Origin of the sequence: Chryseobacterium turcicum, assembly GCF_021010565.1 — a bacterium.
GTDB classification, from domain to species: domain Bacteria; phylum Bacteroidota; class Bacteroidia; order Flavobacteriales; family Weeksellaceae; genus Chryseobacterium; species Chryseobacterium turcicum.
Window position 1 is genome coordinate 980414 of the sequence record NZ_JAJNAY010000002.1, and the last position, 57671, is coordinate 1038084.

The 57671-nt window shown below is 34.1% G+C and carries 50 protein-coding genes (2 of these 50 running past the window's edge); 29 read left to right on the plus strand and 21 right to left on the minus strand.

The genetic code is table 11. From position 1 onward, the window contains the following. Window positions 1-492: the 3' portion of an NAD-dependent epimerase/dehydratase family protein gene (locus LO744_RS19260; RefSeq protein WP_230672328.1), read on the plus strand. Its footprint begins 195 nt before the window's first position; the window shows 492 of its 687 coding nt (coding positions 196-687); its start codon lies beyond the left edge, outside the window; it ends in the stop codon at window positions 490-492. Between the two features lie 3 nt (window positions 493-495). Here the strand turns inward: LO744_RS19260 and asnB are convergent, their stop codons facing one another. Together asnB and LO744_RS19270 are read right to left on the minus strand one after the other, a co-directional pair. Beyond that, on the minus strand, window positions 496-2316 hold the full coding sequence (gene asnB / locus LO744_RS19265) for an asparagine synthase (glutamine-hydrolyzing) (RefSeq protein WP_230672330.1): 1821 nt from the start codon (window positions 2314-2316) through the stop codon (window positions 496-498). Window positions 2317-2414: 98 nt separating this feature from the next. Further along, window positions 2415-3422, minus strand: a complete 1008-nt coding sequence (locus tag LO744_RS19270) for a glycosyltransferase (protein WP_230672332.1) — start codon at window positions 3420-3422, stop codon at window positions 2415-2417. A gap of 69 nt (window positions 3423-3491) precedes the next feature. On the opposite strand from LO744_RS19270, the gene LO744_RS19275 reads away from it, so the two are divergent. Genes LO744_RS19275 through LO744_RS19290 form a run of 4 tightly spaced genes read left to right on the plus strand, consistent with a single transcriptional unit; the run spans window position 3492 to window position 7043 of the window. Beyond that, a complete protein-coding gene (locus LO744_RS19275; RefSeq protein WP_230672334.1) occupies window positions 3492-4055 on the plus strand; it encodes an acyltransferase in 564 nt (187 codons plus the stop codon). A 22-nt stretch (window positions 4056-4077) separates the two neighbouring features. Further along, window positions 4078-5196, plus strand: a complete 1119-nt coding sequence (locus LO744_RS19280; RefSeq protein ID WP_230672336.1) for a glycosyltransferase — start codon at window positions 4078-4080, stop codon at window positions 5194-5196. Window positions 5197-5220: 24 nt separating this feature from the next. Continuing rightward, window positions 5221-6027, plus strand: a complete 807-nt coding sequence (locus tag LO744_RS19285) for a glycosyltransferase family 2 protein (protein WP_230672338.1) — start codon at window positions 5221-5223, stop codon at window positions 6025-6027. Then, window positions 6027-7043, plus strand: coding sequence for a glycosyltransferase family 2 protein (locus LO744_RS19290; protein WP_230672340.1), 1017 nt, complete (start codon window positions 6027-6029; stop codon window positions 7041-7043). Before LO744_RS19285 ends, LO744_RS19290 begins: the two co-directional genes overlap by 1 nt. A gap of 29 nt (window positions 7044-7072) precedes the next feature. Here the strand turns inward: LO744_RS19290 and LO744_RS19295 are convergent, their stop codons facing one another. Further along, window positions 7073-7849 carry a class I SAM-dependent methyltransferase gene (locus LO744_RS19295; RefSeq protein WP_230672342.1) on the minus strand — a complete coding sequence of 259 codons (777 nt, stop codon included), beginning with the start codon at window positions 7847-7849 and terminating at the stop codon, window positions 7073-7075. A gap of 93 nt (window positions 7850-7942) precedes the next feature. Here LO744_RS19295 and LO744_RS19300 point away from each other — a divergent pair, with 93 nt between their 5' ends. The 9 genes from LO744_RS19300 to LO744_RS19340 all read left to right on the plus strand — a co-directional run bounded on the left by LO744_RS19300 (window position 7943) and on the right by LO744_RS19340 (window position 16577). Continuing rightward, window positions 7943-9097, plus strand: coding sequence for a glycosyltransferase (locus LO744_RS19300; protein WP_230672344.1), 1155 nt, complete (start codon window positions 7943-7945; stop codon window positions 9095-9097). Then, window positions 9094-9990: a glycosyltransferase family A protein gene (locus LO744_RS19305; protein WP_230672346.1), complete on the plus strand. Its 897-nt coding sequence runs from the start codon at window positions 9094-9096 to the stop codon at window positions 9988-9990. Before LO744_RS19300 ends, LO744_RS19305 begins: the two co-directional genes overlap by 4 nt. A 1-nt stretch (window position 9991) precedes the next feature. After that, a complete protein-coding gene (locus tag LO744_RS19310; protein ID WP_230672348.1) occupies window positions 9992-11140 on the plus strand; it encodes a glycosyltransferase in 1149 nt (382 codons plus the stop codon). A 102-nt stretch (window positions 11141-11242) separates the two neighbouring features. Beyond that, window positions 11243-12394, plus strand: a complete 1152-nt coding sequence (locus LO744_RS19315) for a glycosyltransferase (protein WP_230672350.1) — start codon at window positions 11243-11245, stop codon at window positions 12392-12394. 55 nt (window positions 12395-12449) lie between these two features. Further along, entirely contained in the window at window positions 12450-13004 is a 555-nt protein-coding gene (locus LO744_RS19320; RefSeq protein ID WP_230672352.1) for a serine acetyltransferase, read from the plus strand. 157 nt (window positions 13005-13161) lie between these two features. Next, the gene (locus LO744_RS19325) at window positions 13162-13827 is read left to right on the plus strand and encodes a carbonic anhydrase (protein ID WP_230672354.1); all 666 of its coding nucleotides are present in this window, start codon (window positions 13162-13164) and stop codon (window positions 13825-13827) included. Window positions 13828-13848: 21 nt separating this feature from the next. Then, the gene (locus tag LO744_RS19330) at window positions 13849-14148 is read left to right on the plus strand and encodes a hypothetical protein (RefSeq protein WP_230672356.1); all 300 of its coding nucleotides are present in this window, start codon (window positions 13849-13851) and stop codon (window positions 14146-14148) included. Between the two features lie 146 nt (window positions 14149-14294). Next, window positions 14295-15890 (plus strand): SulP family inorganic anion transporter, encoded by a 1596-nt coding sequence (locus LO744_RS19335; RefSeq protein WP_230672358.1) that lies wholly within the window; start codon window positions 14295-14297, stop codon window positions 15888-15890. A 51-nt stretch (window positions 15891-15941) separates the two neighbouring features. Further along, a complete protein-coding gene (locus LO744_RS19340) occupies window positions 15942-16577 on the plus strand; it encodes a carbonic anhydrase (RefSeq protein WP_230672360.1) in 636 nt (211 codons plus the stop codon). A 60-nt stretch (window positions 16578-16637) separates the two neighbouring features. Here the strand turns inward: LO744_RS19340 and pth are convergent, their stop codons facing one another. The 4 genes from pth to mfd form a co-directional block, all read right to left on the minus strand. Further along, window positions 16638-17201, minus strand: coding sequence for an aminoacyl-tRNA hydrolase (gene pth, locus LO744_RS19345; RefSeq protein WP_230672362.1), 564 nt, complete (start codon window positions 17199-17201; stop codon window positions 16638-16640). Window positions 17202-17289: 88 nt separating this feature from the next. Then, window positions 17290-18216: a hypothetical protein gene (locus LO744_RS19350; protein ID WP_230672364.1), complete on the minus strand. Its 927-nt coding sequence runs from the start codon at window positions 18214-18216 to the stop codon at window positions 17290-17292. A gap of 101 nt (window positions 18217-18317) precedes the next feature. Then, window positions 18318-19226: a hypothetical protein gene (locus tag LO744_RS19355; RefSeq protein WP_230672366.1), complete on the minus strand. Its 909-nt coding sequence runs from the start codon at window positions 19224-19226 to the stop codon at window positions 18318-18320. A 125-nt stretch (window positions 19227-19351) separates the two neighbouring features. Continuing rightward, window positions 19352-22714 carry a transcription-repair coupling factor gene (gene mfd, locus LO744_RS19360; protein ID WP_230672368.1) on the minus strand — a complete coding sequence of 1121 codons (3363 nt, stop codon included), beginning with the start codon at window positions 22712-22714 and terminating at the stop codon, window positions 19352-19354. Between the two features lie 241 nt (window positions 22715-22955). Here mfd and LO744_RS19365 point away from each other — a divergent pair, with 241 nt between their 5' ends. The 13 genes from LO744_RS19365 (at window position 22956) to LO744_RS19425 (ending at window position 41180) form a co-directional block, all read left to right on the plus strand. Then, window positions 22956-23345, plus strand: coding sequence for a hypothetical protein (locus tag LO744_RS19365; protein WP_230672370.1), 390 nt, complete (start codon window positions 22956-22958; stop codon window positions 23343-23345). A 193-nt stretch (window positions 23346-23538) separates the two neighbouring features. Next, window positions 23539-25389, plus strand: coding sequence for a T9SS type A sorting domain-containing protein (locus LO744_RS19370; protein WP_230672372.1), 1851 nt, complete (start codon window positions 23539-23541; stop codon window positions 25387-25389). An 81-nt stretch (window positions 25390-25470) separates the two neighbouring features. Further along, window positions 25471-25728, plus strand: a complete 258-nt coding sequence (locus LO744_RS19375; RefSeq protein WP_230672374.1) for a hypothetical protein — start codon at window positions 25471-25473, stop codon at window positions 25726-25728. A gap of 155 nt (window positions 25729-25883) precedes the next feature. Further along, complete coding sequence (locus LO744_RS19380; protein WP_230672376.1) at window positions 25884-27383, plus strand: GH3 auxin-responsive promoter family protein; 1500 nt, start codon at window positions 25884-25886, stop codon at window positions 27381-27383. Window positions 27384-27404: 21 nt separating this feature from the next. Continuing rightward, window positions 27405-27782 carry a hypothetical protein gene (locus LO744_RS19385; RefSeq protein ID WP_230672378.1) on the plus strand — a complete coding sequence of 126 codons (378 nt, stop codon included), beginning with the start codon at window positions 27405-27407 and terminating at the stop codon, window positions 27780-27782. 135 nt (window positions 27783-27917) lie between these two features. Further along, a complete protein-coding gene (locus LO744_RS19390; RefSeq protein WP_230672380.1) occupies window positions 27918-28280 on the plus strand; it encodes a hypothetical protein in 363 nt (120 codons plus the stop codon). A 94-nt stretch (window positions 28281-28374) separates the two neighbouring features. Next, on the plus strand, window positions 28375-29610 hold the full coding sequence (locus LO744_RS19395; protein WP_230672381.1) for an MFS transporter: 1236 nt from the start codon (window positions 28375-28377) through the stop codon (window positions 29608-29610). Between the two features lie 91 nt (window positions 29611-29701). Continuing rightward, window positions 29702-31783 carry a T9SS type B sorting domain-containing protein gene (locus LO744_RS19400; protein WP_230672383.1) on the plus strand — a complete coding sequence of 694 codons (2082 nt, stop codon included), beginning with the start codon at window positions 29702-29704 and terminating at the stop codon, window positions 31781-31783. A gap of 113 nt (window positions 31784-31896) precedes the next feature. Then, complete coding sequence (locus tag LO744_RS19405; RefSeq protein WP_230672384.1) at window positions 31897-33972, plus strand: T9SS type B sorting domain-containing protein; 2076 nt, start codon at window positions 31897-31899, stop codon at window positions 33970-33972. A gap of 153 nt (window positions 33973-34125) precedes the next feature. Beyond that, a complete protein-coding gene (gene dnaB, locus LO744_RS19410) occupies window positions 34126-35703 on the plus strand; it encodes a replicative DNA helicase (protein WP_230672386.1) in 1578 nt (525 codons plus the stop codon). A gap of 129 nt (window positions 35704-35832) precedes the next feature. Further along, window positions 35833-36309 (plus strand): ribonuclease HI, encoded by a 477-nt coding sequence (rnhA, locus tag LO744_RS19415; protein WP_230672388.1) that lies wholly within the window; start codon window positions 35833-35835, stop codon window positions 36307-36309. Between the two features lie 156 nt (window positions 36310-36465). Further along, window positions 36466-38721 carry a T9SS type B sorting domain-containing protein gene (locus LO744_RS19420; RefSeq protein WP_230672390.1) on the plus strand — a complete coding sequence of 752 codons (2256 nt, stop codon included), beginning with the start codon at window positions 36466-36468 and terminating at the stop codon, window positions 38719-38721. 191 nt (window positions 38722-38912) lie between these two features. After that, entirely contained in the window at window positions 38913-41180 is a 2268-nt protein-coding gene (locus tag LO744_RS19425) for a T9SS type B sorting domain-containing protein (protein ID WP_230672392.1), read from the plus strand. 277 nt (window positions 41181-41457) lie between these two features. Here LO744_RS19425 and LO744_RS19430 read toward each other — a convergent pair whose 3' ends face one another. From LO744_RS19430 to LO744_RS19450, 5 genes are all read right to left on the minus strand, one after another. Next, window positions 41458-41928: a DUF6702 family protein gene (locus LO744_RS19430; RefSeq protein ID WP_066676535.1), complete on the minus strand. Its 471-nt coding sequence runs from the start codon at window positions 41926-41928 to the stop codon at window positions 41458-41460. Window positions 41929-41985: 57 nt separating this feature from the next. Then, entirely contained in the window at window positions 41986-42738 is a 753-nt protein-coding gene (locus LO744_RS19435) for an LOG family protein (RefSeq protein WP_230672394.1), read from the minus strand. A 5-nt stretch (window positions 42739-42743) separates the two neighbouring features. Then, window positions 42744-43457 carry a nucleotidyltransferase family protein gene (locus LO744_RS19440; protein ID WP_230672396.1) on the minus strand — a complete coding sequence of 238 codons (714 nt, stop codon included), beginning with the start codon at window positions 43455-43457 and terminating at the stop codon, window positions 42744-42746. A gap of 90 nt (window positions 43458-43547) precedes the next feature. Beyond that, a complete protein-coding gene (locus LO744_RS19445) occupies window positions 43548-43958 on the minus strand; it encodes a RapZ C-terminal domain-containing protein (RefSeq protein ID WP_230672398.1) in 411 nt (136 codons plus the stop codon). A gap of 173 nt (window positions 43959-44131) precedes the next feature. Then, window positions 44132-45151, minus strand: a complete 1020-nt coding sequence (locus LO744_RS19450) for an aminoglycoside phosphotransferase family protein (protein WP_230672400.1) — start codon at window positions 45149-45151, stop codon at window positions 44132-44134. A 49-nt stretch (window positions 45152-45200) separates the two neighbouring features. Here LO744_RS19450 and xrtF point away from each other — a divergent pair, with 49 nt between their 5' ends. After that, window positions 45201-45731, plus strand: a complete 531-nt coding sequence (xrtF, locus tag LO744_RS19455) for an exosortase family protein XrtF (RefSeq protein ID WP_230672402.1) — start codon at window positions 45201-45203, stop codon at window positions 45729-45731. After that, window positions 45718-46161 carry an exosortase F system-associated membrane protein gene (locus tag LO744_RS19460; RefSeq protein WP_230672403.1) on the plus strand — a complete coding sequence of 148 codons (444 nt, stop codon included), beginning with the start codon at window positions 45718-45720 and terminating at the stop codon, window positions 46159-46161. The genes xrtF and LO744_RS19460 overlap by 14 nt, the downstream gene beginning before the upstream one ends. 507 nt (window positions 46162-46668) lie before the next feature. Here LO744_RS19460 and LO744_RS19465 read toward each other — a convergent pair. From LO744_RS19465 to LO744_RS19505, 9 genes are all read right to left on the minus strand, one after another. Beyond that, window positions 46669-47664, minus strand: a complete 996-nt coding sequence (locus tag LO744_RS19465; RefSeq protein ID WP_230672405.1) for a cation diffusion facilitator family transporter — start codon at window positions 47662-47664, stop codon at window positions 46669-46671. A 244-nt stretch (window positions 47665-47908) separates the two neighbouring features. After that, window positions 47909-48901, minus strand: a complete 993-nt coding sequence (locus tag LO744_RS19470) for an aspartate-semialdehyde dehydrogenase (RefSeq protein WP_230672407.1) — start codon at window positions 48899-48901, stop codon at window positions 47909-47911. 32 nt (window positions 48902-48933) lie between these two features. Further along, window positions 48934-49365: a hypothetical protein gene (locus LO744_RS19475; RefSeq protein ID WP_230672409.1), complete on the minus strand. Its 432-nt coding sequence runs from the start codon at window positions 49363-49365 to the stop codon at window positions 48934-48936. An 89-nt stretch (window positions 49366-49454) separates the two neighbouring features. Then, window positions 49455-52154, minus strand: coding sequence for a TonB-dependent receptor (locus LO744_RS19480; protein ID WP_230672411.1), 2700 nt, complete (start codon window positions 52152-52154; stop codon window positions 49455-49457). Between the two features lie 212 nt (window positions 52155-52366). Continuing rightward, window positions 52367-53227, minus strand: a complete 861-nt coding sequence (gene nadC, locus LO744_RS19485; protein WP_230672413.1) for a carboxylating nicotinate-nucleotide diphosphorylase — start codon at window positions 53225-53227, stop codon at window positions 52367-52369. An 86-nt stretch (window positions 53228-53313) separates the two neighbouring features. Further along, window positions 53314-54357 (minus strand): PDDEXK nuclease domain-containing protein, encoded by a 1044-nt coding sequence (locus LO744_RS19490; RefSeq protein WP_230672415.1) that lies wholly within the window; start codon window positions 54355-54357, stop codon window positions 53314-53316. A 13-nt stretch (window positions 54358-54370) separates the two neighbouring features. Further along, on the minus strand, window positions 54371-55948 hold the full coding sequence (gene nadB, locus LO744_RS19495; RefSeq protein WP_230672417.1) for an L-aspartate oxidase: 1578 nt from the start codon (window positions 55946-55948) through the stop codon (window positions 54371-54373). A 30-nt stretch (window positions 55949-55978) separates the two neighbouring features. Continuing rightward, window positions 55979-56608, minus strand: coding sequence for an NAD(P)H-dependent oxidoreductase (locus tag LO744_RS19500; protein ID WP_230672419.1), 630 nt, complete (start codon window positions 56606-56608; stop codon window positions 55979-55981). A 135-nt stretch (window positions 56609-56743) separates the two neighbouring features. Then, window positions 56744-57671: the final stretch of a DUF5689 domain-containing protein gene (locus tag LO744_RS19505; RefSeq protein WP_230672421.1), read on the minus strand. The gene runs 1211 nt beyond the window's last position; only the last 928 of its 2139 coding nucleotides appear in the window; its start codon lies beyond the right edge, outside the window; the stop codon is at window positions 56744-56746.

Consider the following 57671-nt stretch of genomic DNA (forward strand, 5'->3'; position numbering starts at 1 on the left):
TATGATTCTTCTAAAACAGGAAGCGACTATGTTCTTCATAAACTCAAAATGGAGCAGCTAATTAAAAAATCGTGTAATCAGTTTTTAATATTAAGGGTAAGCAATGCCGTAGGAAAAGGAGGAAACCCTAATCTTCTCATGAATTATATTGTGAGAGCTGTTAAAAACGATGAAACAATTAACGTTCATACCAAAGCAACACGTAACCTCATTGATGTAGATGACATCAGAAATGTAACTTTTGATTTGCTAAAAAATCAATCTTTGAATAAAATTATCAATGTTGCTTATCTCAAAAATTATTCAATTTTGGAGATTTTGGAGATTGTAGAAAAATTTTACGACAAAAAAATCAATAGCAACCTCTTAAAAAGTGGTTCAGGATACGACATTAATATTCCAGATATTGAACGTTATTTTACTGAAAATAATCTTATCAACAAGGAAAATTATTTGTTGGAAATATTAAAAAAATATTACGCTGTGATGTAAAAACTAATGTTCCTCCATCCAGATTCCCAGTACAAGCAAAGACCAGTGTTTATAATTATAGTTTAAGTTTTTTTGAACCTGTAAGAAATCTAGTTTACTGAAAATTTTTGATGCCGGATTTTTTAATATTTTTGATGAAAGCTCTTCCATTGCAGGGATTTTTAACCATTTTTCAATAGGAGCTCCAAAGCCTTGTTTTCTTTTGTTAAGAATATTATCCGTCAACAATGTACCAAAAGCTTTTCGAAGAATAATTTTAGTCTGTAGAGCATCCACTTTATATTTTGCAGGAAGTGCAGAGCAGAATTCAACTAAATCTTTATCTAAAAAAGGAGTTCTTAGTTCTATAGAATGCATCATCGCAATACGGTCATCTTTTACCATATAATCTCCCGGAATAATATTGGTGAGATCCATTTTCATCGCAGTATTCAGGTTGGTTTTATCCATTGGAAAATGGTAAGAATGCTGGTAATCTGAATCTGATTTTAAAAGTAATTTTGTTTCTTCTTTGGTGAAGTTATTATGTACTTTTTCCGTCTGGTAAGAAACAATATCTGGAAATTTTGCTCTGAAAATTTTATCTAAAAAATAGTTTCTACCACTTGAAAAACCAGTTTTCTCACTCACTGTAGAGCCCACTTTATACAAAGGGAGCAACGTTTTACTAGCCTTCCCTTTATCTAAAATTTCTTTTTCTTTCTGATACCATTTATACCCTCCAAAAAGCTCATCACCGGCATTTCCTGTAATAACAACGGTCATCTTTTTTGCAGCTTCTTTACAGATGGTGTACGTTGCCAAAATAGCGGTGTCTGCCAATGGTTCATCTAGCTTTTTTAAAACCTCGGTCAATAATTTAGGTATTTCGTCATCTTTCAAAGAAACTTCAAGATGATTGGTATTGTATTTTTTCGAAATACTTCTTGCTTCAGGCATTTCGTTCCATTCACCTTGATATTCAAAACCTAAAGTGGTAAGATTGGAATGATGCTGAGAAGAAAGCGCAACCAACGTTCCGGAATCTAAACCACCACTTAAAAACGCTCCTACTTTCACGTCGGCAATCAATTGCTTTTCAACAGACTCTTCAACTAAACTTTTAAATTTAATAATTGCGTCTTCTTCTGAGATTTGTAATTCTTCTTTTGGAAAATTCCAATATTGAGAAATTTTTATTTCACCATCCTTATAAAGAAGTTGATGAGCAGGCTGCAAAACTTTAATATTTTTATAAATACTCTGCTGACTATCAACATACATATGACGAAGAAAATGAAATATCGCGTCATCATTTAATTCAGAATCTACCAAACCGGTCGCCAAAATAGCTTTAATTTCTGAAGCAAAAATAAACTCTCCGTTTTTCCCGGTTGCATAATAAAATGGTTTTTCACCAAATCGGTCTCTTGCACAAAACAATTCTTGCTTTTCTTCGTTCCAGATTGCCATAGAAAACATACCGTTGAGGTGTTTCGGAGTTTCTGAACCGTATTTTTGATAAAGAGATACAATAACCTCTGTGTCTGTATTGCTTTTAAAAGGATATTCTTTCATTTCCTTTTTTACATCGCGATACCCGTAGATTTCTCCGTTGAAAACAATGCATTCATTTTTTGTGTCTGAGTACATCGGTTGATGCCCATCTTTTGACAAATCAACAATGGCTAGTCTTCTGAAACCTAAAAAGCAGTTTTGAAAATATTCATGACCTTCATCATCCGGGCCACGATGAATAATAGAATCTGTCATATTTTTGAGACTCGTTTTATAGAAGTCATCATTTAAAATATTTGTCTTTACAATTCCCGAAATTCCACACATATAGCAATATTATTTTGTAAAAAAAGGTTGCGAAAATTCATATCACATTCTTCTTATTCTTTAATTTTTCTGTAATATTTTTTCTAAAAAAACTGAAATCATCTCTCAAAGCGCCAGATAAATAATTTCGTAGCCCAATCTGAAGGTATATTTTGGGCAAAATTTTTCTTTTTAATTCCTAGAGAGAAATTCGGATTAATATAATCTATCAAGTTTAATCTTGTGAGTTTTTGCATTCTTGAAATATTGGTACGCAAATATTCTTTATCCTTCAAGGCTTTCCACTGAATAATAAGAACCGTCTCTTTGAAGAGAACAATTTTCTTTTTAATCAGCTTCTTCAATTCCGGATTTTTTTGCTCATTATACGATTTTGTAAAATGCTCAAGAATCGTTAAATAATTCTCAAAATTCCTTTTATTTCTATTAAAAATCACAGATTCTCCGTGCAGATAATAGAGATAGGTAATATCATCAATAATCGCTAAAGTTTCAGCTTTTAAAAGCAAATGAAAAAACCAAAGCTCATCTTGCGCAAATAATCCCGGCACAAAAAAGATTTTATTATCAACGATAAATTCTCTTTTAATCAATTTATTCCAAGAAGAAGAAGGGAATTTTTCGTTACTGTACACCGAAAATATTTCCAGATTATTATCGTAATACTTTTTGGGGGCATTGGTAGGAAAACCAAAGTCTTTCGTTGTATTTTCAAAAGTATTAATCCATCGATTTTGAGCAATTATAATCTGTGCATCAGTCTTTAATGCATTTTCAACCAATAATTCGATACAATTTTCTGTAATTTCATCATCACTATCCAAAAAATAAATATATTTTCCATTCGAAGCTTTTATCCCTGTATTTCTCACAACCGAAAGCCCTGAGTTTTCTTTGTGCTCATCAACTTTAATGGTAAGACCAGGATTTTCTTTAACGAATTTTTCGATAATAGCCATACTCCCATCTGGAGTACAGTCATTAACCAAAATAATTTCAAAATTTGTATAAGTTTGACTCTTTACAGATTCTAAACATCGAAGAATATATTTCTCACATTTAAAAACAGGAATATTAATACTAATTAAAGGTTGATTGGTGCTCATCAAATTGTTTTACTGTTATTTATTACAAAATTAAAAGAATATTTAATACTTTTGGATAAAACATTTTAGATGAAAAAGGTTTTAGGTTTATATTTTATAAAATTAAAAAATTTTGCAAACAGCTGCATCAATCAAAAAAATCGCGATTTTTTTTTCACCAGCAAAAGTTCTATTCATAATTCCTTTAAACTGGGTTCTGATAATTTTTTAGATATTTCTTCGGAAGCAGAATTTAAGTTTGGAAAAAATGTTATGATCAACCAAGCTAACTTTATTACTGTAAAATCTAATGCAAAACTTATTATAGGAGACGAAACTTACATAACCAGAGCTACAATCTCGTGTCTTGGAGAAATTGAAATCGGAAAAAACTGTATTCTTGGAGAAGGCATGAAAATTTTTGATCATAACCATCAATATACAAAAGAGCCATTCTCAGTATCAAAAACAGATTTCAATATTGGAAAAGTGAAGCTTGGAAATAATGTATGGACTGGAGCAAATGTTACTATTTTAAAAGATGTCACAATAGGCGATAATGTTATTTTGGGAGCAGGATGTATCATTCACAAAGATGTTCCTGCAAATTCAATTATCATTAATAAACAAGATCAACATCGAATATCTTTATAAACTATTCTCATAAAAACGCTGAATGAAAACTCCTAAAATTTTAATAGCTACCCCCGGATTAAATAAACCAATGGGGCCTTTTGTAAAAAATTATATTGAAAATTTACCTTTCGAAAAAATTGTCCTTTTTGGAGGTTTTGTTCCCTATTTTTATATGGGCACAAGTTTAAGAAAGCAAAAAATAACAAGATATTTCCTTACTGCAATATCTTTAATGAATCATAAAAGATTACAAAAAATAATAAAAAAAAGATTTAAAAAAATTCTTTTAAAAGAAAAAATAGATTGTGTAGTCGGAGATTTTTTAGTGACCGGAGCAGCAGTGAGAGAAGTTTGTGAGGAGCTAAAAATTCCGATAGTTGCTAATGTTTTAGGATATGAGATTCATAAGAAAGATGTTTTAGAAAGCAATACTGCTATTTATTCAAAATTAGGAAAATACAACGCTTTTGTAATTCCCGTTGCAAAAAATATGGTTCCTAAACTAAAAAATTTAGGATTCAGTGACGAACAAATTGTATATTCTCCTATCGGGGCCAAAGAAGACTTTTTTAAGATCTCACCCTCTTACGAATCGTATCAATTTTTAGCTATCGGGCGTTTTGCAGAGACAAAATCACCTCAAATCAGTATTAAAGCCTTCGCTAAAGTTCTTGAGAAATTTCCACATGCTAAATTTGTATTTGCTGGAGACGGAGAACTGTTTGAAGAATGCCAACAATTGATTGAAGAATTACAATTAAGTGATAAAATAGATTTTGTTGGCTGGATTGGTCAGGAAACACAAATGAAACTTCTCAGCGAAAGCGCTGTATTCATTCAACATTCTGTAACGGCTGAAAATGGTGATGCAGAAGGCACTCCTGTAGCAATTATTGAAGCATCAGCAGCTGGTTTACCTGTAGTTTCTACAAAAAACGGAGGAATAATTGATACAATAATTGATGGAGAAACTGGCTTTTTAGTTGACGAGCATGACTTAGATTCTATGGCCGAAAAAATGATTTTTCTCTTAGAAAATCAAAACGTCATAAAAGAATTCGGACAAAGAGGAAAAGAATTTATTCGTGCAAATTTTTCTTTGGATAAACACCTGAATGATGTCTCTCAAACAATAATAAAAAGTCTAAACAGCAGATAAACATATAGATTTAAACATAATTCTATGGTAAAATTCTCAATTCTTATTGCGCATTATAACAACTATAATTATTTTATAGAATGCTATAAAAGCATTCTTAATCAAACCTATCAAAATTTTGAAATTATCCTTGTAGATGATTGCTCTACGGATAATTCTTATCAAAAAATCGTAGAACTTACAAAAGATAACGCGAATGTAAAAGTTTTCAGAAATGAGGAAAACAGAGGGGTAGGATATACAAAAAGAAAATGTGTAGAGATGGCATCCGGAGAAATCTGCGGATTTGTAGATCCCGACGATGCTTTAGTAGAAAACGCATTACAAATAAGCATAGAAAATCATACGCAAGATAATATTGTCACCTATTCTCAATTTTATCTTTGTGATCATCAATTAAAGCCAATTAAGATATTCCAGCATTCGCGTGCTGTAAAAAATGGAAAGAAAGATTTTTTTAATGTTTTTCTAGAAGCCAATCATTTTTTCACTTTTAAAAAAGAGGCTTATGATAAAACGGTAGGAATCAATATAGAGCTTAGTTCGGCTGTGGATCAGGATTTATATCTTAAACTTTATGAAGTGGGAAGATTCAATTTTATAAATATCCCACTTTATTATTACCGTTTACACGATAAAGGCGTCTCACAAGAATCTTCAAAAAAAGGAAAACTAAATCAAAACTGGCAAAGAGTAATTTTAGACACCGCAAAAAGAAGAAATATTAAGTCTTTATTTGGTAAAAGCATCAACGAAATCGATAATTTACCCGAGTTTATTTTAAAAAATCAGAATACTTTATTTAAAAGAATTCTAAGAAAATTTAATTAATGGATATACTGATAAAGTCTTTTAATCGTCCTTTTTATTTAGATCGCTGCATTACTTCAATCTATCAAAATGTTTCAGGTGATTTGAAAATAAAAATTTTAGATGATGGTACTCCAAAAGTATATTTAGATAAAATCCGTAAAAAACATCCTGAAGTAGAAATATTACTTTCTAATCAATATGAAAAGAAAGTCATTGCGATTAAAGAAAATATAGAATCCGGAAAACTTATTAATGGCTTTGAAATACCCACAAAATTCTGGTATGAAGCTGTAAAAAACAGTTCAGACTATCTCATTATTACCGAAGACGATGTTTGGTTTACCGAAAAAATTGATGTCAATACATTACAAAATCAAGCCAAAAAATTTGACATCCATCTACTAAAGCTTGGCTGGCTGGGAAATGAGACTGAAAGAAAAGATTTAATACTCAATTCTATTACTGATGATGTAGAGTCTGCACAACCGAAAGATTTGTTGTTGATGAACAAAAAATTAATGTCTGCTTTTTTTCGTAATCAATTTCTGTTTTTCACAATTCTTTATAGACTTAAAATTGTAGACAACTTTACACCTCTTAAATATTGGTCACTCAATTCGATATTAATGGGACTTTATAAAAAAGAATACTGGCTCAACATTTGGGAAAATATCGATGAAAAAGTAGACGAAAAGCAACAACTTATTAATGCTTCTGTTTTTTATCGTAGAAATAAAAACAATCCTAATTTTATTTCCAGACTTAAAAGTGAAGCGATGAAAACAACTTTTCAATCCTCAGCCACCAGTTCTTATCATGAATATGGTTTTAACTTTGATGTAAACCAGTTTAATTATCTGATCAATGAAGCTTGGCTAAAAGATGAGTTTAACGAAATGGAAAACTTCCCAAAAGATTTTTCTTTAGATTATTTTAAAGGGTTTGTATCAGAAAAAATCAACATTTCAGAATTTGAAAAGTGGGTCAATAAATTCCGAAAACAATATGAAGCATTGGGCTGCAATACCCATTAAAAAGCCACAAAATAATCTGTGGCTTTTATTTATTGTTTTATAATAACTCCGGCATATTTGCCATCAAACTCAATAATATGCGGTGTGTGATTATTCTGCTCGCAATAATCTTTAAAAGCAGCATTATCACCTACATCATCACTCATAAAAACACCTCCGTTTCTCAATCTGTCCCATAAAATTTTATATGCCCACATTCTTCCGTCATACGTTTTGTCGCTGTCGTAATGCACAACATCAAAAGTTTTTGCTTTTTCAAAAATTTTAGGAAGAGATTCTTTATCTGCAAATCGAAAAAGATCCCAGTTGCTTTTATATTTTTCAGGAATAACACATCCTACAAAATCTTCACTTTGATTTTGAAGAATATAAGGCATATCTGAACTATAAAGTGTTCCATTTCTGGAAACTAAAGATGCTAAAGCAGCAAAAGAAGACCATCCATAGGCAACTCCGGTCTCGATAGAACTTTGAGCCTTTGCAAATTCGTTGATGTAATAAATAACACTTAAAGAACCCGCACCTCCCATTTTCACAGGTGTTTTTTCCTGTATTTCTAATGCATTCTGATATTCTTGAGGGAAGATATTTTCAAAAGGAACAAAGCTTATTTTCAATACATTTTCTATGAAATCTTTTTCAGAAACAGCAATGCTTTGGCACCATTTTTCTGCTTCTTCCTTGCCTCGTAACCCTGATGAACGGTTGAATATATTTTTCCATATCTTACGTCTTAGTTCGGGATAAAGATCTGGGCGTTTAAGATAAGCGACAAATGTGCTTGTAATTTCTGAAACTTTACTCATACAGTTATGTTTTAAGGGGTAAAAATACAAAAGAATTGCACAAACAGTCTTATATTTGTTTCTTTAAGGATTAATTTTTTTTAAAATACACAAATGCCTCACAAAATAAAAGTTCTGTTCCGTCATCGCTCCATGGAAATGGGAGGAGTAGAAAGAGTACTTCTCGATTTGTTGGAGAATCTACCGAGAGACTTGTTTGACATTACTTTTTTTCTGACCATTGACCAAGGAGAACTTAGAAAAAGTATTCCTAAAGATATTGAGCTCATTACTCTGCAAAAAGGAAGAGAAGATATGAGTGCCAACAAGCTTCTCAGAACCTTGCAGCTTATAAAAAGAAATTTAATTCTTTCTTTTTATCGAAATAATCCTAAAATATTATACCGCAGAATCATTAAAAAAGATTTTGATCTCGAAATTGCTCCTACCTATGCCGAATTTGAAAACATTCTGTCTAGCCCTTTATCCTCAAGAAAAATAGCCTGGTTTCATACTGATGTAGGCTATGATCCTGACCAAAAAAGAGTTTTAAGCAGAATCAATGCACTCAAAAAATTTGACTGGGTAATTTTTGGGTCTAAGCAAACCCGAGATGTTATCACAGATTTATATCAGATTGAATATCCTAAAAGTTCTATCATTTATAATTCTATAAAAATAGATGACGTAAAAATAAAAGCATTAGAATTCCCTGTACATTACGATACGCATCCCGTATTTTCATCTATGGGAAGATTGCATAGCCGTAAAAACTATCACACGTTGATGAATGTACACAAAAAACTTTTAGACGAAGGTTTTTCACATTCTATTGCGGTGATTGGCGGTGGCGCAGAGATGGAAAATTTAAAAAAACAAGCAAAAGAATTAAATGTTGAAAATACATTTCTTCTTCTTGACAGCCAGATAAACCCTTATCCTTATATCAAAAATTCTGATTATTTCGTACTCCCTTCAGAGTCTGAATCTTATCCTTTAACCATCGGAGAAGTAATGGGATTAAACATTCCGATTGTAAGCACCAATGTAGGCGGAATTCCCGAAATGATTGAGCATGATTTTGACGGATATCTTGTAGAGCCAGACGAAAAATCAATCTATGAAGGCATGAAACTATTTCTCACCAATACCAATTTGACAGAGAAATACAAGAAAAACATGGTACACTCTGTGGAGAAATTTGATAATGAAAAAATTTACAATCAGGTAACTTCTGTTTTTCAGAAACAATATAAACTTAAAGGATGAAAAAGCCATTAGTCACCATTCTTACGCCCACTTATAATCGAGCGCACACTTTACCGAGGGTTTTTGAATCTTTGCAGAATCAGACGTTTAAAGATTTCGAATGGCTCATTATTGATGATGGCTCTACCGACAAAACTAAAGAACTCGTTGAAGAATTCCAGAGAATATCTGATATTAAAATCAGGTATTATCATCAGGAAAATCAACATAAATTTTTAACTTTTTTTCGGGGTATTGATCTTGCAGAAGGCAAATATTTTTCACCTTTAGATTCTGATGATGCCTTACCCAAAAATTCTATGGAAATTCTCGTCAATACTTGGGAGCAGATTCATGATCATCAAAATATTGTATTTGTATCAACGCTTTGTGAAGATCAGTTTGGAAATATTGTGGGAGACCATTTTCCTGAACCACCCTTTATCTGTACTATTTTCGACATGCGGTACAAATACAAAATAAAAGGCGATAAATGGGGAATGGGAAAAACAGATATTTATAAAAAAATGAAGCTTAATTTTGAAAATCTCTCAGGAAAAGGCTTTATTCCGGAAGGAGTTTTCCAATTTCAGTTTGATCAATTGGGTTTTCATTACTGTATTAATAAAGTAACGAGAATTTATTTCCGGGACAAAGATGACGAGCAGTCACTCGCCAATCAGTTTTATGATAAAAAAAATGCATTTGGGCTTGCCGAAAACTACAAAGCATTTCTAAATACCTATAGTTCAAAAATTTGGAGCAATCCTATTCCGGTTCTTAGGAATTTGGGCGGCTATTTGAAATTTTCGAAAATTGATGGTAGATCTTTAAAAAAAATCACTTCAGAATTAAAATCTACTGAAATGAAATTACTGGCAAATCTACTTTACCCATTCTCAAAACTCATTTAGAATGCCAAAAAAAATACTTTTTATTTATTATCAAAATCTTAAACCGGGTGGCGTTTCAAGAGTTATGATTAATCTTGCCAATGAGTTGTGTCATAAAGATTATCAAGTAAGCATTTTGTTTTTAATGGCAGGTGAGAATACTTTTTATGAAATAAATCCTAAAATTAAAATTCATACAATTAATTCTTTCGAGCATTTTGGGGTTCAGAAAATCAATCCTTTACTCGACAAATATTTAAAGAAATTCCCATATAGATTTAATCTAAAAAAGTATATATTCGATTTCGGACAGTGGAATACCATGTATAAATGGCTCAAAACCAACCATCAAAATTATGATATCATTATTTCGTGTTGGTACAAGCTATCTTCTCAAATTGCAACAAATAAAGAAATTGCAAAAAAAACATTCGCTTGGGAACACTCCAACTACGAAGTTGGAGGGAAATTATGGGGTGATTTTTTGCGTCCAAAATATAAAAACTTAGCAGGAATTGTTTGCATTAATAAAGCATCTTTTAATTATTATAAAACACTCAATCCCAATGTTTATGTAATTCCGAATATTATAGGTGAACCATTTGAAAGCATCAAAAGTATTGATTTTGAAAGTAAAATAAATCAATTGATTTATGTGGGAAGGCTAGATCAAGAAAAAAATGTGAGTGCAATCATTACTATAATTTCACAAATAGATGTAAAAGACTTTCATCTTAAAATTATTGGTGAAGGTTCTGAAATGTGGAATTTAAAAAAACAAGTTCAAGAAAAAAGGCTAGAATCAAAAGTTACTTTTACAGGTCGTTTGTCGATTAACGAAATCAAAAATGAACTGTTAAAAAGTAAAGTTTTCTTATTTACAAGTATCAATGAAGCATTTGGAATGGTATTACTAGAGGCTATGTTCTGTGGTAATGCACTTATTTCTTACAATTGTAATTATGGGCCATCAGATATTATTAATGAAAACAACGGTTTTTTAATTCCATTGAATGATGAAAAAAAGTTTGGAGAAAGTCTACAAAATCTTATCAATAATCCAGATTCATTAAACAAGCTCATTAAATCATCTTTTCAGGAATCTTTTAAATGGCGAAAAGACAAAGCACTTACTCAATGGGATAGAATAATTAATCCTACTTCTTTATAAGTTCGATTTAAATAACTTCAAATACCCTAGTAAATTATAGCTAAAAATACCCTCTTTTTATAAATTAATAAGATAAAATTAAAAGAATATAAATAAAAATAAATGTCTCAAAAAAAGAAAATCCTCATTCGTATTGGCTCACTTCGTCATGGTGGCGCAGAAAAAGTATTGGTTACTTTTTTGAAAAATCTTCCGCAGGATAAATATGAGATTGACTTGCTTTTAAATTTATATTCAGGGAAATATCTGAGTGAAGTTCCCAATTGGATTAATATCATTTACTTAAATAAAGGAGAAATGATAACCACCAACAGAATTCAGGATATTCCGAAAAAGGCAGCGAGAGTTATTTATCAAACTACGTTAAAAAAATTTCCATCTCTTTTGTATAATGGAAAACTAAAAGGAAAAAAATACGATATTGAGTTTGCGGCAATTCACGGGATGCGAGATGAAATTATTAATTCGCCTCTCGCCTCTTCAAAAAAAATAGTCTGGATTCATAATGACCTTTCCCAAGTAAAAGAATATACAGAAGATGAGATTAAAAAATTCTTCAGTTTTGATAAAATCATGGTGATTTCAGAGAAAATAGAAAAGCTTTTTCTTGAATTGGCCGAAAACGAAACGGAAAAACAAAAAATCATTAAAATCTACAACCCTTTAGATACCGAAGAAATTCTATCTAAAACAGAGCAACCACTCATTCATTATAAATTTGACCACACCCACCCTACTTTTATCTCTGTAGGAACGGTTTTTCCGCAGAAAGGTTTTGACAGACTTCTAAGAGTGCATAAAAAACTTTTAGACGAAGGTTTTATACACAAAATACTGATTGTGGGTGACGGATATGATTTTGAAAATATCAAAAAGCTAAAAACAGAGCTCAATCTCGACAATACCGCAACCATGCTGGGTTTTACTGATAATCCGTATCCGTACTTCAACAAGGCAGATTATTACATTTTAAGTTCAAGGTATGAAGGTTTCCCGACTGTTTTGTTTGAAGCGATTACTTTAAAAAAGAAAATCATTGCCACAGATGTTTCAGGAGTTAGAGAAATGCTGAATGATGGTGAATTAGGCTTAATTGTCGAAAACTCTGAAGAAGGAATTTATTCCGGAATGAGGAAAGCTTTGCTCGATTCTCAAGATTTTGAAAAATACACCGAGAAGCTAAAAGGTTACGAGATGCCTTTCAATCTTGAAAACTCAGTACAAAAAATCATTTCAATTCTTGACGGCTTGTAGATTAATTTTTGTTCTTATTACCTTTAAGACCATTTAGATTTTTTAAATTTGTTCTATGGCAGACTATTCTACTATACAAAAAGATTTCTACCGGGAAAGCGGAAAATGGCTTTCAACCTTTAAAATATTAGCGAAATGCGTTAATCCGAATCTACATTTTGTTTATGTTTTAAGAAAAACGCAGAAATATAGTAAGACGCCTGTTTTAGGACTTTATTGGAGAATTGTTTTACGTCATTTCCAAATTAAATATGGTTTTCAGATTTATCCTGAAACTCAAATTGGAGAAGGTTTTTATCTAGGACATTGGGGAAGCTTGGTCATAAACCCAAAAACGAAAATAGGAAAAAACTGTAATATTGCCCAAGGAGTAACCATCGGACAGCAAAACAGAGGAAAAAATGAAGGGCATCCTGTAATCGGCAATGAAGTTTGGATAGGCCCAAACGCGGTGATTGTAGGAAAAATAACTATCGGTACAAATGTTTTGATTGCACCCAATGCGTATGTAAATTTTGATATTCCAGACAATTCTGTGGTTACAGGTAATCCTGCAAAGGTTTATCCTAACGAAAATGCGACAGACGGATATATTAATAATAAGGTATAAACCTGAATTTTATCATATTTTAAAGTATATTAAACTTTGTTAAAAATGATAGATAATAATCCAAAATTAATATTTTTGCATAATTATTGATTCAGTCTATTGAATTTGAAAATAATTTAAACGAAATAAATAATTATACTCTTTAAAATTTTAATTGATGAAGAATTCGTACGAAGTTATTTTTGAGAACAACAGAAAATGGGTAGAATCTAAAGTAGCAGACAACCCCCACTTCTTTGAGGAACTTGCAAAAACTCAGCATCCGGAATACCTTTACATAGGTTGTTCAGACAGCAGAGCCACAGCAGAAGAACTCATGGGAGCAAAACCGGGCGAAGTTTTTGTTCACAGAAATATAGCAAATGTTGTTAATACATTAGACATGAGCTCCACCGCTGTTATACAATATGCAGTAGAGCATTTGAAGGTAAAACACATTATAGTTTGCGGACACTACAACTGTGGTGGTGTAAAAGCGGCGATGACGCCTCAAGATTTAGGACTTTTGAATCCTTGGCTGAGAACGATTCGTGATGTTTACAGACTGCATCAAGCAGAGCTAGATTCTATCGATGATGAAAATAAACGTTATGACAGGCTTGTAGAACTTAATGTTCAGGAGCAATGCATCAACGTAATAAAAATGGCCTGTGTACAGGAAAGATATATCCTAGAAGAATATCCTATTGTTCACGGCTGGGTTTTTGACCTTAGAACAGGTAAAATTATTGATCTTGAAATTGATTTTGAGGAAACCTTAAAAGACATACAAAAGATTTATAATCTTACAGGCTCAGATTGGGTGATGAACAAAAAGAAATAATCTTTCTTTAAAATTGAGTGAATGAAATTCTGGAGTATTATTACATTACTGTTTATGCTAAACTTCACAGCCTTGCCAAGCATCGCTGCGGTTTTTGGCTGGGAAATACAGAGAACTAATGTAATTTTAAACGAAGAAGAAACACACTCTCATTACACCTCATTTACAGTTTACGAAAAAACGTTACCAAAGACGTTAAACGTACATGATTTTCTTAAGTTTTTCGAGCTTGATCTCGAGCGTAAATCTTTTGTACTGATTGATGATTCTTTTCATCTTTCGCCATTACTTACCATATTTTCTCCACCTCCGGAAGCTTAATTGAAATAGACTTACAAATATTCATATCAAATTTGATGTTGAATAGATGTCCTTTTTAATTAATTCAAAATTTTCATTACTGATGATCTTAATTATACTTTTTATAATTAAATATCAATCGGTTACATTTATCATTTTTCAATATCATGAAAAAATCAAAGTCATTATTTGGAGGAATAAAGGAGAATTTCCCTTCAGGCCTCGTTGTGTTTTTAGTAGCCCTTCCATTATGTTTAGGAATTGCGTTGGCATCTGGCGCACCACCATTATCTGGTGTAATTGCAGGTATCGTAGGTGGTTTAGTCATTGGTGCACTTAGTAATTCTAACATTTCGGTTTCAGGACCTGCTGCTGGTCTTACGGCAATTGTTTTAACGGCAATTACAGATCTAGGAGCTTTCGAACTCTTTCTATGTGCTGGTATTATTGCTGGACTTATACAATTGGTTTTAGGCTTCTTAAAAGCAGGAAGTATCTCCAATTATTTTCCGAATAATGTAATTGAAGGAATGCTTGCTGCCATCGGAATTATTATTATCATCAAACAGATTCCGCATGCATTAGGTTTTGATAGCGACTATGAAGGAAATGAAACATTATTTTCTAACGGAATTAATTTTAATTATTTCAGCGAATTAATAGGCGCAATACATCCTGGAGCAATCATTGTTACTTTGGTTTCTGTAGGCGTACTTTTAGCTTGGGATAAGGTTCCAGCATTAAAAAGATTAAAAATGCTACCAGGAGCGCTAGTTGCTGTAGCAATAGGAATTTTACTAAATGAGGCATTTAAAATCTCAGGAAGTTCTTTGGCTATCGGTACCGAGCATTTGGTTTCTTTACCTGTTCCTCAAAGTCTTGATGATTTTAAAAACTTGATTATACTTCCCGATTTTAATGGTTTTCTTAATCCTAAAGTATGGGTTGTAGGAGCAACTATTGCTATTGTAGCATCGATTGAAACATTACTTTGTATTGAAGCTTCAGATAGATTAGATGTTCAGAGAAGAATTACCGATACCAATTTAGAATTAAAAGCTCAGGGAATCGGAAACTTAATCAGTTCATTTATTGGTGGATTGCCAATGACATCAGTAGTGGTAAGAAGTTCTGCAAATGCAAATGCAGGAGCTACTTCGAAGGTTTCAGCGATGATTCACGGGGTTCTATTACTAGTTTGTGTATTGACCATTCCTTTTATTTTAAATCTAATTCCTTTATCAACGCTTGCTGCTGTTTTACTTTTGGTAGGATATAAATTGGCAAAACCAGCTACATTCAAACATTTCTGGCATTTAGGAAAATTTCAGTTTATTCCGTTTGTAGCGACTGTAGTTGCGATTGTAGCAACAGATTTGCTAAAAGGAGTAGGTATTGGTTTGGCAATCTCGGTTTTCTATATCTTACAAGGAAATATGAAGCGTGCTTATTACCTGAGCCGCGAAAAACTAAGAGATGCAGACGGTATCAAAATAAAATTGGCAGAAGAGGTATCTTTCCTCAATAAAGCTGCTATTAAAAAGACATTAAAAAACATTAAACCAAACTCTACGGTAACGATTGATGCGAGAGAAACATCATATATCGCAACGGATGTACTAGAAATGGTACAGGATTTTGCCAATATCCGAGCGAAAGAAGAAGACATTAATGTGGAACTATTAGGCTTCAAAACTTCGTACAGAGACTACGAAACCGATGAAGACTCTCACATCGTCATTACCCACAAAAGAGCAATGTAAGCTCAAAAAAAAATATTTAACTTTAATAATTCAAAAAATAAAAAAAATCATATGAAAGCACATACATCAGAAACTCAGTCTACAATTACTCCTGAAAAAGCATTAGACTTTTTAAAGGAAGGAAACCAAAGATTCGTCAATAACTTAAAGGCAAACAGAGATCTTTTGGAGCAGGTAAACGCTACCCGCGAAGGACAGTGGCCTTTTGCAGTTGTTTTAAGCTGTATCGACAGCCGTACTTCTGCAGAATTAATCTTTGATCAAGGACTAGGTGATGTTTTCAGTATCAGAATAGCAGGAAACTTTGTAAATCAAGATATTTTAGGATCTATGGAATTTGGCTGTAATGTAGCGGGTTCTAAGTTGGTTGTTGTTTTAGGACATACAAAATGTGGCGCTCTAAAAGGTGGATTGGACGCTGCTAAAATTGAAGGAATGGGAATGGATAACCTGAACCATCTTATCGGTCATTTCGATCCAATTATTAAAACAATCATCAAGGATGATGAAGAGCGTTCTTCTGCTAATGCGGACCTTCTTGAAAGACTAAATCAGCATAACGTAAAAAATGCGATTGAAGAAATCCGTAAGCAAAGTTCTACTTTAAAAAGACTTGAGGAAGAAGGCCAAATTAAAATCATTGGTGCTAACTACGACGTTGAAACCGGCGTTGTAACTTGGTTATAATAAACATTCATCTTTCATTAATAATTAGGTCGGAAGCAATGCTTCCGACCGAATTTATTTTTACTTACCGTTGAACGCAGACATGGTATTATTAATTCCTGCAAAAACAAACGACAAACATGCTTTTGAAAACTTTTCTATTCTTTCGGGAAGCTTTTCACGCTCTTCTTCATTCCAGGTTCCCAAAACATAATCTACCTGTCTTCCTTCAGAAAACTCAGCAGAAATACCAAAACGCAGCCTTGCATAATTCTGAGTCTGCAATACTTCCTGAATATTTTTCAAACCGTTGTGCCCTGCATCAGAACCTTTCATTTTCATTCTTAATGTTCCGAATGGCAAAGCCAGATCATCGGTAACGATCATCACATTTTCTAAAGGAATATTTTCTTTTTGCATCCAGTATTTTACGGCATTTCCTGAAAGATTCATGTAGGTATCAGGCTTTAAAACCAATACTTTCCTTCCTTTATACTTTCCTTCTGCCATCCAACCAAAATTGGTGGTATTGAATGGTGCTTCTAAAGTTTCAGCAATTTTTTCAGCAACTTTAAAACCTATATTGTGACGTGTATTTTCGTATTCAGGGCCTTTATTTCCGAGACCGACAATTAAATATTTCATGAGAAATTTTTTGCAAAATTAAGGGTTATAAAATAAAAAACTCAACCCTAAAAAGGATTGAGTTTAAATATTTTAAAAAAATTATTAATTACAAAGGTTTGTAGAAATAATTAATCCCAAATCCTTGAGTCATATAAGTCTGTGGATCATACTTATAATTTGTAGAAACAACAACAGGAACAGGAACAAATGGCATCATATCTGTTGCAGAAGCTCTTTTAGGACTGTTTGATGATAACATCAAACTTCTGTCATCATTAATATCTGTAGAAATAAGTACAGAAACTTTATATTCAAATGGTAATAAAGTATATCCGCTGATTTGAGAATCATAGCTTGAAAAACCAAAATCATATTTCTTTGTAGGATCTTCAAAGACAGTACCCCCCGTAAGTTTACCTACTTGTTTGCTCACTAAAGACACATTATCTCCTAAATAGCTGTACGCTGCTTTAGTATAATCTGTGTACGCAAAAGAAGTAATATCTTCACCTCTTCTCATTAAAATAGAAGCCAATTTTGATGTTGTAGAGCTATACGTTAAAGTATAAATTGCTTTTGTTTTTTTCAAAAGAGCATAAACACCCACTATAGCCGGAGCAACCGGAGCAGCTCTCCTATACACTGATCTGTTTTCAGAAATCATTGTTAATTTCCCCAAATTACCATACGTATATTGCTGAGTATAAGAAACACTGTCTGTATCTAACACACCATCGTTATCCAAATCTAGAAAACCATTAAATGTAAGTCTACTGATTTTATCGCCACTCCATTCTACATTGGTTATAGAGGCTTTTTCTGTAATAACTCTTGTAAGAAGCAAACCGGCATACTGATATTCGGCAATCATTCCAGCATTGGTTACCTCTCTTGATAAAGCTCTTGGCCCAATCAAACCTGTATTTTCATTCAAATCCAAAAGTGGATTTCCTTCTTCATCAGCCAAATCTTTACAAGAATGTATTGAAGAAAAACCTGCTATTAGCAAAATAAAATAGAAAAGTCTTTTCATTATGTAATGGGATTATTTATTTTTCCACAAATATAATTTTTTTTTGTATAAAAATCATATTTTAATTAATATTATAACAAAACTAATAATAGAAAAACTCATTATAGAGCTTTATAAACATACTTCTGAGTTTGCGACTGATCTGATGTTGGATAATTCATAGAATCATAAAGATAAGTATAATCACCTGGTATTACCGGACCTGCCACCCCTGGAGTAATAGGTGGAAATACAATATTGAAACTCTTAACATTATTAGCCGATAGTGAAGGGAAATTAATAGGATGCACCAAGCTCCACATTACAAAAAACGTTCTAGGTAAAGTATTATAAGGATTAATTTGATTGTCGTAAGCAGAGTAAGTATACGTTGTCGTTAAAACCGTTACAGACAAATCCGGAACACCCGCTGAATTTGTAATTCCAGCTTCTGTTACCATTTTGGTTATATTATCTCCAGCGTTGGTAAAATTATAATTGGTAAAATGAGTATAAGTTGAGCCAGACTTTTTCTTTTCAACAATCTTCGTCATTTTCCCCGAACTATCGTAAGTGTAAGTATATTCACTATTGAAGTTGGGCATATTATTCAACATCGTCGTACACGTTGTATAATTGATTTTCCCTCCTGAATCATAAGTGATATTGAAGTCATAAGTTAAGCTATTTGTAGGAGCACCATTCACTTCTTGTGCAAATTTCACTTTTGTAATTTTCCCAGAAGTATATGTGGGCGTTCCAACAAAAAAAGAAGTAGGCCCGCTCGCTTCTTTAAAAATTGCTTTTTCTAAAACATTTCCGGTAGTTACAAACTCTTGATTTGTAACATTACTGACTATAATTTTATTTAAAATTCTTGGTCCTGTAATGGTGGGCGCACTTCCTCCACTTCCACCACTCCCTCCGGGACCATTGAGTGTATTATTAATTGGATCTGAGGTGGTGTTATCGCAAGAAAACATAAAGCCAAGAAGTAAAACAGTAAAACCTCTCAATAAATTTTTAGTCATAAGTTATAGTTATTAGTCTCGCAAATATAAATTATTTTCAACATCTAAGGATTTATTTTAAAAATAAAATAAAAAAAAGACCTAAAATAATTTTTAGGTCTTTCATAAATTAAGAAAATGATTGCTTAAATCCCAAGAATCGATTGCAGTAAAACATTCACCTCATCTACATTCTTTACTTTGTCTTTTCGCATCATCAGGTTATTTCCGTCCTTGCCGGATTTTTCTTTTAACTGAGCTTGCGCCGGATTTTGAGTTAAATAAGTAATAATATGCCTGAATTTATCGGTCTGATAAAACTTATCTTGTGGATTACTTGGAAAATACCCTAAAAATATTCCGTTTTTCATCACAATTTTTTCGAAACCAATTTCTGCAGCGAGCCATTTCAACGCAACGCTTTTTAATAAGTTAATCGCTTCACTTGGAAGATTTCCAAAACGGTCTTTCAGTTCAGACTCAAACTTTTGAAGGTCTTTTTCATTATCAATTTCGGCTAATTTTTGATATAACAACAGCCTTTCTTCGGTGCTCGAAACATAAGAATCAGGAAGCATCAGCTCCAAATCGGTATCAATATTAACTTCTTTTACAGACTTGAATAATTTTTGTCGGTCTTCTTCGTTTTCAAAAAGATTTTCAAAATCTTCATCATCTTTAAGTTCTTCTAAAGCTTCTTGCATCAGTTTCTGGTAGGTTTCAAAACCCATTTCATTGATAAATCCGCTCTGTTCACCTCCTAATAAATCTCCGGCACCACGAATTTCCAGGTCTTTCATCGCAATCTGGAAACCACTTCCTAAGTCGGAAAACTGTTCAATCGCTTCCAATCTCTTTCTCGCATCAGTAGTCATCATATCAAAAGGCGGGGTAATCAAATAACAAAATGCTTTTCTGTTACTTCTACCTACCCTTCCTCTCATCTGATGAAGGTCTGCCATCCCAAAACGTTGGGCATCATTAATGAAAATCGTATTGGCATTCGGAACGTCTACTCCACTTTCTACAATGGTTGTAGAAACTAGAACGTCATATTTCCCTTCCATAAAATCGAGAACATTCTGCTCGAGCTGTTTTCCGTCCATTTGTCCATGACCGATAATCACTCTTGCATCCGGAACGAGTCTTTGAATCAAACCGGCAATATCTTTAAGATTTTCAATTCTATTGTTGATAAAATAAACCTGACCGTCACGTTGTAGCTCATAAGAAACAGCATCACGGATTAATTCTTCATCAAAACCTACAATATTGGTATCAACAGGCTGTCTGTTTGGCGGTGGCGTTTTAATGACCGATAAATCTCTTGCAGCCATCAATGAAAACTGAAGCGTTCTCGGAATTGGTGTTGCCGTTAAAGTCAAGGTATCAACATTATTTTTCATTGTTTTAAGCTTATCTTTTACAGCGACTCCGAATTTTTGCTCTTCATCAATAATCAATAAACCTAAATCTTTAAATTTCACTTTATCTGAAGCCAACTGATGGGTTCCGATAACGATATCCACTTTTCCGGTTTTTAAACCTTCAATCGTTTCATTTTTCTGCTTTGCTGTTCTGAAACGATTTAAGTAAGAAACAGTTACCGGAAAATCTTTTAACCTTTCTCTAAAACTTCTATAATGCTGAAACGCCAAAATCGTTGTAGGCACCAAAATCGCCACTTGTTTTCCATCGGTAGCAGCTTTAAAAGCAGCACGAATTGCCACCTCCGTTTTACCGAAACCAACATCTCCACAAACCAATCGATCCATCACCGTTTCGGCTTCCATGTCTGTTTTCACATCAATAGTTGCTTTCTCCTGATCGGGTGTATCTTCATACACGAAACTTGCTTCAAGCTCATTTTGAAGATAAGAATCTGGAGTAAAAGCAAAACCTCTGGCTGTTTTTCGCTCTGCGTATAATTTAATCAAGTCAAAAGCAATCTGTTTTACTTTCGCTTTTGTTTTCTGTTTTAATGATTTCCAGGCAGGAGAACCTAGTTTGCTTAATACAATCTCTTTTCCGTCTGGGCCGTTGTATTTAGAAATTTTATGAAGTGAATGAATACTTACATACAGCAAATCGCCGTTTTTATAGGTCAGTTTAAAACATTCCTGAATTTTTCCGTCGTTGTTTACTTTTACCAAGCCCATAAATTTTCCGATACCATGATCAATGTGGGCAATGTAATCTCCTACTTTCAACGACATTAAGTCTTTCAGCGTTAACTGTTCAGATTTAGCAAATGTATTTTTAGCTTTATACCTTTGGTAACGGTCAAAAATCTGATGGTCGGTATATACCAATATTTTGTGATCGGGATCTACAAAACCTTCATGAAGCTCAGATTTAAAGCTTTTAAAAGCCAACTGATGTCCCAATTCATCAAAAATAGACTCTAATCTTTCTTTTTGTTTTTCGGTAGAAAAAGAAATCCAGATATCAAAACCTTCCTCTTTTTTCTCTTTAAGGTCTTCAATCAACAACTGAAAATTCTTATGAAAAGAAGGTTGAGCCGTTTGGTTGAGTTTTATTTCCTGAGATTTTATGCTTTCGATTCCTACGCTGCTGAAATCAACGGTTTTAAATTTTTTATAATCGAAAAGAAATTCTTCATCCGAAATAAATAATTCCTGCGGACTTCTGTGCGCAATATCTTTATTTAAGTTTTCAAACTTTTCTATAGATTTTTCATAAAAGGTTCTCAGCTTTTGAAGACCTACTACCCCATTTTTAGAAATAATAAAACTTTCTTTAGGCAAAACTTCAAGAAAAGAAACTCTCGTTCCCGAAACAGAAAAATTCATATTTGAAACCAATTGAAAACCGCCTACTTTATCTACTGAAAGCTGGGTTTCGATATCAAAAGTTTTAATATTTTCAACCTCATTTCCGAAGAAAGTAAGACGATAAGGTCGTTCATTAGAATAAGAAAATACATCTACAATTCCACCTCGTACAGAAAATTCTCCTGGCTCGGAAACAAAATCGGTCTGGTGAAACTGATAATGATTCAATAATTCATCCACAAAATCAAAATCGAGCTGGTCTCCGGTTTGTATTTGGTGAGAAATGGCTTTAAAATCTTCTTTTTTCAAGACTTTTTCAGACAAAGCACCGATGTAAGCTACAATAACTTTGGGCGATTTTTCTGAATTTATTTTATTCAAAACCTCGGTTCGCAATACCAAATTGGCATTCTGAGTTTTTTCGACCTGATAAGGTTCCATGTGAGTTGCCGGAAAATAAAGTATATTTTCTTTTCCCAGCAAATCTTCCATTTCGCTGTTTACATATAACGCTTCTTCTTTGTCATCAACAAGAAAAAGTACCGTTTTTTTGTGAGTAAGAAAGAGCTCGGCCGCAAAAACCGAAGCCGAAGAACCGGCACTTCCTCTTACAGAAAGATGTGATTGGGTATCAATTTGTGTGAAAATTTCTTTTCCAAATTCATTTTTAAGCAAATCGGGAAGGAACTTTTCGTTGATATTTTTTAACTGCATAAATAATGTAGGTATAAAACGACAAAATCGATTTCAGAGAGCTCCGAAACCGTTTGATTTCCTCAAAGATACGTTATTTTTTATTTTTAAAATATAGGAAGTCACTCAAATTTTAACGCAAAAGCGCTCATTTCTTAATTTCAATACAAAATATTTTAAAATAAGTTAAAATTTTCAACTCAAATTCTATTGGGCATAATCTTTGAAAACTTAACTCTCAACAACCAAAAAATAAAATATTATGAAAAATGTATTCAAGATTTTAGGAGTTTTCATCCTTCTTTTTACCGCTTTCTCACTTACGTCGTGTAACAATGATGACGACCCTGCAGATAACGATTTTTTTGCAGGAACTTATAAAGGAAGCATTTCCTACAAAGACAATGACAATGATATCGCAACAGACAACGGTGAAGTTTTTGTAACTAAAATTGCAAGCGGAACAAAATACAACTTTAAGTTTTCTAATGGTATTCCTGACCTTAACGGACTGGAATTTCAAAAGCAAGGGGATAATACTTTAGTAATGGTAAATTCTAATGCATTAGTGTATGTAAGAATTGACAACAACGAACTTAAAATGCTTTATACTGCAGACGGCAAAACATGGAGAGCCAACTGTACGAGATAACGTAATAACTATTCATTCATATGTTGCCCGTTTCCAAATTTGGAGGCGGGCTTTTTTATGCAAATACCTTAAAACTAACATTTTAAAATCTACGTTAACAGAAAAAAAAACGGCAACCTAAAACATCAAAACTTTGGGAAATATTCAATATTTTTCATATTTTTACAATTAAACTTTTAAAACAACACCAAATATGTCGAAAATTTTATTCTTTTTTCTCAATATCATTGCATTTATATCACTCAACGCTCAAAGTTTTGAATACACCAGAAGCTGGGCAACTTATTTAGGCCCTGTAGATGTAACATCATGGACTGAAAGTGCGACGAAGACGATGTTATTTGACAACCAAAATAACATTCACCTTACTGGTACCGCAAAAGGATATCCCAACGGTTACCCCGCTTCTTATTATGACCAGTTCAGGGTTGGTAACGGCGGCCAGGGTTTTAAAATAAACCCATCGATAACGAACACAACCAATACCGTCGCTGCTAAACTAAATCCTTCGGGCAATGTAGAAGCCTATGAATATTACAATTATTTGCTGCATAATGACGGCTATAAGAAAAAACTAAAATACATTGACCATAACAATAATTACTATTATGAATATGCCGCCATTATAAATAATTTACCGGTTACACCGACACCAAATGCCTGGCTGCAAAATTCCAGTCACCCACAATTAGGTACGGTTTTAGCCAAACATTCTCCAAATGGTACTTTGCTTTGGGCGACTTATCTACCTGTAGGTAATCAAACTTATATTTATAGTCTTTTGACAAACATCAGTATTGCTGAAGACGAATCGGGCAATATTTATCTTGCAGGCTCTAGCGATACCAAACAAGACATTGCAACGCCGGGTACATTTCAAGACGCTTATCAACTCTTATACAATCAAACCACTGAAATTTATAATGGATACATTGTAAAACTAAACTCCAATGGTGAGAAAATCTGGGGCACTTATTTTCCAACTCAAATTTATAATTTAAAATACTACAACAATTCACTATATATCGTAGGAGGACAAGAGCCAGCAGGCAATCAATACAACATTGCATCGGCAAGCCCGTTTCAATCGGCTCCAGCTCATTTTAACCTTCAAAAATTCAATGCAGAAAATGGCACAAGATTATGGGGAACTTATTATGGGCATTCTGACGGGTCGAGTAGAATTAGCAGTATAGACGTTAATGAAACCGGAGTTTATGTAATGGGAGATGCACAATCGAACACCACAACACAAGGCTACTTTGGAACTCAGGGAACACACCAAACAACGAATGCTGGAAGCTATGATTTATTTCTTAGTAAATTTAATTATTCTGGAGAACGCATCTGGAGTACTTATTTCGGGGGCAATGGTTTAGACCAAGCTTACTCTTGTATGCAACCGCTCGCTTTAAACGGAAACGACATTTACATCACGGGCTGGACATACGGACTTGGAAATAATCTGGCAACACCAGAAACCTACAAATCATCACCCACAGTAAATACAAATTTGGCTACCAATCAATTTTTTGTGAAATTTAATAGTAACGGGCAAAGAATCTGGGCTTCTTATTATGGAGATTCGAGTCTTGGTTATAACCTTCCTATCAACATCGCTGTTAATAATTCATCTTTATATTTATACGGAGAAACACTTGCTACCACGGGTTATTCTACTCCAAACAGTTGGCAACCACAAATCATAGACCCTACCAACCAAAAAAAGAATGTTGCTTTTGTTGCAAAATTTGACCTTAAGAATCTTTCCACCTCCGAGAATAGTAAATCTGAGAAACTGATACTTTACAACAACCCAAATAATGGTAATTTTTCATTAAAGGGTAATATATTGGAAAAAGAAACCTGCACTCTTAAGCTCTATGACATGACTGGAAAATTTATACACTCTCAAAATTTAGAAAAAAACAAGTCCCAAAACATCTATCTAAAAGGCAAACTTCTCAGTGGAACTTATATGGCACAAGTAAATGATAGTAAGAATAACAATCTCGCTACTATTAAAATGATTGTGAAAAATTAAAATTTAGTTAAATCTTACAAATTTGATTTTCATTTTGAGATTTTATATAACTTTACTTAAACAAAAAACAATAAATCTTACATGAAAAAATTTCTTACCGCAATGTCTATCATCTTAGGATTAGGATTTGCAAGTGCTCAACAAGTTGCTCCGGCAACAAAAACAGCTGTAAAAACAACAACTACAAAGGCTGCACAACCTGTAAAAGCGACTGAAGCCAAAATGGCAAAGCCCGCACAAAAAATGAAAAAGGACGGAACTCCCGATAAACGATACAAAGAAAATCAGAAACTAAAAAAAGACGGAACTCCGGATAAAAGATTCAAGGAAAACAAATAAAACAACATATAGTTGTAATTTCATAATCAAATTTTCAATAAACCGATGCCTAGACCATCGGTTTTTTAGTTTAAAACTTTTTTAAAAATCATGAACCATCAGAAAATTTCAAAAAATATTTCTGTGAATGCTTTACTTATTTATACATTTGAACCATGTTAAACTTCTTAAAGAAAAATGTAGCGCTGATTTGGGCAAAAAAGCATGTTCAAAAAGCAGAAGAATTCAAGAAAAATGCTGAGAAAAACCAGGAGAAACTATTGCTTTCACTTGTCGACACGGCAAAAAAAACTCTTTTTGGAAGAACATATGATTTTGAAAACATCAAGTCTGTAAAAGATTTTCAGGAAAAAGTTCCCGTGGCCGATTATGAAGATTTGAAACCCTACATCGAGAAAGTAAAACGAGGACAACGTGATATTTTATGGATTGAAACTCCCGAATATTTTGCTAAAACTTCAGGTACAACTTCAGGTTCTAAATATATTCCGATTTCTAAAGAAGGGATGCCTTTTCAGGTAAAAGGTGCCCAGAGTGCACTTTTCCATTATATTGCTAAAAAAAACAATGCTGACTTTGTAGGCGGAAAAATGATTTTCTTACAAGGAAGTCCTGAGTTAGAAGAAGTTTTTGGGGTGAAAACTGGTAGACTTTCAGGAATTGTAGCCCACCATATTCCCAATTATCTTCAGAAAAACCGCTTACCAAGCTGGGAAACCAATCTCATAGAAGACTGGGAAACCAAAGTTGACAAAATCGTAGAAGAAACCGAAAAAGAAAACATGACGTTGATTTCGGGAATTCCGCCATGGCTGATTATGTATTTTGAAAAGCTGATTGAGAAAAACGGTAAAAAAATAAAACAGATTTTCCCGAATCTTCAACTCATCGTTACCGGTGGGGTAAACTATGAGCCTTACCGCGATAAAATGGAAGAACTTTTAGGTGGGAAGGTAGATATTGTGCAGACATTTCCGGCTTCGGAAGGTTTTTTTGCATTTCAGGATGATTATACCAAAGAAGGATTACTGCTTTTAACCAATCACGGGATTTTTTATGAATTTATTCCTTTAGAAGAATACGGAAAGCCCAATGCACAACGATTAACTTTAAAAGATGTAGAGCTTAATAAAGACTATGCTTTAATTTTAACAACCAATTCCGGTTTGTGGGCCTATTCTATTGGTGATGTTGTACGATTTATCGATAAAAAACCGCACAGAATTTTAGTAAGCGGAAGAACGAAGCATTTTACCTCAGCTTTTGGCGAGCATGTGATTGCTTTTGAAGTGGAAGAAGCCATAAAAGCTACGGTAGAAAAATTTCCGGCACAGATTACAGAATTTCATTTGGCTCCGGAAGTAAACCCTGAAGAAGGACTGCCTTATCACGAATGGTTTATTGAGTTTGAAAAAGAGCCCGAAAATTTAGATTTATTTAAAAATGAACTCGATAATCAACTTAGAAAACGCAATACCTATTATGATGATTTAATTGCAGGAAACATTCTCCAAAAGCTTCATATTTCAAAGCTTCAGAAAAATGCTTTTCAGGAATATGCAAAATCTCAGGGGAAATTGGGTGGACAAAATAAAATCCCAAGATTGGCAAACGACAGAAAAATAGCCGATTTATTAAAAATTTATAAAAAATAAGAGACCATAAAATCACATTCTATGAAAAGAATCTTGTTCCTTTTAGTGGTTATTTCAGTTACATCTTGTAGTTCGCTAAAATATAGTGCTGCAAAAAATCCTGACAATTATAAAAATATAAAAGCTGGGAATAAATATACTTTTCATCAATCAGACGGAAGCAAAACACCTATGACAATTAGCTCAATCTCTAAAGACAGTATTATCGGAACCAAAAGAGATGAGAGGATTTCGATTGCAAAAAACAACATTACAGAAATAAGAAAAAATAAAACCGCAGTTGCTGTAGTTGCCACAGCCGGAGGAATTGCTGCCGCTACCGTAATTGTTATAGGTATAAAAAATGCCACTGACGATATACAAGATGTTGCAACAGCGTTTGGAACTGGTTTAAATTAATTTGCAAAAAATAACCTTTCAAATATAAAATTTCTTCATTTTTTACTTTAATATTACAAAAAATATAAGATTTTTCCCTTTAATAAAAACGTATATTCAAAAAAAAGTATAAATTTGAAAAACTAAAAAATTATAATGAAAGCATCTGTACTTTTAAAATCATCATTATTAACATCTTTATTTGTCATCTCATCTTGTGCAACAACAAAGTACAGTGAAGATATTGCACAGAACAACTACTCTAACCTTCAAGCAGGTAAAATATACATCGTTACTCACAAAGACGGTACTAAAAAACAGAAATTCTTGTTCCGTAATATCGATGGAGACAACATTATCGGTACAGCCGGAAAAAAAGACAGTACAGAGGTAATCATCCCTAAATCTAACGTTGCTGCCGTAAAAGACAGATCCAATGCAAGAGTTGCAGGCGGTGCTGTTGTAATCGGAGCTGCTGCTGCAGCTGCGATTGTTGTAGGTTCTTTGAGAGCTGACTAAAATAGACACTATCTTTCAGAAGGTATTTTATTTATCATTTGAAAATCAAAAATACAGGTAGCCTTAAATGAATATTTAGGGCTATTTTTGTGGAATGATTTCACTATTACCGCTCAAAACATTGCAGAATGTAGAATTCAGAAATCTTCTTACCGGGAGATTTTTTATTGTTTTAGCCTTCAGGATGCTTGCAACTTTGCTCGGTTGGTGGGTTTATCAATTAACGAAAGACCCTTTTTCTATCGGACTTATCGGATTATCGGAAGTAATTCCTGCAGTAAGCTGTGCATTATACGCAGGTCACGTCATCGATATGAATGAAAAGAAAAGACTGCTATTAATTTGCAATTATGTATATGTTTTTCTGATTAGTCTATTGATGATTCCTGCATTTTTTGATGTAGACCTTCATTTTACAGGGCACGAAATCACTTACTTTATTTACGGTGTTATTTTCTTTACCGGGATTGCCAGAGCTTTCATCGGACCTATTGTACCATCGATGATTCCTAAAATTGTAAAGAAAGTTAATCTTCCCAGCGCTATTACGCTAAATCAGGCAACATTTTTAGTTTCTTCAGTTTGCGGTCATGCAGCAGGCGGATTTCTTATCGGATTTTTTGGAGTGAAATGGACTTTAGTGGTCATTGTTTCACTTTTATTAATTGCTTCACTTTTTTTCTGGCAATTGAAACAGCAGGTTTCGGAACATAAAAAAGATGAAGTTAAAGTATTGGAAAGCATGCGTGAAGGAATTTCTTATATTTTTAAAACTAAAGAAATTTTAGGAGCCCTTTGCCTTGATATGTTTGCTGTACTTTTCGGAGGAGCAGTTGCCATGATTCCTGTTTTTGCTACAGATATTTTAAAATCAGGAGCCGAAGGTTTTGGATTGCTAAATGCAGCCTCAGATATCGGTTCAATGATTATCATTATTACATTATCATTGGTTCCTTTAAGAAAAAACCAAGGAAAAATTTTATTGGCTGTCGTAGCAGGTTTCGGGTTGTGTATTATCGGTTTCGGATTATCACATTATTATTGGCTGTCGTTTATGTTCTTAGTTTTAAGTGGAATGCTGGATGGTATTTCTGTGGTGATACGCGGAACAATTGTACAGCTAAAAACGCCTGACCATATTAGAGGAAGAGTTTTAAGCGTAAACTCAATTTTCATCATGTCGAGCAACGAAATGGGACAATTTGAAAGCGGAGTAATGGCCAAGCTTTTAGGTGTTGTACGTTCGGTTGTTTTTGGAGGAAGTATGACGGTATTAATTGCCTTAATTGTAGGAAGTACCAATCGTAAATTGAGAAAAATGCAATATTAAAAGCATTCTACCGTTATGCTATGATATATAATAAAAACTTTAATGTAAAATTAATAAATTCTTTATATTTGTATTAACAAATTTTTCGAAAATGAAAAAAACTCTACTCTTTTTTTTAATGATTATAACGCAGATGATTTTTGCACAATCCAGCTCAGACTGTGGCGGAACTGTGCAAGTCTGTGGGAATACACCTATCTCTTTTACACCCACCGGACCAGGTGATATTGAAGAAGACTTAGGAGGATGTATGACATCTGATGAGCACTTTTCTATCTGGTATACGTTTACCGTAGCGACATCAGGAACTTTAACATTCACCATCGTTCCCAATACGATGTCGAATGATTATGACTGGGCACTATATGGCCCGGATGTAGCATGTAATAATTTAGGAACGCCTATTAGATGTAACTATTCAGGAACCTCAGGTATTACAGGATTAAATTTCACCAATACAAATACAACATCTACTGCTACAGGCTCACCATTTTGTTCATTTATGAATGTTGTGGCGGGACAAACTTATTACATCGTTGTTGACAACTTCTCTCAGTCAGCAAGTGGATTTGTATTAAATTGGGGCGGAACAGCGACATTGGTTTCACCATTTAATTCAGCTTTCCAACCCAATCCATTTATTCCACCAGGAGGCCCAGCAGCTAATCCTACTGCACCTAACGAAGTAATTGTATGTACAGACCCTCCAACATTTGACTTTAGCACACTGTCTGCAGGAATTATAAACGGTAATCCTAATTTTGTAGTTTCTTACTATACAAACACCAATGATGCAATTAGTGGAAACAGTCCTATTTTAAGCCCTATCGCTGTAAATACAACCACCACTTATTATTATGTAATTACTTATTCTGACCCAAGTGCACCAGGTGGTGCCATCAGTAAATGCAGACTCCCAGGAACCTTTAAGTTTGTGCAACGTGCAATCAAAGTAGTTGATGTTACTTTAACAAGCTGTAACAACAACAATGCGGGAACTGCAATGTATGATTTAACGACAGCAAACGTAATAAATGATCCTCTGGTCATTAAGAAGTACTATCCTACCCTTGCAGATTTGAATAATGGAACAAGTGAAATCACCAATCCTTATCAATATGTATCTGCAACAGGTTCTGTTTTTGTTTTGGTTACTTCGCAATTTGGATGTACTGATATTGCAGAAATCAAGCTAACATTTTTTGCAGAAATCATCGTAACTGAAGCTACCTTGAGATCTTGTTTTATTGAGACCAATCCTTCAACTGCTCAATTTGATCTTACTCAAGCAACCGTAAATGGACAAGGAGGAATGACTAAAAAGTACTACCCTTCAGTAGCTGATGCTATAAACCAAACCAACGAAATCGCACTTCCTGCAACGCACATTGCGCCTACCGGATATGCATATGTGAGAGTTTCTAATGTAAATGGATGCTATAAAATTGCAAAAGTGAACTTAATTGTTATTTCACCTGTATATTCATCAGTTTTAGTCGATAAAATTATCTGTGCAGAAGACAAAACAACTTTAGATGCAGGCCCAGGATTTAGTAGTTATCTATGGAGCACAGGTGCTACGACTCAAACCATAAGCAATGTAGGAGTAGGAACATACTGGGTTAAATTAAAAACTGGGGACTGTACCGCAAAACAAAATGTGAAAGTTTATGCTTCTGAGATACCAGTTGTTTCAAACATTGAAATATCAAACAGTACAATTACCGTGCATGTTATTGGGGGTATAGCTCCTTATCAATACTCACTTAACAATGACGCAAACTGGCAAGACTCTAATGTTTTCAGCAATATTTCAAGAGGTGACCACACAGTTTACGTAAGAGACAACTACAAGTGTGTACCCGTTCAAATAAGTGTAGTGGTACCAAATATTACAAATGTAATTACCCCCAATGGAGATGGTATGAATGACGTAATAGACTACTCTGCATTATCAGGAAAACAAAATTTAGTTCTTAGTATTTTTGACAGATATGGTGCTAAAATCTACCAAGCTGATAAAACAAATGGATACAAGTGGGATGGATCCTCTAATGGAGGTAAAAAAGCATCAACAGGTAATTATTGGTATTCTGTAACGTGGAATGAAAACAATAAACAAAGTACACAAATCAAGTTCTCTGGATGGGTATTATTGAAAAACAGAGAATAATAATTTAAACAAAATATGAAAAGCCGCTTACTAAGCGGCTTTTTTATATTTTAAACAATATATTGTTTAATTAATTAATTTTTTGTTAAATTTGTAAACAAAATCATTTGAAAATGAGAAAACTACTACTTTTTTTTATTTTAATTACTTCACAACTATATTATTCACAATCAGATTGCATCTCGGCAATTCCTGTTTGTGGTAATTCTGGCTTTTCTTACAACTCTCAAGGTCATGGAAATATTCCTGAAGAACTTGGAGGATGTTTAGCAACCGATGAAAGATATACAGTTTGGTACACATTTACCATTGCTACTTCAGGAACATTAACTTTTACTATTGACCCTGCTGTATTTGCAGATGATTACGATTTTGGAGTATATGGACCCAATGTAACCTGTGCAGCTTTAGGTAATCCTATCAGATGTAATTATTCAGGAGCTGACGGCCCTACAGGGCTTTCATTATTAGCAACTAACCCCAATGGAGGTGGAGGAGCACCTGGACAATGGAGTAGCTTTATGGATGTTGTTGCTGGAGAGAAATATTATTTAGTTATTGATAATTTCTCTCAATCACAAACTGGTTTTTCATTAAACTGGGGAGGTACCGCAACATTAACTTCGGCTTTTACAAATCCGGCATTAACTCCTAACCCATTTATTACCCCGGGAATACCTAATGCAACGGATCCTGCTCTTCCTAATGAAATCTTAAAATGTAACTTACCTACTCAGTTTGATTTCACGACATTAACAGCAGGTATACTAAATGGTAACCCAAATTTCACCGTAACATATCATAATCTTAATAATGATGCAATTACAGGAAATAGTCCTTTGACAGTTGCTATGGTAGATGGAACAACGATTTATTATTATAGAATAAAATATACAGACCCTGCAGATCCTACAAATCCGATTAATGGATGTTTCCAATTAGGAAAATTCAAATTCAGACAAGGAAATATTGTACCTAAAAATGCAACACTCCAAGCCTGTAACAACAACGGTGCAGGAACTGGAACATACAACCTTAATACCGCAGATGTTTTTGATGACGCAACTGCGACAAAAAAATACTATCTTACATTAGCAGATTTAAATGCGGGAATCAATCAAATTACAAATCCTACAGCTTATGTATCTGCACCTAAAACAATTTATGTAAAAGTATCATCAGTTGAAGGCTGTACAGCTTACTCTACAATTACTTTAGAATTCTTCCCTGTAGTAATTGTAACACCAGCAACTTTAGAATCTTGCTTTATTGAGGGAGCCATTACAACTGCTTCTTTTGACCTTACACAAGCTAACGTAACCACTCAATTAGGAACTACAAAAAGATTTTTTGCGACTATGGCAAATGCTTTAGCTGGTACTAACGAAATTATTCCTGCAAACAATTACATTACAACAAGTAAAGATGTATATGTAAGAGTAACTAATAATGACGGATGTTACGCAATTACAAAAATCACATTAAAAGTTATACCACCAGTAAAATCATCAGTTCTTAAAGACAAAACAATTTGTTTTGAAGACAAAACTACATTAGATGCAGGACCTGGATTCAGTGAATACGAATGGAGCACGGGTGCTACAACACAAGTTATTTCAAATGTTGGTGTAGGTGCTTATTGGGTAAAATTAAAAACTGGAAAATGTTTTACACTTCAGCAAGTACATGTTTATGCTACACAGCAGCCAGTAATTGCAAGCATCGACATTACAAATAATACAATTACCGTAAACGCATCGGGAGGGTCTGCACCATACCAATATTCATTGAATGGAATCAACTGGCAAGGCTCTAATGTGTTCTCAGGATTACCAAGAGGTGAAAATAAAATTTTTGTAAAAGATTCATATGATTGTAACCCTGTACAAATACAAGTTACTGTTCCGAATCTCGTTAATGCTATTACACCAAACGGAGACAACGTTAACGACGAAATAGACTATTCTGCATTAGCATACAAAAAGAATTTATTATTCGTTGTTTACAACAGATATGGTAATAAAGTCTATGAAGCTGATAAAATAAGAAACTTCAAATGGAATGGTACTTCAGGAGGTAAAAAAATCTCTACAGGAACCTACTGGTATACGATTACATGGAATGAAAATGATAAAAACAGTACACCAACCAAATACGAAGGATGGGTACTCGTAAAAAATAGAGAATAATATTTTTTCACAATCATCATAAATCACCTCAGCAATGGGGTGATTTTTTTTATTAACACTAAACCTCATCTATTTACAATAGTTGAGTTATGTTTTCCATAGAATTGTTAGTTACTATTTTAAAATTATTTTTTAAAAAACTATCTTTGCATAATGGCGCAGAAAGAAACACTCTCTTCTCTTACACAAGGGAATTTTGCGAGAGAACTATCAATTGCTGATGGAAAAATGCCTCCTAATGCAATAGATTTTGAAAGATTGGTAATCGGTACTTTTTTAATTGATAAAAAAGGGCTCGATCATTCTATCGACCTTCTTACTCCGGAAGTATTCTATGACCCAAGACATCAGGTCATATTTGCTACAATTCTAAAATTGTACGAAGCAAACCATCCGGTAGATATTATGACTGTTATTCAGGAGATGAAAAAAACAGACAAACTAAGCTCTGCAGGTGGTGACCACTACATTATCGAGCTTACAATGGGGGTAAGCTCATCTGCCCACATTGAATATCATGTACGTGTTATTCTTGAAAAATACATTTTAAGAAGCTTAATTAATGTGTCGGCGAATGTTATAGATACTTCATACAAAGAATCTACTGACGTCTTTGAACTCTTAGATAAAGCCGAACAATCTTTTTTTGAAATCACCAATGGAACCATCAAAAAAGGGTTTGATACCGCTAATACTTTAGTAAAAGAAGCTATTGATATCATTAAATCTTTAAAAGACAAAGAAGGAATTTCGGGGGTACCTTCCGGATTTAGAGATGTGGATAAAGAAACTGGAGGTTGGCAAAATTCTGACCTTATTATCGTTGCGGCACGTCCTGCGATGGGAAAAACTGCATTTATCCTTTCAATGGCTAGAAATATTGCTGTTGAGTACAAAATCCCAATGGCTTTGTTCTCATTAGAGATGGCATCGGTACAGCTTATCACCAGAATGATTGCTTCCGAGACCAAAATATCATCAGAAAAATTAAGAAAAGGAACGCTGGACGACGAAGAGTGGCAAAGACTATTCTCGAATGTATCTGAATTAGAAAATGCCCCTTTATATATTGACGAAACTCCTTCCCTATCAATATTTGACTTTAGAGCAAAATGCCGAAGACTGGTTATGCAGCATGGAGTAAGACTTATCATGGTCGATTACCTTCAGCTGATGACTGCCGGAAGCGGTGGTAAAGGAGGCGGAAACCGTGAACAGGAAATCTCAATGATTTCTCGTTCATTAAAAGCCATTGCAAAAGAATTAAATGTGCCTGTGATTGCACTTTCTCAGCTTTCGAGAAGTGTGGAAACCCGTCCTGGAAAACGACCTCAGCTTTCTGACCTTAGGGAATCTGGAGCAATTGAGCAGGATGCCGATATCGTATCATTTATTTTCAGACCCGAATATTATAAAATTACCGTTTGGGATAATGATGAAGATGGAGCAGAAACATCTACCGAAAACCAAGCAGAATTGATTATTGCCAAACACAGAAATGGTGCGACTGCCGACGTAAGATTATCTTTCTTAAAACATTTTGCAAAATTTGGGAATATTGAAGAAGCAACCAACGGGATGGGTCTTTCAACTCCATTTGGAGAACCGAGTGGTTTCGAAAAAATAAAAACGACTATTCAGCCAGGTGCAGCTTTCGATTTACCAGACAGTTCTAAACTTTCGGGATCTTCTATGAATGATCTTGATGATGAAGAAGACTTTCCGTTCTAAATAAAACTAAGATTAAAACAAAAGTTAAAGTCTGTTTAAAATTTCAGTTTTGAAAAATTAAACAGACTTTAACTTTTTTAATTTTGTTTAAAACCTCGACCTTACTCTAAACTTTACTTCAACATTTAAATGAGAATTGAAATATACACTGATGGAGCTTGTAGCGGAAACCCCGGAAAAGGAGGTTATGGAATCTTGATGCGCGTTCCCGAAAAAAATTATCAAAAAACATTTTCTAAAGGATTCAGAAAAACCACCAATAACCGAATGGAACTTTTGGCGGTAATTACTGCATTAGAAAAATTGAAATCAACAGAAAATGACATTCACGTTTTTACAGACAGCAAATATGTTTCTGATGCCGTTAACCAAAATTGGATTTTAGGGTGGATTAAACGAGGCTGGAAAAATGTAAAAAACCCAGATCTTTGGAAGAGGTTTGTGGTACTTTATAATCAGCATAGTCCAAAAATGCATTGGGTAAAGGGCCATGCGGGACATTTCGAAAATGAGCTTTGCGATAAGCTGGCAGTAGCAGCAGCAAATTCTGAAAAACTGGAAGTAGATTCTTATTTTGAAAGCTTAGAAAATAATTCACTATTTTGAATGAAACTAAGATATCGCTTATCATATTCAACTTTTCGTTATCATTGGTATTTTTCATTGCATAAAACCTAATTTTTTCTATTAAATTAACTATTTATATTTATTTATTAGTGAAGATTTAATATCTTTACCCGTCTAATAAAAGTATCCTAATAAATGAATAAAAAATTACTGTTTTATTTTACCCTTTTTATACTTTGTATCTCCGGAAATTTTTCAGCTCAAACTTATCAGCTTACAGGAAATCCTATCACCACAACAGGATGGACAATGGTTTCACCTACCGTAGTAGGAGCAGGAAATGATTTTATACAGCTGACTCCGGATACAAACAATCAATCTGGGTCAATCAGATTAAATGATCCTATTAATCTAAAATACTGCGATAAATGGAAGGTAGAATTCGATTTCAGGATGGATTCTAACCAAACCGCCAATGGTGATGGCCTTGCATTTTGGTACCTTGCAAACCCACCTGTAGCCAGTGTTTTAGGCTCTGGGCTTGGAGTTTCACAAAATGCTGTAGGGCTTATTGTAGGACTCGATACGTACAACAATACCACAACTGCTGTAATGAGCAAGGTGCATGTTGCCTACGGACAAGTTGCAAACACTACAGATAATAACAATGTAGAGTTTTTTAACACAGTAGGGAGTTCTTTTCACTCTCCAGATATGAATACAACGCTTCCTTTCCAGGGAACTACATATAAGCACGTAGAAGTTACGGCAGAAGTCAATACATCTATTCCTAATACTTGGAATATAAAAATAATGATTGATGGGACTCAAATATGCAATCAACCATTTACAGCATCTGGAGCTGCTGCTGCTATGACCGTAGGATATTTCGGGTTTTCAGCTTCTACAGGAGGAAACAGATCGAGACATTCTATTAAAAATGTAAAAATATACACTGATAAAGTAAGCTTACTACAGCCTACTGCCACACAAGCTTTTTGCCCCAACCCTTCTACAGGTTTCGGAACGGTGAATTTAACATCTTTCAATTCTCAGTTTGTTGCAAACCCAGCGAATTATACTTTTACCTATACGGTTGGAGGTACTCCGATTGCAGCCCCTACTACTTATCAATTTAATGCCAATACAACGGTAAACGTCATAATTAAAGACAATAATGCAGTTCTTTGTGACAATCCGGACGGAAAAATCCTTCTTACCCTTTCGCCTTTCACAGCAAGCAATAAAACACTTTCGGAGTGCAATAATAATGGTGCATCTACCGCAACATTTAACCTTTCTACGGCTGACGTGACATCTGTAACTGGTGTTACAAAAAAATATTACCGAACTTTAGCCGATTTAAATGCAGGAATAAACGAAATCTTAAATCCTACAGACTATGTTTCAGCTCCTGGAAAAGTTTATGTAAAAGTAACGACTCCACAAGGTTGTACCGGAAATGCTGAAATCACACTTGTTTTCTATCCATTGCCCGTATCTACTGATGCTATCTTAGAGTCTTGCTTTATTGCAACAGCTCCAAACACAGCATTGTTTGACCTTACAACAGCCAATGTTTCTTCAGAAGCCGGTATTACAAAAAAGTTCTACACTTCTTTAGCCAATGCATTAAGCGGAACCAACGAAATTGTAGTTCCTATTACCCATACGTCTCCCTCAACAGATGTTTATGTAAAAATAACGGGTATAGATGGTTGTTTCATCATTAGAAAAATAACACTTAAGGTAATTCCTTCGGTAAAATCTTCTATTTTAAAAGACAAAATAATCTGTATTAATGAGAGAACGACACTAGATGCAGGACCAGGATTTGATGGATACGAATGGAACACAGGAGCTACAACTTCTTCTATCACTAATGTAGCCATAGGAAGTTATTGGGTAAGGCTGAAAACCGGAAACTGTTATACATTACAAAATGTAACTGTAAAATTAGCAACAAACCCTGTTATTTCAAGCATAGATATCACCAACAATACGATTACAGTGAATGCTTCTGGAGGGCTTGCTCCTTACCAATATTCTTTAGACGGAACCCATTGGCAAGACTCTAATATATTTACCGGGCTACCAAGAGGTGAAAATAAAATTTTTGTAAAAGATTTTTATAATTGTGAGCCAACGCACATTCAAGTGACAGTTCCGAATCTCATCAATGCAATAACTCCTAATGGTGATAATGTGAATGACTTCATCGATTACTCAGCGCTTTCTTACAAGAAAAACCTTGTTTTTACAGTCTATGACAGATATGGAAACATGAAGTATCAGGCAGACAAGCTAAGAAATTATACATGGGATGGGACCTCTGGAGGTAAAAAATTGCCTACAGATACCTATTGGTACACCATCACTTGGACAGAAAATGACAAAAACAATACACCGACAAACTATAACGGATGGGTATTGGTGAAAAATAGAGAATAACACAAAAAAGCGCCACCCAAACCAACGTGGCGCTTTTTAAAATCTCAAAAGCCACCAATCAGACTCTATTAAATACCACACAAAACCAAACACTTCCTCATACTCTATTGCTACTTACTAGCTCAAAAGACATTCATTCTGAATAAAAAAACTAATAATTTTACCAAATAATAACCATATTAAATATAAAAATGAAAAAAATTCTACTTTTCAGTTTTTTGTACTTTTTATCAATCATGAGCCCAAGCTTATCAGCTCAAACTTATCAACTCACTGGCGCTCCAGTTATTAACACTACAGGTTGGGATCTCGTTCCTTCAGCGACTGCTACTGGAGACTTTGTACAGCTTACTCCAGATCAAACCAGTAAGTTTGGAGCCATAAAACTCTCTAACCCCATCAATCTAAAATATTGTGATAAATGGAAAGTTGAGTTTGATTTCAGAATCGATGGAAACGGAACAACTGCCTACGGAAGAGGTGACGGCCTTACATTCTGGTACCTTTCTAATCCTCCAACAGCATTTACAACCGGAGGTGGATTAGGAATTCCTGCAAACGCAAACGGATTAATGGTTGCATTTGATATATTCAATAATTCTTCAGAAGGGCAAATGAGTAAAGTACACGTACTGTACGGAACCAATAATATGCCTGCAGGAAATCCAAATATTGAATACAATATGACGGCAAACAGTACGTTTCACTCACCAGACCTCAACCCTACCCAACCCTTTGTAGGATCTAACTACAAACATGTTGAAGTAAACGGCGAAATAGATCCATTTAATCCTAATATCTGGTTAATTCAAATCAGAATTGATGGCGTTCTTATCACCAATCAACCTTTCACGGCAAGTGGCGGTGCAATAGGTATGGGCCAAGGATTTTTTGGGTTTTCTGCAGGAACAGGAGCTGCAAGCGCAAGACACTCTATCAAAAACGCTAAAATATACATTGATAAAGTTCCAATTCTTCAAAATACTGTTACTCCATTTGTATGCACCAACCCTGCAACAGGAAATGGATTCGTAGATTTAACCTCTTACGCAAATCAGTTTGTAAACAACCCTGGAAATTACATCATCACTTATTATGTTTTAGGAAGCTCCACACCAATTCCTATTCCTACAAACTTCCAATATTCTGGTAATACTACGATTACGGTGGTCATAAAAGACCCCTCATCTACCTTATGCGATAATGGTGACGCAAGAATTATTTTAAACCCAAGTCCATTTGCCGCAGATGACGTTACTATAACCGGCTGTAACAATAATAATGCAGGAGTAGCATACTTCGATTTGAGTACCGCTGCAGTTACTGGTGTAGCAGGTTCTACGAAAAAATACTATCCTACATTGGCAGATCTCAATGCAGGCACTAGCGAAATCTTAAACTGGTCAAACTATCCTGCAGCAAACGGAACTACAGTACATGTAAAAGTTACTACCCCACAAGGTTGTGTTGACAATGCAGTGATTACCCTTAATCATTTTCCTGTGGTGGTCGTAAATGACACAACATTGAGGTCATGTTTCTTAGAAAACAATACTTCAATGGGATCGTTTAATCTTCCTACAGCTGTAGTAACAGCCCAGGCTGGAACAAAAAATTACTACCCTTCATTACAAGATGCTATCAATGGAAGCAACGAAATCATCCCTGTAAACCCTTACATTGCTCCAAACGGAGTTGTCTACATTAAAGTAACTAATGCCAATGGATGCTATGCAATTGCGAAGGTGACATTAATTGTCATTCCACCCGTATATTCAGAAATTTTAAAAGATAAAATCATCTGCGTAGAAGACAAAACAACATTAGATGCAGGACCAGGCTTTAGCTCTTACCTTTGGAGTACAGGAGCGACTACACAAACAATTTCAAATGTGGGAGTAGGAACTTACTGGGTAAAACTTAAAACTGGAGATTGTACCATTACTCAAAATGTAAAGGTATTTGCATCAGAGCAGCCCGTGATTACATCAATTGACGTATCTGCTACAACGGTTACCGTTTATGTTAATGGAGGAATGCCTGCTTATCAATATTCTTTAGACACTACAAATTGGCAGGAATCTAATATTTTTAAAGGTCTGGCAAGAGGAATTCATAAGATTTTTGTGAAAGATTCTTACAATTGCGAACCTATGGAAGTAGAAATTACTGTTCCTAATATCATTAATGTAATCACTCCAAACGGAGATGGCCGCAATGATGTAATAGATTACTCGGCACTGGGAAGTAAAACAGACTTAATGTTTACTATTTACAACCGATACGGAGCTAAAATTCACCAAGGTGACAAAACCAATAATTACACATGGCACGGCACCTCAAACGGAAGAAAAGTTCCTACAGGAAGCTACTGGTATTCTGTAACATGGAACGAAAACAACAAAGCCAAAACTCCAGTAAAATTATCTGGCTGGATTATGGTGAAAAACAGAGAATAATTTTTTTCAACTATACTTAATTTTAAAGAATCTGTCTCATTCGTGAGATGGATTCTTTTTTTATTTAAATAAGCTACACATTAAAGTTAAATTCATTTATGCGATGACTTCACGACTAAATAATCTAAGACAATTAATCTTCAAAGCTTGATAAGAACAACTTATATCATCTTTAAAATTAATTTATTCTCTCATATAATTTCTAGAATATTAATATCATAAACAACAAAAAACCACTGCAAAAGCAATGGTTTAGTATTTCAATTAAAGATATCTTTTAAAAAGAAACTTCATTTACCTCTTTTCCGCGTTGAAAATTCATTGTTTTCTGATTTCCTTTATAAGCAATATTAACTAGGTTTATTTGCTTAGGAAATGCGCTTAAAAGTATCGTATTTTTTATTTTTAAACTATTGATGTCAGAAACACCACCGGTTTCAAAATACACCCAAACCGTTTCTCCACTTACTTGGCTTCCGGTGAAAGTTAAAGTTTTAGGAGAACCATTTACAAATACATCGAAATTATTATTTACATATTTTTTTACCTCAGCTTCAAAGCCTGCAGTATTTCTGTTGATTTTGATGGCATCAGAAATATGGCTTGTATTCATTTTTGCAGTAAACTTCAGAGTTTTGCTTCCGTCGATATAGTCTACTTTTGTCATCGAAGAGAAAAAGTCTGCTACAGAAAAACTCATCAGTATAATCAATGTAAAAATACCCGATATATATAAAAATTTTTTCATCTCAATTTATAGATTTACAGCATATTGCTAAATAGGTTTGGTCAAATTTGATGCCAATTAAAAGTTAACGTTTACAGAATACTTATCATAAAAAGCTTTAATGTGAGCCACAGCCTCATCAGCAGTATCTACCACACGGTAAAGATCAAGATCTCCCTCAGAAATCATCCCTTCTTTGAGCAATGTTTCTTTAAACCATCCTAGCAAACCGCCCCAAAACTCAGAGCCTACCAATACAATTGGGAAACGCCCTATTTTATTGGTCTGAATCAAAGTCATCGCTTCTGTAAGCTCATCTAAAGTTCCAAAACCTCCCGGCATTACAATGAATCCCTGAGAATATTTTACAAACATTACTTTTCTTACAAAGAAATAGTCAAAATTCAGCGAATATAATTTGTTGATATATGGATTAAAATGTTGCTCAAAAGGCAAGTCGATATTTAAACCAATCGATTTTCCTTCTCCATTGAAAGCTCCTTTATTACCCGCTTCCATGATTCCGGGACCACCTCCTGTAATGACTCCGAAACCTATTTTGGTGATTTTTTCGGCAATTTCTACTGCCATTTCGTAATATTTACTTTCAGGCTTTAATCTTGCAGACCCGAAAATAGATACACAAGGTCCTATTCTAGCCATTTTTTCGTAGCCATCTACAAACTCTGCCATCACTTTAAAAACCATCCAGCTATCTTTGGTAATGGTTTCGTCCCAGGTTTTTTCGCGTAAACTATTATGTAATTTAGATTCGTTGATATCTAATTCTGTATTTTCTAAACTTTCGTCTCTTGTTCCTTCAGTTCTCATTCAAATTATTTAAAATATTTTTCTGCTTCAATCACAGATTCCGGTCTTCCTACATCAATTAAAATACTGTCGTGTACAAAACCGTGTATTTTTTCGGTATACATCAGATCCAGATATTCTTCCATTACAGAAAACTTTCCTTTTCTTTTTATTTTATCAAAAATCACCGGATTAATGCAATGTACCCCGCTAAAAGCTAAAGGTCTAAATCCCTTGTTGAATTCCGCAAGGCGCTGCTCTCCTGTTTGCACATTCAGCCAACCTCTTAAAACCAAGTCATCATTAAACAACAGTTTTCTCGAACTTTCTCTGTCTGAAACCGCTAAGGTAACAAAATCTTTGATTTCTTTGTGATAGCTTACAAAATCATTAATATTGATCTTGGTTAAGATATCGGCATTCATAATCAGGAAATCTTCACCGTGATTGAGGAATTCTTTAGCAAAAATCAAACCACCCCCAGTTTCTAGAAGCTCATTCGATTCATCAGAGACCTCAATCTTACAACCAAAATTATCATTTTCTTTTAAAAACGCAACAATCTGATCCCCAAAGTGATGAATATTGATTACAAAATCAGTAATCCCAAAACCTTTGAGATATTTTATATTTCTTTCTAAAAGTGGAACACCATTCACTTTAGCCAAAGCTTTAGGGTGATGGTCTGTAAAGGGTTTTAAACGGGTTCCTTTTCCTGCTGCAAAAATTAATGCCTTCATAGATTATGGGTAATGAGTAATTGGTAATGAATGATTTTAAAATATATAAATAATATCTAAGCTAGTTTATTACTTATTGCACATTGCCTATTACTTATGATTAAGTTGGTGTTGCTCGTCGTGGTGAAGGCTTATTTCTACTTTTTCACCATATTTTTCTTCAATAAATTGTGCAATTTTAATCGCCGAATAAACCGATCTGTGCTGACCTCCTGTACACCCGAAATTGATTTGTAGATTTTCAAAACCTCTTCCCAAATAATTGTCGATATTGATAGATACTAAGTTTTTAATCAATTCTAAAAACTGAGGCATTTCTGTTTTTGTTTCTAAATATTCCTGAACCCCAATATCGTTACCAGTTTGTATTTTATACTCTTCTACTCTTCCTGGGTTTAAAATTCCGCGGCAATCGAAGGTAAAACCACCTCCGTTACCTGAGTCGTCTTTCGGAATTCCTCCTTTTTTATATGAAAAACTGTGAATGTCTATGTGTAGCATATTTTATTTTTTATAATTGATTGTTGATAAATGATGATTGATTACTAAGGTGATATTTTTTTAAAGTTTTAAATTCTCTTTGTCATTCCGGTAGGAATCTAAGCGAAGTTAATTCTTTTCAGAGTTGAGATTCCTACGGAATGACAAACGTTGAGTTTAATCAACCTTAATCCTTAATGGTTCAATATTTCCTCAATTTTTAATTTTGTTTTCTCCAAACTTAGCTGGTCAATTACTTTTTTAAGCTCAGGAAAATTGTTCATATGTTCCCAGTTTTCAGAAAATTCGGTAATATTTTGAATTCCTTTATCTATACTTGCAATGAAGTGTTGCTTTCTTTGAATCAAGCCTCTAAAACCGTAAGCTCCCAAAACCTGTAAAAACCTCATCAATTGAATCGGCTTTACCGAATTCTTTAGTTTAAATTGAATTTCTTCATTCTGAAACTGTTGAATGTAAAACTCTAGCATTTCATTTTTGAACTCTTCAGGAAAATTCGCTTTAGCCTGAAACAAAAAAGAAATCACATCGTACATCAAAGGACCTTTCATTGCCGACTGATAATCGATAAAAGAAACTTTATTCTCATCACTTACCATTATATTTCTTGCCTGAAAATCTCGAATCATGATGCCTTTGGGCTCAAGGTTTTCGATGAGATGGATGATTTCTTTGAATTCTTTCAGTAAAGAAGATTTATGATATTCTAGTTCTAAAACATCAGCAACAAAATTTTTGAAGTAATACAAGTCATGCATTACAGGAAGCTCATCATAAGCTTCGTATTCAAAAGTTTTTTGAAAGTCTATTTTATTATTTGTTTTTTCCTGAAGTACAAAAAGCTCTTTAAGAGTTTGCTTTACCAAGTCTTGTACATTTTCTGACAAACCTTCTTCTGCAATGATTTCTGAAAAAGTTTTTGCTCCTAAAAACTCCTGAATATATAATTTCCGGTCTTCTGAAACAGAAAATATTTTTGGAGTATTAAGTTTCAATTCAGAAAACACGCCTGAGAAATACAGAAAACATTCGTTTTCGGCAATGTTCTCATTATAGGTAATGATGTATTTTCCGATTTGATTTTGAGCCAAAAAATTAACTCTTGCAGAACCGCTTTGAGCTAAAGTGATAAATTCGGTTGATTTTTCGTTAAAATGGTTTTCAAAAAATCTTTTCGCGTTTTCAGAAGTCATATATGGTAACAAATATACTAATTTACATGCTAATTGCTATCTTTGCAGCATGTTAAAAGACTTTAAGCCCGTTTTGAGCATTCTGTTGCGCTTTATCATCATTTATTTGGTGTTGCTTTTTGCGTATCAGTTTTATCTTAATAGTTTTAAAGAATCTGGTCTCGACCCCTATTCGCGTCTTATTGCCGAGCAGGTTGCTGTTATTCAAAATAAAATAGGCTACACCACATCATTATACAATGATGTTCCTAAAGAGCAGGTTTGGTTTTACGTAAATGAGAAATATGTAACCCGAATGGTAGAAGGCTGTAATGCCATCTCGGTAATCATTCTTTTTGTGGCATTTATTTTTGCTTTTTATAAAGGAACTAAAACTTTCGTTTTCGTAACAGTAAGTCTTTTGGTGCTATACGTAATGAATATTTTACGGATTGTAGGATTGAATATTGTAACCAGAGACCATCTAGAATACAATAAAATGGTGCATGACTATGTTTTCCCAGCTGTAATTTATGGAAGTGTGGTGGTACTTTGGCTGGTTTGGATTAAATTTTTTGCTTTAAAAAATGAGAATTCTTAGTTGGTTTTTAGTGATTTTAGGAGTTTGCGGACTCATGAGCGTAAGAATGCTGGAAGACCAGATTTTCTACGATCCTTTTTTGAGTTATTTTCACGAAGGCAATAAAAACATTTCTTTCCCGGAGTTTGAATGGGGAAAACTGATGATCAGTCATCTTTTCAGATTTATTTTGAATCTGTTTTTCTCGTGTGTCATCATTCATTCTTTGTTTAAAAATAAAGAATGGACTGGACAGGGAGCTCTTTTAATTTGTATTATCTTTTTCATTACTTTTCCTATTTATCTATACTGTATTTCAGACCGATTTGATATTGGTTATCTTTTCTCTTTTTACATGAGAAGGTTTGTGATACAGCCTTTGATTATTCTTTTGATAGTTCCTTTGTTTTATTATAGGAAGCAAATGATGTTGAGGAATTCAAATTATTAATTTTAATATAAGATAGCGCTCCTATGGAGCGCTTCGTTCATTGTACGTGTTCTAATGTTTGCTACACAGATATCACTCCTACGGAGTGTTTTTGTAAAATTATACTAATGGTTTTGGTATTGTTAAATTATAATACATTTGATTATCTATTTATTAAACTAATAAATTTTAAAACATTGACAATCAACCCTCTAAAGTACTTTAAACTTTAGAAAAGTTCTACAAAACTATTTCAAATTAACAATACCATGGTTTTATATTGATTAAATGACTTATTCTCGTAAAAAATAGCAACTATTCTTGACCACATTACTGTAAACGCAATTTTTTTATACCTACTTCAATCTAACAGGTTTTGAAAACCTATTAGGCTAAGTTTGACCTTTAATAGCCCTGATCGCAGCGGTTACCCCGCAACTTGCGTTGGAAAGTTGGAAGGACTTAGAGGATGGAAAAGCGGCTGTGTGAGGAGTATGAGCGGAGAGCAGGAAATAGCTCCTGAAAAAATTATTCGATGGTATGCTTCTCGATACTTGTTACGTTTGCAGGAGTCCATTTTACACGTTTTGCAAATGGAAATTCACGCACCGGACAATCTACAATCTGGCAAACTGAACATGATATTGGTTTGCAGTCATCCATATGGAAATTGAACTCAACGGTACGTTTGGTGTTTTTGACTAAAAGAAGTATTACCTGTTCCATTTGATTATGCGCTTCACGAAGGCTGTAATAATATGGTAAAGTGATGTGCGCATCGATGTGAAGGGAGGAGCCAAATTGCTGGATTTTCATGTTGTGAATGTCAATCCATTCTGTATGTCTGTTTTTTTCGAGAAGACTGATGATATTGTTTAGAAGTTCGGGATCTTGCTCATCCATAATTCCGCGGAGGGACTTTCTAACAATTTTATAGCCTACAAAAATAATATAGAAGCCGAAGATTAAAGCAACGACAGAGTCAATCCAATAAATTTTAGTGAAGTAAACAATGATTAAACTAATCACTACTCCCAAAGTGGTAATGGTGTCTGACTGAAGGTGTTTCCCTGAAGATATGAGTACTAGGGAATTTTCTTTCTCTCCTTTTTTAATCGAAATATAGCCTAAAATATAATTGATAATAGCCGTTGCCGCAATGATAGCAATTCCCCAATCTAGTTCGCTTAGTACTTTACCCGTTAACAAGCTGTTGATGCCTTCATAGATAATCATAATTCCGGCAATGGCAATCAATGCACCTTCAATTCCTGAGGTTACAAATTCTACTTTTCCGTGACCGTAAGGATGGTCTTCGTCTTTAGGTTTTGAAGCCAAATGTAAAGAATACAACCCCATAAAAGCACTGATAACATTGACAATACTTTCCATAGCATCAGAAAACACAGCATCGGAATCTGTGAGTTTCCAGGCGATGATTTTTCCGACAAAAAGAATAATCCCGAAAACTGCAATGATTTTCTGGAAATTTATTTTGTCTTTATTGATATTTTTTGGTGTCATTTTTCTTTATTGATTTGAAATTTAAATAAATATCAAAAATTTTCATATCGATTTTTGATAGGATTTTATCCTATCCTTTGCTAAGTCGTCCTTTCAGGACTTTAAGGTTAATGGGCATCTTATGCTTTGTTAAACCTTTCCTTCAGGGTTCATTAAAGTAAATTGCCAAAAGCTAATCGCTATAACCTTAAATATTCGATAAAAAAAAGAATCTCTTTTGGAGACTCTTTTCTTTTTTGTTAGTTTATACTAAGTTGTTTGCTACTAGGTATTCTGCAATCTGTACTGCGTTGGTAGCAGCGCCTTTTCGCAGATTGTCTGCTACAATCCAGAGATTAAGTGTTTTGGGTTGCGAGAAATCTCTTCTGATTCTTCCAACAAAAACATCATCTTTCCCTTCCGAATAAAACGGCATAGGATATTCGTTGTTTTTCACATCGTCCATTACAACAACTCCTGGAGTTTCTGATAAGATTTTTCTAACCTCATCTAGTTCAAATTCGTTTTCAAATTCGATGTTTACACTTTCAGAATGACCTCCTTGTACAGGAACTCTTACCGCAGTTGCTGTTAAATTGAATGTATCGTCCCCTAAAATTTTCTTAGGCTCTTTCATTAATTTAATTTCTTCTTTGGTATAATCGTCATCAGAAAATACATCACAATGTGGCAACGCATTTTTGAAAATCTGATAAGGATAAACTTTCGCAACAGCATCGTCTCCACTAATTTCTCCGTTTAACTGATCTACAGCAGCTTTACCGGTACCTGTTACAGATTGATACGTAGAAACAACTACTCTTTTTAAATCGTATTTTTTATTCAACGGCCCCAAAACCATCACCAACTGAATCGTAGAACAGTTTGGATTGGCAATCACCTTGTCTTCTTTTGTCAAAACATCAGCATTGATTTCTGGTACTACTAATTTTTTAGTAGGATCCATTCTCCAAGCTGAAGAATTATCGATAACGGTAATTCCTGCTTCGGCAAATTTAGGAGCGTATTCTAAAGAAGTATCGCCTCCTGCAGAGAAAATGGCGATATCCGGTTTGGCAGCTATAGCGTCGTCGATGCTTACGATAGTATAATCTACCTGTTTATACTTCACCTGTTTACCAATAGATCTTTCTGAAGCTACCGGAATTAATTCTGTTACAGGGAAATTTCTCTCTTCGAGAACTTTAAGCATCACTTGTCCAACCATTCCTGTTGAACCTACTACAGCTACTTTCATTGAATAAATAAAATTATTAAGTTAATATATAATTAAGCTCCAAAGACTCTTGTCCATGGAAATGCAAATGCAAATAAACCTACTGCGATTAATCCCATAATCACAATTCCTAAAGAAATGGTATCATTAGATTTTACTTTTCTATTGATGATGGTCATCAAAACAGCAGCAATTAACATAGAAAATGGGTGTTCTACATACTGAAATCTTAAGTCAGCGTTTTTCATAACTGATCCCATATCCAATCCTTTAGTAAAGTTCATAATCAGCATAATGATTCCGATTGTAAACTGAACGTGGAAGAAGATCATTGTAAATAAAGTAACTTTTTTCAGTAACTTGTTTACTTTCCCGCTATACCCGAACATTACGGTTAATAAAGCAACGATGAATAGTGCTGTTAATCCAAGTTCCAAATAAGCAAATCCTTTATGGGCACTCAGTAAAATTTTGTAAAAATCCATACTTCTATTTTTTCTATTTTTAAAGTATACAAATATAAAAAAATCCCAGCGATAAAGCTGGGATTTGATATGTAATAAAAATGAATTTATTAGAAGTTGAAAGATAAATTGGCTGCCCAAGTTCTTCCGAATCCGAAGAATACTCTGTTTGAAGTATCTAATCCTTTGTAGAAGTTTGAAGGATTGTTGATATAAGTATTATATAATGCCTGTGCTTGTGCATCAGTATTAGATGCCGTTTTGAAATCACCTACATTTTTCACAAAATTATTAGTTGCTCCATCAGCAATATAAGTAGTATCAAACAAGTTATATACGTTTACACCTACTGTGAAATATTGAGCATTGTTCTTCAATCTAACTTTAAATGATGCACCGATATCAAAAAGATTGAAATCTGGCAATTGAAGAGAACCTCTTTCCTGATTTGCTACTGTTGTAAATGTTGCAGCATCGATAGAAGAATATAATTCTCCAACATATCTCCAAGTACCATAAATGCTAAGATCTTTTACAGGTCTCACTGTAGCTCCTAAAGATGCAGTCACTTGTGGAATACTGTTACTACTACTTCCTCCTACTTTTACACCGTCTAAATAAAGGGTATTACTCGTTTTTGTACCCACTACAGCAACCGGATTGTTGTTTTCATCAAAATTAGTTCCTGTAGCATTCCCTTTGTACTGATAATCTCCGTAAGATAACATCCCTTGGAATTCTAAGAAATAGAATGGCTTATAAACCGCATCTACTTCTACCCCCATGTGTAATTGTGTAATACCACTAATCTCTGAATAACCAGCTATCTGAGAAACTCCAGTAGGAGAATTTGCATTAGCAACATCAAATAGTTGATTACTTCTTCTCAACCATCTGTCTTTCCATTCTGTTCTGTATAAGTTAACATTTGCTGTTAATTTAGGAGATCTGAAACCATACCCAATTTCTGCAGAGAAAATTTTCTCATTCGTTAAACTTGGGTTTAAAACTTGTAAATTACTTGGATAAACAGAGTTCATAAAAGGCTGTTTGCTGTAGTATCCTACATTAGCAAATACATTGTGATAATCATTAATATTGTAGTTAGCACCCCCTTTTACATTATATCCCAATAAATCTTTGAATCCTGTTTTAGTATTAACTGCTTGGCCTTGTTGCATTGTAACCCCATCTTTCACAAAGTTATCGATTCTCTGATAAGATTGGTTTGATACCGAACCTTGTAAGAATGCAGATAATTTATCTTTAGTATATTCTACCTGAGCAAAACCACTGTACCAAAGAACTTCCCCATCATTACTATAACCTACCTGATCAGAGATAGGAGCTGTTTTTCCTCCAAAAGGATTCCAAGAAAGCTTTTTGTAATCATATACATTTGTAACATTATAAGGAGCTACATTTGCATTAAGAGTTTCTTTATAAGATTTAGCGTTATATAAATCTGAAACTACTTGATAATGGTAGCCATAATAGTATCTGTTATCAGTTCCAACTGAAAAGCTTAAATTATCATTAAGTTTGTGTTGAAAATTTGCTAAAATTCCGTACCAGTTATGAGAATTCACACTTGCTCTTCTTACAATACCATCTCTAACTGTTGAAACTTTTCCTGTTACAGGATTGGTAACTTGATAAGGAGCTCCCGCATCTAAACCATTATTTAATGCAAAAATTTGATCATAATTAAAAGTTCCATCAGTTCCTCTATACGAGTTAATATTTGATGTTGTAGGAGTTCCGTTACTGTTAAACTTTCCAGTCCAAAAACTTCCTAAGTCTCCGGTACCACCACCTCTACCATTAGACATATATAAAACGGTACTTAACTTAGACTTTTCATTCATTGTCCAGTCCCAGTTCAACATCATAACCGGTTTTGAATAATAGTTTGATCTGTTTGCAATTGCATATCGATCACCATTAGCACCCGTTTTATATCCGAAATCAGAATTATATTGTCTGTATGGTGTATTATCCTTATCTGGATTGAATGTTATATAATTTCCAATCGTTGGAGCAAATGTTCTTTGATCGTGCCATTGTGGAGAAGACGTCAAAGTAAACTGGAAGTTGTGCTTTTTGCTAGCTTCCCATCCTAATGCAAAATAATAAGCATATGATTCAAATTCAGTATTGTCGATATAAGTACCTCCAGCTGTTCTACTCATTAAGAACGAAGAAGCCCAACCATTATCACTTTTTCCAGTATTATATGCAAATGAAGTTTTCAAATAATCATTATTACCTACTCCTAATCGCACAACTCCACCTTTCTTCATATCTGCAGTACGAGTAACGAAGTTCATAGTACCTCCAACAGAAGCAATTCCTAATTTAGAAGAACCTAAACCTCTTTGAACTTGCATGATGCTTGTTACGTCAGCAAGACCAGTCCAGTTAGAAAAATAAACAGATCCACCTTCCATATCATTTACCGGCATACCGTTTACCATTACAGCGATGTTTCTAGATTCGAAACCTCTCATGGTAATACCTCCGTCTCCAAAACCACCTCCTGATTTTGTAGCGTACACTGATGGTGTTGTGTTTAAAATCTCAGTAAGTTCCTGGTTTCCTAATCTTTCGACGATTTGTGCCGCTTTGATAGTAGAAGCAGCAACTGGTGTTTTTCTATCTTTCGCGATATCGGTTACACCCTGTAAAATAACTTCCTCAATGTCTTTAGACTTGGTTTTTACCGTGTCTTGAGTTTCTTGTGCGTAATATACACTTGCCGTAGAAAGCGTGATTAACACAGTTAGCATCGATTTGTTGATTAATTTCATAATCGTAAGTAATAGTTAGAATTAAATTTTATGCAAAAGTCGACAAATAAAATTTAACTATTATTAACTTAATGTTAATTTTTAACGATTCTTAACAAAGCCTAAGTTATTGATTTTTAGAACAAAATACAAAATTCGAATTTTAACGTGAAAAATATCATATTATTTAATTTTTAACAAAACAGCTTTGTTTTTATTAAAAATACAATGTTTTACATAACAGCTTTTAAGCTTAAATCTATATTTTCTGCAGAATGAGTAAGCGCTCCTACAGAGATAAAAGTAACTCCTGTGGTAGCAATTTCTTTTAGCTGACCTCTCGTAATTCCTCCAGAGGCTTCACTTTCGCATGATCCATTAATAAGCTTAACGGCTTTTTTCATGGTCGCAACATCCATATTATCTAGCATGATTCTATCAACTTTGGCATCGATTGCTTCCTGTACTTCTTCAAGGTTTCTGGTTTCGACCTCAATCTTCAGTTTTTTCTTAGACTTTTTCACATAATCTTTTGCCATTTTCACGGCATTGGTAATACTTCCGTTATAATCAATGTGATTATCCTTTAGCATAATCATGTCGTATAAACCGTATCTGTGGTTAGTACCTCCACCTATGGCAACTGCCCATTTTTCACAAACTCTGAAGTTGGGTGTTGTTTTTCGGGTATCTAAAAGTTTTGTTTTTGAGCCGATCAGCCTAGAATCCCAATCGTGAGTTAATGTTGCTATCCCACTCATTCTCTGCATACAATTGAGAACTAATCTTTCAGTTGAAAGGATTGATCTCGCACTACCGGTAACAATGAATGCGATATCGCCAGATTTTGCAACTTCTCCGTCTTTAATATAATTTTCAACAATTAAGTTTTTATCGAAAGTTTTAAAAATAATCTCAGCCAGCTCAACACCTGCCAAAATACAGTTTTCTTTTACCAAAAGTTTTGCACTTTGCTGAAGGTCTTTAGGAATGGTAGACAACGTAGAGTGATCCCCATCTTGAATATCTTCTTCTAAAGCATTTTTGATGAACTGCTTTAAAACTTTATCTGTAGCGTAGCTTGGTCTATTCATATGTAAAGATTTATTGTTTTTTTAAAGGTCATATGTTATCGCGTCTTATTCATTGGCACTTATGTATGCAAATCATGGCGATTTCATTATTGTATTTTTTTTAATTCTTTTTCAACTTCTTCTATGGACGGAAGATAAGATTTGAAATTTTCAGGTAATATTTTTTTGAGCTCGTAAGAAGATATACCCAAAGGTTTATGAAGGTCCGTAAGAGAATATTCTGCAATAATTTCATTTTTGTCTTTGCAAATAATCATCCCCACGGTTGCATTATCACTTTCATCTCTCATTTGTTTGTCGACAGCAGTTACATAAAAATTGAGTTTTCCAGCAAATTCAGGCTCAAAATGCCCAGTTTTCAATTCTATCACAACATATCTTTTCAGTTTGATGTGATAAAAAAGCAAATCGATAAAGAACGATTGATTGCCTACTGATATTTCAACTTGCTTACCTACAAAAGCAAATCCGCTTCCTAGTTCTAATAAAAATTTTGAAATATTTTCAGTTAAAGCATCTTCCAGTTCTCTTTCTTTATAGTTTTCTGTGATATTAATGAAATCAAAAATATAGGGGTCTTTAAGTGTTTCACGAATCAAATCGCTTTCATAATCAGGTAGCGTCTTTGAAAAATTATTGATTGTCTTTCCTTGACTTTCAATTAATTTTCCTGAAATCATATTGAGTAACACGGCTCTGCTCCAACCGTTTTCTATGGTTTTTTTGATATAAAAATCAGCTTCCTCAAGGTTTTTGCATTTAATTAAAATTTCCACATGATGCCTCCATGGAACTAAAAAAAGTTTTTTTTTGAAATCGTCACCAAATTGGTGACGATTTTCATCGTGTTGATTATAAAACAGATAAAACCTTTTACAGTATTTTAAATTGCTTTCAGAAAACCCTTTTATCTCTGGAAATTCTATACGTAAATCTTTACTTAATTGCGAAAAGAAACCTGAGCCATAGCTATTTTCAAAATTTCTTTCCGAGATTTCTTTTCCCAACTCCCAATACATTTCTATCAGAGCAGAATTCACTTGAATTGCCGCTTTGATTTGGCTTTGCTGAATTTTTTGTTTTAAATCTAAAATCCAACTGATGTATTGTTCATTGCTTTTTTCCAGCATTTTTGCTTTATTTTTATGCTTGAACTAAATCTTTATTATAAAATGCACCTTTATTTTGCGTCATTTCCATCGACTGGGTGATAATCAAATGCGCAACTGTGGTAAGGTTTCTTAATTCTGAAAGTTGAGGCGAGAGAATAGAGTAATGATATATTTCATCTACGGCAGCGGCAATCTCGGCATGTTTCTGTAATGCCATTTTTAGCCTGCTGTTGCTTCTTACAATTCCTACCAAATTGCTCATCATTTCCTGAAGTTGTTTTCTCAGGTAAGATACGATGACCATTTCGTCGATAATTTTCATTCCCTCTTCATTCCATTCGGGAACGGCTTTTAAATCATCAAAATTAAAATTATTTCCTTTTAATAATTCTACTGTTTTCATCGCTGCATTATGACCAAAAACCAAACCTTCCAATAAAGAGTTTGAAGCCAACCTATTAGCTCCGTGAAGTCCGGAATTGGTACATTCTCCGACCGCAAATAGATTATTCAGCGAAGATTGTCCGTCTTTATCAACGTCAATTCCGCCCATCAGATAATGACAAGCCGGAACCACCGGAATAAGCTGTATAAAGGGGTCTACCCCTTCATCTTTACATTTTTTATAAATATTTGGAAAATGTTCTAAGAATTTTTCCTGATTCATTTCACGACAGTCGAGACCAACATATTCATCACCTGTAATTTTCATTTCGGCGTCGATAGCTCTTGCAACGATGTCTCTGGAAGCTAATTCTTCTCTTTCATCGTATTTTTGCATAAACTTCTCCCCTCTTTTGGTTCTCAGTTTTGCTCCATCACCACGAACCGCTTCGGAAATTAGAAACAACATCCCATCAAGCTTGCTGTACAAAGCAGTCGGATGAAACTGATAATATTGCATATTGGTCACTTTTCCTTTTGCTCGGGCAACAAATGCAATTCCGTCACCGGTTGCAATGGTAGGGTTTGTGGTATTTTTATAAACATGTCCTGCACCACCTGTGGCAACCAACGTGATTTTTGACGTGATTTTTTTTATTGATTTTGATTTTTCATCTAAAATATAAGCTCCATAGCAATTAATTTCACCTTCATGCAATCCTTTTCCGGGAACATGATGCTGCGTAATGATGTCGATTACATAGTGATGATCCAGTATTTCTATATTTGGACTGTTTTTAACCGTTTGAAGCAAGGCTCTTTCAATCTCAAAACCAGTAATATCTTTGTGATGTACAATTCTGTTTTCGGTGTGACCACCTTCTCTTCCTAAAGCAAACTCGCCGTTTTTCTTATCAAAATTAGCGCCCCATTCTACAATTTCATTAAATCTTGCTGGAGCTTCTCTTACTACCATTTCTACAACATCACGTTTGTTTTCGCCGTCGCCGGCTCTCATGGTGTCTTCGATGTGTTTTTCGAAATTATCATTTTTAGAATCGGTAACCACCGCCAAACCACCTTGAGCGTATTTGGTATTGCTTTCGTCTTCGTCTGATTTTGTTACAATGATTATTTTGGCATCGGGAAGTTGTTCTGAAACTTTTATGGCATAAGATAATCCGGAAATTCCGGAACCAATCACTAATACATCCGCTTTTATCATATTCTTGCTTTAAGACAATCGTCTAAATAATTAAATAAATTTAAACAATTTTTCGTTTGGTTTCCTCACTTTTTTCATGTGTTGAAACTGATCCTCCTCCGACCTGTAGCCTAAAGCCAAAGTAACCGTTACTTTTTCTTTCTCGGGATCTGTACCCAAAATTTCTTCAATTACCTCTTGTTTAAAACCTTCCATCGGACAGGTATCAATATTTTCAATCGCTGCAGCGTACATTAAATTAGCCAAGACAATATAAGATTGTTTTTCTGCCCAGTTTAAAATATCATCATGTTCTTGTCTTCCAAAATGACCTGTAATGCTATTCCTGAATAAATCTAAACTTTCTACAGGCTGATGACGCACTTCGGAGATATGTCTAAAATATCCGTCTAAATAAGTTTCTTCAATATTTTTTTTGGAAATCAAAATAACGAGATGCGAACATGTAGAAATCTGTGAAGGATTGTAGAAAGCTGGTATCAACTTCTCCTTCATTTCTATACTTTCCACTACAAATATTTTATAGGGCTGAAGTCCCAAAGAACTTGCCGCAAGTTTTCCTGACTCAAGAATATTGAGAAGAGTATCCTGCGGAATAATCATTTCGGGATTGAATTTTTTTACAGAATATCTTCTGCTTAAAGCTTCCAAATAATTCATAACAACAAATTTAAGAATTGATGCTGAATAAAGACTGCTTTAAACAAAATATCTATTTGCAAATTTACCACATAAAAAAAAGAATCTGTCTCAATGAAGAGACAGATTCTTTATAAACCTAAATGAGTCAGCTAATTACTGGCCTTTAATTTTGAAATCATCAATTTCCCACGTTGCCGCTGCGGAAGGTGTTGATGTATATTTGAAGGCAATTCTTACATTTTTACCTAAGAATGCTGATAAATCTACATTTCCTGAGTTTACCCAGTCACCAAATGCATTTATATTGGTATCTAATAATGCAGGCAAAGCCACCCAAGTTGTTGTTGCAGGATTTCCAGTATAGTTTTCTGTAGCGTAAACCTGAAGAACATTTCCTCCATATCTTACATCAGTTGTGAAACTTACTGCTGCTTTAGTTTTTCCTACTAAGCTAATTGATTTTGATATTAACCAATCTTCGTTTGCTGGATTATTTAATACTCCATTTACAACAGCGTAATAGTTAGTTCCGTTACCTTGGTTTGAAGTAGCCCAAACCTGAGCTCCAGCAACATTTACCGTTGTCCAATCCGTACTAAAACCTCCTGCTGCAAAATCATCTTTGTACAATACTGGAAGTGGTGTATAAATAGAACCATCGCATCTAGGATTGCTAAATTTAATATCTGTAAGCTGAGGGATCCAAAGCTGATAACTATCATTGAAAACACTTACAACTGCATAAATATCACCTTTACCTCCGGCTACATCAATAGCGCTGGCCGCCTTTATTCCAAAAATAGCCCGTCCACTCGTTCTCAAGGTTACTTTGTTCCCTGAACAATCTTCTAACGTTCTGTTAGATGCCGCTGTTCCATCTGCATATGTTCTTCCTAGATCACTATTTATAAACTGAAGATCTTTAATTTTAATCCATCTTCCTACGTCTGCTTTTGTAAGCTGAGTAATTGTTCTTTCCGTAGGAACAACTGCTCTTGCTAAAGCATTGCTATCAAATAGATATTTATAAATCTCTTCGTCTTTAATTCTGTAAGCAACAGTGCTAGAAGCATCATTAGAT

Bases quoted from the DNA above. Each gene is read 5' to 3' on its own strand.
- LO744_RS19465 (WP_230672405.1), bottom strand. From the start codon at position 47,664: ATGACACCAAAAAATATCAATAAAGACAAAATAAATTTCCAGAAAATC.
- LO744_RS19445 (WP_230672398.1), bottom strand. From the start codon at position 43,958: ATGCTACACATAGACATTCACAGTTTTTCATATAAAAAAGGAGGAATT.
- LO744_RS19295 (WP_230672342.1), bottom strand. From the start codon at position 7,849: ATGAGTAAAGTTTCAGAAATTACAAGCACATTTGTCGCTTATCTTAAA.
- LO744_RS19480 (WP_230672411.1), bottom strand. From the start codon at position 52,154: ATGAAATTAATCAACAAATCGATGCTAACTGTGTTAATCACGCTTTCT.
- LO744_RS19380 (WP_230672376.1), top strand. From the start codon at position 25,884: ATGTTAAACTTCTTAAAGAAAAATGTAGCGCTGATTTGGGCAAAAAAG.
- LO744_RS19365 (WP_230672370.1), top strand. From the start codon at position 22,956: ATGAAAAATGTATTCAAGATTTTAGGAGTTTTCATCCTTCTTTTTACC.
- LO744_RS19490 (WP_230672415.1), bottom strand. From the start codon at position 54,357: ATGCTGGAAAAAAGCAATGAACAATACATCAGTTGGATTTTAGATTTA.
- asnB (WP_230672330.1), bottom strand. From the start codon at position 2,316: ATGTGTGGAATTTCGGGAATTGTAAAGACAAATATTTTAAATGATGAC.
- LO744_RS19310 (WP_230672348.1), top strand. From the start codon at position 9,992: ATGCCAAAAAAAATACTTTTTATTTATTATCAAAATCTTAAACCGGGT.
- LO744_RS19305 (WP_230672346.1), top strand. From the start codon at position 9,094: ATGAAAAAGCCATTAGTCACCATTCTTACGCCCACTTATAATCGAGCG.
- LO744_RS19330 (WP_230672356.1), top strand. From the start codon at position 13,849: ATGAAATTCTGGAGTATTATTACATTACTGTTTATGCTAAACTTCACA.
- LO744_RS19275 (WP_230672334.1), top strand. From the start codon at position 3,492: ATGAAAAAGGTTTTAGGTTTATATTTTATAAAATTAAAAAATTTTGCA.
- rnhA (WP_230672388.1), top strand. From the start codon at position 35,833: ATGAGAATTGAAATATACACTGATGGAGCTTGTAGCGGAAACCCCGGA.
- LO744_RS19405 (WP_230672384.1), top strand. From the start codon at position 31,897: ATGAGAAAACTACTACTTTTTTTTATTTTAATTACTTCACAACTATAT.
- LO744_RS19280 (WP_230672336.1), top strand. From the start codon at position 4,078: ATGAAAACTCCTAAAATTTTAATAGCTACCCCCGGATTAAATAAACCA.
- LO744_RS19425 (WP_230672392.1), top strand. From the start codon at position 38,913: ATGAAAAAAATTCTACTTTTCAGTTTTTTGTACTTTTTATCAATCATG.
- LO744_RS19450 (WP_230672400.1), bottom strand. From the start codon at position 45,151: ATGACTTCTGAAAACGCGAAAAGATTTTTTGAAAACCATTTTAACGAA.
- LO744_RS19315 (WP_230672350.1), top strand. From the start codon at position 11,243: ATGTCTCAAAAAAAGAAAATCCTCATTCGTATTGGCTCACTTCGTCAT.
- LO744_RS19470 (WP_230672407.1), bottom strand. From the start codon at position 48,901: ATGAAAGTAGCTGTAGTAGGTTCAACAGGAATGGTTGGACAAGTGATG.
- LO744_RS19435 (WP_230672394.1), bottom strand. From the start codon at position 42,738: ATGAGAACTGAAGGAACAAGAGACGAAAGTTTAGAAAATACAGAATTA.
- pth (WP_230672362.1), bottom strand. From the start codon at position 17,201: ATGAAATATTTAATTGTCGGTCTCGGAAATAAAGGCCCTGAATACGAA.
- nadC (WP_230672413.1), bottom strand. From the start codon at position 53,227: ATGAATAGACCAAGCTACGCTACAGATAAAGTTTTAAAGCAGTTCATC.
- LO744_RS19370 (WP_230672372.1), top strand. From the start codon at position 23,539: ATGTCGAAAATTTTATTCTTTTTTCTCAATATCATTGCATTTATATCA.
- LO744_RS19400 (WP_230672383.1), top strand. From the start codon at position 29,702: ATGAAAAAAACTCTACTCTTTTTTTTAATGATTATAACGCAGATGATT.
- LO744_RS19285 (WP_230672338.1), top strand. From the start codon at position 5,221: ATGGTAAAATTCTCAATTCTTATTGCGCATTATAACAACTATAATTAT.
- LO744_RS19270 (WP_230672332.1), bottom strand. From the start codon at position 3,422: ATGAGCACCAATCAACCTTTAATTAGTATTAATATTCCTGTTTTTAAA.
- LO744_RS19385 (WP_230672378.1), top strand. From the start codon at position 27,405: ATGAAAAGAATCTTGTTCCTTTTAGTGGTTATTTCAGTTACATCTTGT.
- LO744_RS19335 (WP_230672358.1), top strand. From the start codon at position 14,295: ATGAAAAAATCAAAGTCATTATTTGGAGGAATAAAGGAGAATTTCCCT.
- LO744_RS19420 (WP_230672390.1), top strand. From the start codon at position 36,466: ATGAATAAAAAATTACTGTTTTATTTTACCCTTTTTATACTTTGTATC.
- LO744_RS19325 (WP_230672354.1), top strand. From the start codon at position 13,162: ATGAAGAATTCGTACGAAGTTATTTTTGAGAACAACAGAAAATGGGTA.
- LO744_RS19475 (WP_230672409.1), bottom strand. From the start codon at position 49,365: ATGGATTTTTACAAAATTTTACTGAGTGCCCATAAAGGATTTGCTTAT.
- LO744_RS19390 (WP_230672380.1), top strand. From the start codon at position 27,918: ATGAAAGCATCTGTACTTTTAAAATCATCATTATTAACATCTTTATTT.
- LO744_RS19290 (WP_230672340.1), top strand. From the start codon at position 6,027: ATGGATATACTGATAAAGTCTTTTAATCGTCCTTTTTATTTAGATCGC.
- LO744_RS19440 (WP_230672396.1), bottom strand. From the start codon at position 43,457: ATGAAGGCATTAATTTTTGCAGCAGGAAAAGGAACCCGTTTAAAACCC.
- LO744_RS19300 (WP_230672344.1), top strand. From the start codon at position 7,943: ATGCCTCACAAAATAAAAGTTCTGTTCCGTCATCGCTCCATGGAAATG.
- LO744_RS19395 (WP_230672381.1), top strand. From the start codon at position 28,375: ATGATTTCACTATTACCGCTCAAAACATTGCAGAATGTAGAATTCAGA.
- nadB (WP_230672417.1), bottom strand. From the start codon at position 55,948: ATGATAAAAGCGGATGTATTAGTGATTGGTTCCGGAATTTCCGGATTA.
- LO744_RS19375 (WP_230672374.1), top strand. From the start codon at position 25,471: ATGAAAAAATTTCTTACCGCAATGTCTATCATCTTAGGATTAGGATTT.
- LO744_RS19320 (WP_230672352.1), top strand. From the start codon at position 12,450: ATGGCAGACTATTCTACTATACAAAAAGATTTCTACCGGGAAAGCGGA.
- dnaB (WP_230672386.1), top strand. From the start codon at position 34,126: ATGGCGCAGAAAGAAACACTCTCTTCTCTTACACAAGGGAATTTTGCG.
- LO744_RS19430 (WP_066676535.1), bottom strand. From the start codon at position 41,928: ATGAAAAAATTTTTATATATATCGGGTATTTTTACATTGATTATACTG.
- LO744_RS19340 (WP_230672360.1), top strand. From the start codon at position 15,942: ATGAAAGCACATACATCAGAAACTCAGTCTACAATTACTCCTGAAAAA.
- mfd (WP_230672368.1), bottom strand. From the start codon at position 22,714: ATGCAGTTAAAAAATATCAACGAAAAGTTCCTTCCCGATTTGCTTAAA.
- LO744_RS19350 (WP_230672364.1), bottom strand. From the start codon at position 18,216: ATGAAAAGACTTTTCTATTTTATTTTGCTAATAGCAGGTTTTTCTTCA.
- xrtF (WP_230672402.1), top strand. From the start codon at position 45,201: ATGTTAAAAGACTTTAAGCCCGTTTTGAGCATTCTGTTGCGCTTTATC.
- LO744_RS19460 (WP_230672403.1), top strand. From the start codon at position 45,718: ATGAGAATTCTTAGTTGGTTTTTAGTGATTTTAGGAGTTTGCGGACTC.
- LO744_RS19355 (WP_230672366.1), bottom strand. From the start codon at position 19,226: ATGACTAAAAATTTATTGAGAGGTTTTACTGTTTTACTTCTTGGCTTT.
- LO744_RS19500 (WP_230672419.1), bottom strand. From the start codon at position 56,608: ATGAATTATTTGGAAGCTTTAAGCAGAAGATATTCTGTAAAAAAATTC.